Genomic DNA, 54,990 nt, shown 5'->3' with positions numbered 1-54,990 from the left:
CCATTGCCCGAAGCCGATGCCGCAGCTCATGCTATCGGTCGCGACCGGTTCGAGGCGTTCGTCTCCCAGGTCGGCCGCCACATCGCCGGCGGTAAGCGCACGCTGGCGCCCGTCGATCCCGCTGGAGGCGCATCGTGACGTCCGCCCAGACCGAAAGCGTCTCGGCGGAACGCCGCCGTGCCATGCTCCGTACCGCGATGGGGCCGGCAATTGCCGCCGCGCTCGCCGACCCGCGGGTGATCGAGATCATGGTCAATCCCGACGGCGCGCTGCGGGTCGATATCCTCGGCGAAGGCCGTGTCGATACCGACGTGAAGCTCGATGCACCCCAGGTCGAGCGGATCATCCGGTTGGTGGCATCCCATGTCCATTCCGAGGTGCACGGCGACAAGCCCATCGTGTCGGCCGAACTGCCGCCGCTCGGCTCCGGCGCTGGCGAGCGGTTCGAGGGAATCCTACCGCCCGTTTCCACCGCCCCGTGCTTTTCTATCCGGAAACCCGCGGCGCGGATCTACACGCTGATGGACTATGTGACCGACGGCATCATGTCGGCGGAGGCCGCGCGCCTGCTCAGCCTGGCAGTCGTCGATCGCCGCAACATCCTCGTCGCGGGCGGGACCAGTTCGGGCAAGACGACGCTTGCCAACGCCCTTCTCGCCGAGATGGCGCATCTCGACGAACGGGTGATCCTGATCGAGGATACCCGCGAGCTGCAATCGCCGGCCCGCGACACGGTCGCGCTCAGGACCCGGGCCGGCGCCGTCACCATGGGCGATCTCGTGCGCTCGACGCTGCGCCTTCGGCCCGATCGCATCATCGTCGGCGAGGTCCGCGGCGGCGAGGCGCTGGACATGCTCAAGGCCTGGAACACCGGCCATCCCGGCGGAATCGCGACTGTCCACGCCAACAGCGCGGCGTCCGCGCTCTACCGGATCGAGCAGCTCATCCAGGAGGCCGTGGTCAACGTGCCGCGCCGGCTGGTCACCGAGGCGATCGACATGATCGTCTTCATCGCCGGGCGCGGCCCCGCGCGACGCCTCGAGACCATCGCCCGCGTCGCCGGGCTCGACCCCGATGGCGGCTACGCCGTCGTCGATCTCACCCCGACCCTGACCCCTGACAATGAAGGAGACTGACATGACCAATTTTCGCATTCCCAACCGCGACCGCTTCTTCGTCACCGGGCTAATGCTCGGCCTGTCGATCACCATGACCAGCCGCGCTTATGCCAGCGGCGCGGGCATGCCCTGGGAGCAGCCGCTCCAGCAGGTGCTGGAGTCGGTCCAGGGACCGGTCGCGAAGATCGTCGCGGTGCTGATCATCATTTCCACGGGGCTGGCGCTCGCGTTTGGCGAGACCGCCGGGGGTTTTCGCAAGCTGATCCAGATCATCTTCGGCCTGTCGATCGCGTTCGCCGCCTCGAGCTTCTTCCTGTCCTTCTTCAGCTTCGGCGGCGGGGCGCTCGTCGCGTGAGCCACATCGAGGGGTTCGAGGCGCCGATCCACGCCAGCCTGGGGCAAGCCATCCTGCTTGGTGGCGCGCCGCGCGGTATCGCGATCGTCAACGGCACGATCGCCGCCGCGGTCGGGCTCGGCCTGCAGCAATGGCTGGTCGGGATTGCGATCTGGGCCATCGGCCACAGCATCGCAGTGTTCGCCGCCCGCCGCGACCCGGACTTTGTGCCAGTGCTGCTCCGCCATCTGCGCCAGAAGGGATATCTGGCATGTTGAGCCTAGCCGAATATCGGTCGCGCGCCGATCGTCTCGCCGACCATCTGCCATGGGCCGCGCTGGTTGCACCGGGCGTTATCCTCAACAAGGACGGCAGCTTCCAGCGCAGCTTCGGCTTTCGCGGTCCTGATCTCGAAAGCGCCACCGAGGCCGAACTGGTGTCGGCCTGCGCGCGAGCCAACAATGTGCTCAAGCGCCTCGGCTCGGGCTGGGCCTTGTTCTTCGAAGCCGAGCGCCGCGAGGCACTCGGCTATCCCGAGAGCGACTTCCCCGATGCCGCGTCCTGGCTGGTCGAGCAGGAGCGGCGTGCCGGGTTCGAGGCAGAGGGCCAGCATTTCGAGAGTATCTATCATGGCACGCTGGTCTGGCTGCCGCCCGCCGACAGCAGCGATGCGGCAGGTCGGACACTGGTCGAGCGGCCCGATGACGCCAAGGGCCGGGACTGGCACGCCAGCCTCGCCGGTTTCATCGCCGAGACCGATCGCGTGCTCGATCTCCTGTCGGGCTTCATGCCCGAGGTGCGGGCTCTGGGCGACGCGGAGACGCTGACCTATCTCCACGGCACCGTTTCCAGCCGTCGTCACCCGGTCGCCGTGCCGGAAACGCCGATCTATCTCGACGCGCTGCTGGCGGACACGCCGCTGGTTGGCGGGCTGGAGCCGATGCTGGGCGCGAGCCATCTGCGCACCCTGACAGTGCTGGGATTCCCGAACCTCAGCCGGCCGGGTATCCTCGACGCGCTCAATCACCAAGATTTCGGCTACCGCTGGGTCACGCGCTTCATCGCGCTCGACAAGACCGACGCAACCAAGGCGCTGACGAGGATCAGGCGGCAATGGTTCAACAAGCGCAAGTCGATCACCGCGCTGCTGCGCGAGGTGATGTACAACCAGCCCGTCCAGCTTCTCGACAGCGATGCCGACAACAAGGTGGTCGATGCCGATCTCGCGCTGCAGGCGCTCGGCGGCGATCATGTGGCTTTCGGCTATCTGACCACGACGATCACGGTGTCGGACGCCGATCGTGCCCGCGCTGAGGATAAGGTCCGCGCGGTCGAGCGGATCGTCAACGGCCTTGGCTTCACCGCCAAGCGCGAAGGCGTCAACGCAATCGAGGCGTGGCTGTCGTCGCTGCCCGGCCAGGCCTACGCCAATGTACGCCAGCCGCTGGTTCACACCCTCAACCTCGCCCATCTCATGCCGTTGTCGTCGGTCTGGGCAGGGCCGACGGAAAACCGGCATCTCGGCGGGCCGCCGCTGCTCTATGCCCAGACCAGCGGATCGACTCCGTTTCGCCTCTCGACCCATGTCGGCGATGTCGGGCACATGCTCGTCGTCGGCCCGACTGGCGCCGGCAAGTCGGTGCTGCTGGCGCTGATCGCGCTGCAGTTCCGGCGCTATGCCGACTCCCAGCTCTATATCTTCGACAAGGGCTATTCGGCGCGCGCGGCAGTGCTGGCGATGGGCGGTGCCCATCATGCCCTCGGGCTCGGCGCGGACAGTGGCGAAACCCTCGCGTTCCAGCCGCTGCGCCGCATCGATGATCAAAGCGAGCGGAGCTGGGCGGCCGAATGGATCGCGGCGCTGCTGGCGCACGAGAAGGTCATGGTCACCCCCGAGGTGAAGGATGCCGTCTGGTCGGCATTGGGCAGTCTCGCATCTGCACCCCCGGAGGAGCGCACGCTGACCGGGCTCGCCATGCTGCTCCAGTCCAATGCGCTGCGCGTCGCGCTCACCGCCTATACGCTCGACGGCCCCTATGGCCGGCTCCTTGACGCGGCGGAACAGCATCTCGCGCTCGCCGACGTTCAATGTTTCGAGACCGAGTCACTGATGGGACAGGTCGGCGTGGTCGCCCCGGTGCTGACCTATCTGTTTCATCGCCTTGAGGAGCGCTTCGACGGCCGACCGACGCTGCTGGTGCTCGACGAGGCTTGGATCTTCCTCGACCATCCGCTCTTCGCCGCGCGCATCCGCGAATGGCTGAAGACGCTGCGCAAAAAGAATGTCGCGGTGCTGTTCGCGACGCAGAGCCTGGCGGACATCGCCGATAGCAGCATCGCGCCCTCCATCATCGAAAGCTGCCCGCAGCGCATATTGCTGCCCAACGACCGCGCCATCGAACCGCAGTCGCGCGCCGCCTATGAGCGGTTCGGCCTCAACGAGCGGCAGATTGAACTGGTCAGCCGCGCCACCCCCAAGCGGCATTATTATCTGCAATCCGCACGCGGCAACCGCCTGTTCGAACTGGGCCTCGGTCCGATTGCCCTTGCCCTGTGCGGCGCCTCCGATCCTGTGACCCAGGCACGCATCGATAGCCTGCTGGCCGAGCACGGCCCCGAGGATTTCGCCGCCCGATTTCTTGAGGGAGCCGGCCTCGATTGGGCCGCCGGCCTCCTCCCCGATTTTCCCGTCCCCCAAGCCAAGGAGTAAAGTGTGATGCGTATCCCAACCCGAAAATATCTGATCGCGACCGCGCTCGGGGCTGGCGCCATCGGTTCGCTCGCAGTCACGCTGATCGTGCCGAGCGCGCCCGCCCACGCGCAGTTCACCGTGTTCGATCCGAGCAATTACAGCCAGAACCTGCTCACCGCCGCGCGAACCCTCCAGCAGGTCAACAACCAGATCCGCTCGCTTCAGAACCAGGCCCAAAGCCTGGTCAACCAGGCGAAGAATCTCACAACGATCGGCTTTCCCGAGATCCAGGCGATCACAAGCACGCTCCAGCAGATCGACCAGTTGATGGGCCAGGCGCAGGGCATCCAGTTCCGCGTCGACGGTCTCGACCAGCAATTCCGCCAGCTCTTTCCCCAGAGCTTCAACCAGTCGCTGACCATGAACGGCCAGGTTGTTGCCGCTCGGACCCGGCTCGACACCGAGATGGCAGCCTACAAACAGACAATGGGCGTGCAGGCGCAGGTCGTCGAGAATGTCCAGGCTGACGCCCAGACCCTGGGTGGCATCGTTTCGCGAAGCCAGGGCGCCGAGGGCGCGCTGCAAGCGCAACAGGCGACCAACCAGTTGCTCGCGCTGACCGCCAAGCAGCAGTTTCAGATCCAGAACCTGATGGCGGCCCAATACCGCGCCGAAGCCACGGAAGCGGCGCGCCGTGCCCAGGCCGAGGCCGAAGGACGCGCCGCCACGACGAAGTTCCTCGGTACCGGCACCGCCTACACGCCCCAGTAGTCGGACGCCGGCTAGGCGGCGGCGGTTTCGCCTCCCGCCGCCGTCGCCGCAGGGGGCGTGATGCTCCCCTTGCGCTCCCCGCGGCACCCCTCTTGATGGAAAAGTGAAGTGAACGACCTGAGCGTCATCGACCGGTTCATGCAGGCCTTCATCCGCTACATCGACAGCGGGTTTGGGCTGCTGGGCGGCGACGTCCACTTCCTGACCGTTACGCTGGTCGGCATCGACATCACGCTGGCCGGTCTGTTCTGGGCGATGGGCGGCGAAGACAATGTCATCGGCCGCTTCATCAAGAAGATCCTCTACATCGGCGCGTTTGCGTTCATCCTGAACAGCTTCTCGACCCTTGCCGACATCATCTTCAAGTCATTCGCACAGGCCGGCCTCACCGCCGGGGGCGGGACCATATCGGCGGACGATCTGCTCAGGCCCGGCCGCGTCGCCTCGACCGGATTCTCGGCCGCGTGGCCGCTGCTCCAGCAGGCGTCGAGCATGATGGGGTTCGTCAGCTTCTTCGAGAATTTCCTGACGATCGCGGTGCTGCTGTTCGCCTGGGTGATCGTCATCCTCGCCTTCTTCATCCTCGCCGTGCAGATGTTCGTGACGATTATCGAGTTCAAATTGACCTCGCTGGCCGGCTTCATCCTCGTGCCCTTCGCGCTCTGGAATCGCACCAGCTTCCTCGCCGAACGCGTGCTCGGCAACGTCGTCTCGTCGGGTATCAAGGTCATGGTGCTCGCCGTGATCGTCGGCATCGGCTCCAATTTCTTCGCCGAGTTCACGACCTCGATGCAGGGGCAGGAACCCGATCTCGGCGCCGCGATGAGCCTGACGCTCGGCGCGCTCTCGCTGTTCGGCCTCGGTATCTTCGGCCCCGGCATCGCCTCGGGCCTCGTGGCTGGCGCGCCGCAATTGGGCGCTGGTGCGGCGGTCGGTACGACCATCGGCGCGGCCGGCGTCGTCGCGCTTGGCGGCGGTGCCGCGATGGGCGCGGCCCGTGCGGTCGGTGGCGCTGCGCTCGGTGCGATTCGGGCCGGCACGACCATGGGTTCGGCGGCTTCAGCCTCCTACCAGCTTGGCCAGACCGCCGCCGGATCGTCGAGTGTCGGCGCCGGTGTCGGCGGCATGGCGCAGGCGGCGGCGGGCGCCGCCCGCCAGAAAGCATCGACAGCGCTGGGATTGGGCGAGGCCGCTGAACGCGGTCGTGACGCCGCCTGGTCCGCGCTCAACGGCGGCGCCAATTCGAATGGATCATCTTCGGGCGGTGCTGCTGACGGCGCTCCGTCCTGGGCACGCTCACTGCGCCGCCAGCAGGACGCCCGTCACCACCGCCATGTCGCCATGCAGACGCTGAAGGAAGGCGATCGCGGCGGCGCCTCCGCCACCCCCGACATCAAGGAAAGGGAAGATTGAGCCATGATCTTCAAGCCCCATGTTCTTTAAGCGCGCCGTCCAGCGCTACGCGCAGACGCCCGAGCCGGAGACGCCCTATCAACGCGCCGGCCAGGTCTGGGATGACCGCATCGGGTCGGCCCGTGTCCAGGCCCGCAACTGGCGGTTGATGGCGTTCGGCATGCTGTCGCTGTCGACCGCCATGTCGGGCGCACTCATCTGGCAGTCGCTGCAGAGCCGGGTCACGCCCTATGTCGTCGAGGTCGATCGCCTGGGCGAGGCCCGGGCAGTGATCGAGGCCGAAACGGGCTATCACCCGACTGATCCCCAGATCGCATGGCATCTGGCGAAGTTCATCGAGAATGTCCGTGGGGTCTCGCTCGATCCGGTGCTGATGCGCCGCGATTGGCTATCGGCCTATGACTTCGCCACGACGCGAGGAAGCCAGTTCCTCGGTGACTATGCGCGGGCCGCGGACCCCTTCGCCAGGATCGGCGAGCGGACCGTATCGGTGCAGGTGACCAGCGTTGTTCGCGCATCGGATCGCTCCTTTCAGGTCAAATGGACCGAGACGGCCTATGAGCGTGGGAGCGCGGCAGGTTCCTCTCACTGGACCGGCATCCTGACGATCCTGACGAAGCCGCCGGTATCGGCCGACACGCTCCGCAGGAACCCGCTCGGCATCTACATCGACGCGATCGACTGGAGCCGCGAACTCGAGCCCGCAGCGTCGACTGCTCCAGCGCGCACCGCGCAGCCGCCCGGCAACGTGCCGCTCGGCTCGCCGCTCGACCCGAACCTTGCCGCACAACCGACCGTCAATACGGAGACCCAGCCATGACTCGAATTCTCGCAGCCGCAGCGCTGCTGGCGCCTTGCCTGACCCTTGCTGCCCAACCGGTTGAGGCGACCATGCACAAAACCACGCCGGTCGCCGCCGCCAACCGCGCAGCGACGATCGAACCCGTTGCGCAGAGCTTCATCAACGCCGTGCAGGTCTATCCGTTCGCCGACGGCGCCATCTATCATGTCATCACCGCCCCGGAGCGGGTGACCGACATCGCGCTGCAACCGGGTGAGACGCTGGTGGCCGTGGCAAGCGGCGACACGGTGCGCTGGGTGATCGGCGATACGACCAGCGGGTCGGGCGCGGAGAAGCGAACCCATGTGTTGGTCAAGCCGTTCAGCGCCGGCCTGTCCACCAACCTCGTCATCACCACCGACCGGCGCAGCTATCACATCGCCCTGACCAGCATGGCGAAGACAGCGCTGGCCGCGCTCTCCTGGACCTATCCGCAGGATGCGCTGATCGCATTGAAGCGCGCCGCAGCGGCGACCGAGGCGGCGGCTCCGGTGGCAGCCGGGATCGAGGTCGAGCAGCTTCATTTCAACTATACCGTATCGGGCGATCGACCGGCTTGGCGGCCGTTTCGTGCTTTCGACGACGGACGCCAGACCTTCATCGAGTTCCCGGCGACGCTGGCCGTCGGCGAAGCGCCGCCGATTTTCCTGGTGGACGGGAAAGGCGAGGCCCAGCTCGTCAACTATCGTGTGAAGGGCCGCTTCTATGTCGTCGATCGCATCTTCGACGTCGCCGAGCTTCGCCTCGGGACAAAGCACCAGCAGATTGTCCGGATCAGCCGGGTGGCGGAAGGCGCGCCAACGCGGAGGGGATCATGACCGTCGAGGCGGCAGCCCCATCGGCGCCCGAGACCCCCGCCACACCGGGCAAGGTGGACCCGGAAACGCTGGCGCTTCGCGCCCAGCCTGCGCGGGCGATCCGCTTCAAGCGGGGCGCCGTGGTGGCGATCGCAGCACTCGGCTCCGTCAGCCTGATCGCGACGGCCTGGGTCGCGCTGCGGCCGTCTGCATTGCACCTCGCTGGACAAGCCGATGACCAGACGGTCGCGGCGAAGGCGCCGGCCGATACGCTGAACGGGCTTCCGGGCAGCTATGGCGACGTGCCCAAGCTCGGACCGCCATTGCCGGGCGATCTCGGCCGGCCCATCCTCGATCATCAGCGCGCGATGGGCATCGAGCCGACGAGCGGCGAAACCGGGCGTGCGGACCGGGCCGCTGCGACCGAACGCGATCGACGGGCTGCGGAGCTGAAGGCGGCGCGCGAGTCGGGATTGCTGGCGCAATCCGGCAATCGCACCGATCCGACCCGCGGCACCGATGCGACGCCACCCTCGCCACCGATCGCAGCCACCGATGCGTCGCGGGTCGCGATCGATCCTGATCGCGATCCTAATGCCCAGCAGCGCAAGGCCGAATTCGTCGCTGCGCGCGACACCGGCGGCGACGTCAACGAGCATCGGTTGAGTCCGCCGGCGTCGCCGAACATGTTGTCCGCCGGCAGTGTCATCGCGGCGAGCCTGATCACCGGACTCAGGTCAGACCTGCCCGGCCTCGTCACCGCCCAGGTGACCGAGCGGGTCTTCGACAGCGCAACGGGCAGCATTCTTCTCATTCCGCAGGGCGCGCGCCTGATCGGCAGCTACGACAGCGTCGTTGCCTTCGGCCAGCGTCGCGCGCTGGTCGTGTGGCAGCGGATCATCTTGCCGGACGGCAGTTCAGTTCGGCTCGACAACGTGCCCGCAACTGACCCGTCTGGCTATGCTGGGCTCGCCGATAGGGTCGATTTCCACACATGGACACTGCTCAAGGGGGTCGCGATTTCGACATTGCTCGGCGTGGGGGCGAACGTGACCTTCTCCGGCGAGAGTGATCTCGTCCAGGCGATCCGCGAATCGACGCAGCAGAATGTGTCCCGCGCCGGCGACCAGATCACTTCCCGCAATCTGCAGATACAGCCGACAATCACCATCCGGCCCGGCGCGCCCGTCCGGCTAATCGTACATCGCGATCTCATTCTCGCGCCGTGGCGCGGTTAGGAGGAACACATGCCGGAACTCAAGCTTCCCAAGCTGCCGGACAGGACGCCGATCAAACTGCCGATCACCGTCACACCCGACCTGCACCAGATGCTGCAGGACTATGCCGCGCTCTATGCAGAAAGCTACGGACGCGAAGAACCGATCGCAGAACTCATCCCTGCGATGCTGACGGCTTTTCTCGAAAGCGATCGCGGGTTTGCGCGTTCGCGGACCAGATCATGACCCGCGGGTTGAGTGACGACGAGCGTCGCAAGCAGGCGCTCGAGGCGATAGCCGAGCAGGATGCACTGCCGATGGAACCGCTCACCGTTCGGATTAAGACGGCGGTCAAGTTGACGGGTATCGGCCGTTCGACCCTCTATGAGCTTATCCAATCCGGCGAGATCGAAACCATCAAGATCGGGCGGTCCACGTTCATCCCCTACCGATGCATCAAGCGATTGGTAGAGCGCTAGCAGGTGAGAGCTTCGAGATAAGGCCGCATGATACGCCATGCACCGCCGGCGATGGCCGCTTGCGCGATCACGCCCGGAGTCGCTCTGCGCTGGGCAAGGGCCGCGCGCAGCCCCTCCACCGCAATGGAGCGTTCGACCAGCCTGGAGTTTCGAAACAGATCGGCGAGCGTTTTCGGAACCGAGTAGACCGGAACGCTGACGCCCGAAATCATGTGATGCTCGACGCCTTGATGGAGATATTTCTCGCTGAGCCGGATAATTCGCGTGGGAGGATAGAAAGCGACGGGCGACCAGTCTCCACGGCCGATCGCAACCCACACTCTGCGCGGCATCTGGTCGGTGAGTTCGTGGAATGCGAGCGCCGAAACCATGGCGATCACGCCCTTCGGGATTTTCTTCGCGGTCTCCGCGAGTGCGCGCGCGGCATCAATCGGTGCGTCCGGGTGCTGGTAGAGTCCACGCGCTACACGCTCGATCTCGCCGACCTTCACCGCGCGTGCAATCGTTTCCGAGGCTATCCCGGCGTTGCGAAGCTCTCGAGCACGCAGAAGAACACTGCGTTGCAGTAGGCTGGTCAGGCAATCACGCTGGCTTGCGGGGTTAGTGGTCATGTGACAAATCCTAGGATTATAATAAATTACGTCATAGGTTTTGTCACATGGCATTTTCCGGGCTGATTTCGTAGAGTTGCTAGGAAATTCCCGATCGGGAATAATTCAGCCCTTAGAAGATCCGGTCATCAGATAATTTCCCGATCGGGAATAATCGCCTTGTTTAGGCGGGTCGGATGATTTATGTTCCCGATCGGGAATATGGATAGTAACGCACTTGGCAGGATCGTTCGGGAAGAACGCAAGGCGCAAGGGTTGCGGCAGCAAGAGCTCGCCGCAGCTTGCGGTGTCGGAGTGCGCTTCATCGTCGATCTGGAGGCAGGCAAGCCGACGCTGCAATTGGGCAAGGCATTGCAGGTTCTTGCGACCCTCGGCTGCGATGTTTCCATTGCAACGCCGGCACGCATCAGATGAGCAAGCAGCTTTCCATATGGTGGGGCGGTAAGGTCGCCGGATTCCTGCACCTCAACGACTACGGCGACATGGGGTTCAGCTACGCACCCGAATGGCTCGAAGACGCCGACGCGCCAGCGCTGTCTTTCTCGTTGCCAAAGCAGGTGGAGCCGTTTGGCAGACGGGTATGTCATTCCTTCTTCGGCGGTATCCTGCCGGAAGAGGGGCAGCGTAGCGCGATTGCCAGGGCATTAGGCGTTTCGGCCGGAAATGAATTCCAGTTGCTGGAGCATCTCGGCGGCGAAGTCGCCGGCGCACTGATGCTGTTGCCGGAAGGTCAGCTTCCACCAGCACCTGCGAGCGGAACGCCTGACATTCTTGATGATGAGCATTTGCTGCAATTGCTGCAGCATCTGCCGATGAGGCCCATGCTCGCCGGTGAAGGCGGTCTGCGCCTATCCCTGGCGGGCGCGCAGTCCAAGCTGCCCGTCCTGCTAATCGACGATCATATCGCGCTCCCGGCACCGGGGCAGCCCACCAGCCATATTCTCAAGCCACCGATCGCACGGTTCGAGCAGACGACCGAGAACGAATATTACTGCATGACCTTGGCCCGAGAGATCGGGCTGGACGTGGCGTCGGTCACTATGCGGAGGGTCCGGGATCAACCCTTCCTGCTGATCGAGCGTTACGACCGAACTCGGGACGCCGACGGCCGATTGGTTCGCCTTCACCAGGAGGATTTTGCCCAGGCGTTGGGCGTCCCGTCACAGCGCAAATATGCCAGCGAAGGCGGTCCTACGTTCAAGGACAGCTTCGCCCTGCTACGCCAGGCCGCCACCCGCCCCGCGCGCGACATATTGAAGCTGGCGGATGCGGCCATCTTCAATCTGATCATCGGCAATGCCGATGCGCACGCCAAGAATTTCAGCCTGCTGTATATCGATGGGGCAATCCGGCTTGCGCCGCTCTATGACCTACTTTCCACGGTCGCCTATCGCGATCTGTCGCCCAAGCTGGCGATGAAAATTGCGAAGAAGGCAACGCTGGAAGAGATCGAGTCACGCCACTGGGATCAGTTCGCGGAGGACGTCAATATTGGTGCCCCTTACGCGCGTGTCACCAAACGTAGGCTTGATGGTGAGCCTCCATGCGGCCCAGTTCCGCTTTGTGGTCGACGGCTTCCACACGCGGGAAAGATCATCCCAATATGTCTCGACGAAATCCGTCATCGTCGGTGTGGCCTTCACCACCGCGCGCTTGGGCAATCCGTCAAGCGCGGCTTCTGCAAGAATGCGGCGAGCCTGCGCCCTCGCTAGTCCCGCCTTAAGCTCGTCGGTTCGGCCAAGGGTGATGCGGCGATGCTTCCCGCGATGCCGCAAGCGAACGAACCAGAAGTAGTTCCCGCTCGGCCTACCGCCGCCGCTATCTCGATGACGCCTTTGCTGGGGTCTACATCGACGAACTGAACGAGGGCCACGTCACGAGCTGGTTCGCGGACCTCAACAATCGGACCGGGCCGGGAGCATCGAACCGGACCTTCGAAATCCTCAAACACATGCTGAACAAGGCTGAGGAATGGGGCTACCGGCTCGAAAACACCAATCCCTGCCGCTCGGTCCGGCCTAATCGCAAGCGCCAGTGCGATTGCTTCCTGACCAATGAAGAACTCGCCCGTCTGGGTTCCGAGCTGGCAAAATTGCGGGCATCAGAGGATCGCACCAGGCAATGCGCGGGCGCAGCCATCACGCTCTTGCTGCTGACAGGTTGCCGCAAGAGCGAGATTCTCACGCTCGAATGGACCGACATCAAGGGCAGCCGTTTGCACTTACGCGACAGCAAGACCGGGCCGCGAACGGTATGGCTCGGATCGGCAGCGCGCGAGGTAATCGCCGCTCTACCGCGCTTCGAGAGGGTTCCATATCCGTTCTGGAACTACCGCTACCGCAAGCCACTTCGCTGCGTGAATGGTTTCTGGCGTAGGGTCAGGGAAGCAGCAGGTCTACCCGGCGTTCGAATTCACGACTTACGCCATACCTTTGCCAGCCACGCAGCGATGAACAAGGAAACGCTGCCGATGATCGGGCGCCTACTCGGTCATGCCAACGTGCAGACCACGGCCCGGTATGCTCACCTCGATGACGGTCATTTGTTGGAAGCGGTGCAGCAAATCGGCGATTTGCTCGAGTGCATGCTAAATTGAGCAAGCGGCAAAGAACTTAGAGAAAACCAACGATGACCGAGTGACTGCCCCATAGGTGGCGTGCGTTTTCGCCCGACTGGTGTCAGCTCTGAGAAAGATACTTCTTACGCTCAGATCCAGCTTGCCAGCAAGGGAAGTGCGTTAGCCGAAATTCCGTTTTGCGCCCCAATTAAGGCCATCGAATTCCATGCGACGATCACCTCGAAGCGGACATTAGAATGCATCGGTGGCGATCTGTCGGCAAAGCTTCAGCAATCATCAGGCATAGCCCATGTCAGCCAGCCCCCGGAACTGACCAAATAGAAAAAGAGACCGCTTGACGAAATTACATTGCATCCCATATTATGGCCAGCCAGTTAAAAGGACCGATGCCATGAAGATACTCTATACTGCCCAGGTCACTGCCACAGGCGGTCGTAGCGGTTGCGTTGCCAGCGACGATGGGTTGCTCGAAGTTGATCTTGCCCTGCCCGCAGCACTGGGCGGAAAGGGTGGAGCGACCAATCCCGAACAGCTTTTCGCGGCTGGTTACGCTGCCTGTTTCGGCAATGCGGTAATCCACGTCACCCGCAACACGCACAAGATCGCCGATAACGACGTCACAGTCGTCGGTACGGTCTCGATGTCGCCGAATGCCGAAGGTGGCTTTGTCCTGTCGGTCGCACTCGATGTCGCTATTGCCGGGGTCGACCAGGACACGGCTGAAAAGATCGTGGCACAGGCACACGAAGTCTGCCCCTATTCCAACGCGGTGCGCGGAAATGTCGATGTTGACCTTAAGGTTCGGGCAGAGGCCTAACGGAATCGCCCGTGACGACAGAGCACCGTCCATCAGCTGAAGAGGAGGATGAACTGCTGCGGCTCGACCGGCAGCTGTGCTTCCCCCTCTATGCCGCAACCAATCTTCTCCAGCGCCTGTATCGGCCGCTGCTGGAACCGCTTGGCCTGACCTATTCGCAATACCTCGTGATGCTGGTTCTGTGGGAGCGTGAGCCCGTCACGGTAGGTGCGCTGCAGTCCTGCCTGCACCTCGATGTCGGCACGCTCAGCCCCATGCTCAAGCGCATGGAGCGTGCCGGGCTGGTGGAACGGATGCGCGATCCGCATGACGAACGCCGCGTTCTGATTGCACCCACTGCGCATGGGCGCGATCTGCATAGCGCAGCTCGGGAAATACCGCGTGCCTTGTCGAAGCAGGTGGGAATCGAGGAAAACCAGCTCGCCGATCTGCGCGCCATGACCAGTGCCTTGGTCGAGCGTTTGGGAGAGGCAGCGGAGCAGGACGGCCATCACTCCGCATGATCCTGACCCTTGCGCCAAAAACAAACTATGCGCCCACTCCAGAGGATAAACGCATGATCGTCGTTCACCACCTTGAAACTTCGCGTTCGACACGTATTCTGTGGCTATTGGAAGAGCTTGATCTCGAATACGAGCTGCAAAGCCACGCCAGGGTTGGCGGACGCGCGCCCGAAAATCTCAAGCATATCCATCCGCTGGGCAAGGCGCCCTTCATCGTCGATGGCGATCTGGTCCTTGCGGAATCGAGCGCGATCCTGCGCTATATCGACGCTCGTTACGGCGATGGCCGTCATTCTCCCAAGGCGGGCACCGCACAGGGCGCGATGCACGACCAATGGCTCGATCTGGCGGAGGGGTCTGCCAGTTTTCCGCTTCTGCTGCCGTTGCTGGGCCGGATGATGGGCGGGCTTCCCGATCCGATCGCGCAGTTCGCGGATGCGCGAGGCAAGGATCTGCTCGCCTACATTTCCGAAGGGGTGGGCGAAGGGCCTTTCCTGATGGGCGGTGAACTGACGCTAGCCGACATCCAGATGGTCTATACGCTTGAAATGGCCAGAATGGCAGGCGCCCTCGATGCCTATCAAGTGCTACAATCCTATCTGGACCGGCTGCACCGACAACCGGGCCTGATCAAGGCGATCGAACGGGGTGGCCCACTGGTGCCGCCCGAGTTGGCGAGCGCCTGACCCCCACGAGACCCGACAAACGCATTAACTCACCGAATCCGTAATTCATCACTTGATTAAATAGTAACTGCGTCTATCTACCTGTTCATTCGCGGCGCGTGGAAGGATAGATCATGACGCAAACCGAGCGTGGGCGCGGCAGGCCCAGAAAGAACGAAATCGATTCCGTGCAGGCCATCATGGCAAGCGCGGTGCCCATCTTCGCCGCCAAGGGTTTTGACGCCACCAACCTACGTGAGATCGCCGATGATGCGGGGGTCAACATGGCGCTGGTGTCCTACAATTTCGGGTCCAAGCTGGAGTTGTGGAAGCGGATCATCGAGACTATCGGCCAGAGGATCGAAGCGACCCAGACGTCGTTGGCGCAGACCACCGGCTTCAGCGATTCGGGCGCTGCGCTGCGTGCCGCTATGAGCGCATACATCGGCTTCATGGCCGCTCGGCCTGACATCGCCCGCTTCATGGTGCGCGACATTGATCATGACCCCGAACGGGCGCAATGGGTCTACGAACACGTCACTCGCCGCCTGCTTGACCAGTTCCTTCCCCTGATCGCACGCACCAGCGCAGACGGCGCAATACGCGCAGCACATCCCGAAATGACCTTCCTTCAATTCGCTTTCGGGACGGCTGCCTGCATCATGCGGCGTGACCGGCTGACGCAGGATTCGCCCGATTTGGGCAACGATGGTCGTTTTCGCGCGGCCCTGCACGAAACGCTTGTCGACCCCCTGTTTATTGATGGCTGACTCCGCGCTTTCTTCCGGCGGCTATGTGTTCAAGCCGCACGAGCGGCCTTTCCTGGCCGGCTCTCCCGCAACGCCGGATCATCCGACGGCGCGCAAGGCAGGTTATCTGCTGATCGGGATATATCTGGCCGTTCTGGGCGGTTTCCAGAACGGTCTGCTGCTGGCTAACCTTACCGGATTGCAGGGTCATCTCTCGCTTTCGGCGGTAGAATCGGGCTGGGTCACGGTCGCCTACAACATGACCAATGCGCTGATGAGCATTTTGCTGTTCAAGCTGCGCCAGCAGTTTGGCATCCAGCGTTTCGTCAGGGTCGCCATGGGCGCATTGCTGCTGGCCAATTTCGTGCAGCTATTCGATGCAGGCTACCAGATCGAGCTGGTCTCGCGCGGGATTTCCGGCATTGCCGCCAGCGGTCTTTCGACGCTGGGCATCTATTACCTGATGCAGGGCCTGCCGGCGAAGGCGCGGATCGCGGGCGTGCTGATTGGCCTCGGCCTCTCGCAAATTGCCCTTCCGCTGGCGCGCGCCATATCGCCTGCACTGGTTGCCGGGGGCGACATTACCCACCTGTTCGATCTGCAATTCGCACTTTCGCTGGTTGCTTTCGGCTCGGTATTCATCCTGCCTCTGCCGCCGGGCGAAATCGAAGAGGCATTCGAGAAACTCGATTTCGTTACGTTCCCGCTGCTGGCCACCGGCATGGGATTGCTTTGCGCCTTTCTTGTTCAGGGCCGTATCCAGTGGTGGACCACCCCGTGGCTGGGTTGGGCGCTGACGGGCGCCGTTGTCTTGATTGGCTTCGCATTCCTTATTGAACACAACCGCGCCAATCCCATGCTCCACACGCGCTGGATGACGAGCAAGGACATCCTCATCTTCGCCGTCACCGGCGCACTGATGCGGGTCTTGCTGTCCGAACAAGGTTTCGGAGCTGGCGGCCTGCTGACCACCGTCGGTATGATAAGCGATCAGCTGGTCACCTACTACTGGATCATCACCGGCGCGACCCTGCTTGGCCTTGTGGTGCTGATCGTGCGACTGGATGTCAGTGATCTGCAACGCCCATTGCTGGTGGCGCTGGCGCTGATAGCCGTGGCGGCTTTCATCGATACGCGCGCCGGCCTGCTGTCGCGCCCGGAGAATTTCTACTGGACTCAGGCGATGATGGCCTTTGCCGCGATCTACTTCATCGGATCGGCCATGATGGAAGGGTTGCTGCGCGCACTGGCACGGGGGATGGACTATATCATCAGCTTCATTGCCGTGTTCTCGCTTTCGCAAACACTGGGCGGGCTGGCCGGTGTTGCCGGGCTGGCCGCGTTCCAGACCATTCGGACAAAAGTGCATCTGATGGAAATCGGGCGGGAATTATCGCTGACCGATCCCGCCGTTGCGCAGGCCATCCAGCAGCGTGCTGCCGCCTATAACGCCACCATGGCCGATCCGGTGCTGCGGCAGGCCAGCGGCGCCGGGCAACTGATCCAGCAGGCGGGGCGCGACGCGGCGATCCTTGCCTTCAACGACATGTTTTTCCTCATTGGTGTGATTGCGTCCATCGCCTTTGCAGTGCTCCTTGCGAACTGGCTCTACAACCGTGCGCGCGGGATCAAGCCCCTGGCCAAGGAACTTGAGGCGCTTGCAGCGATCATGGGCGGAGCAAAAGAATGAGCCAGAAAAAGCCAGACCAGCAAACCGAAGGGGCCAGCAAAGGGCCGGACATGCAACCAGACAAAACACCTGATAACGGCACCGGTACAATTCCCGGTGAAGGGGGTTCCGAGGCAGAACCCACGGCGGACGAGACCAGTGCCGAAGGATGGGCCCCGGAGAGATCGCGCCTCAAGACGATCTTCTTTACCCTTGCCATCATCGCTGGCGCACTGGCCGTGCTCTATGCCTGGCAGTTGCCGCCGTTTCAGGCGGACAGCCAGACGACGGACAATGCCTATGTGCGCGGCCAGACCACTGTCATCAGTCCGCAGGTCGGCGGATATGTCACCGAAGTGCTGGTGCGGGATTTCGCCGATGTAAAAGAGGGCGAACCGCTGGTGCGCATCGATGACAGGATCTACCGGCAACGGGTGGCACAGGGCGAGGCCGGCATGGCAGCGCAGAACGCCAGCCTCGCCAATGCGGCACAGAGCCGGCGCTCGGCTGAGGCGCAGCTGCGCCTGCAAGAGGCCTCCGTCGCCAATGCCCGCGCCCAGCTGGCCAAAGCGCGGGCGGATATACGCCGGGTCGACGAACTGGTCGGCGAAGGATCGGTATCGCTGCGCGAACGCGACCAGACACGGGCCGCGCTGCGCCAGGCAGAAGCGGGTGTGGCGCAGGCCATGGCTCAACGCGACATCGCGCGCGAGCAGCTGCGCTCGGTCGATGTCGGGCAAGGCGGGTTGGAAGCGCAGGTCGAAGGAGCCACCGCATCGCGCGACCTTGCGCAGATCGATCTCGACAACACTGTTATTAGCGCCCCGCGCGATGGCCGTCTGAGCGAGGTTTCGGTGCGTGAAGGGCAGCTCGTCTCGCCCGGCACGCAGATGATGTATCTGGTGCCGGAACAGCTGTGGGTGGTCGCCAATTTCAAGGAAGCCCAAACTGCCGGGATCAGAGTGGGCCAACCAGCCACACTCAGGATCGACGCGCTGGGCGGGCTTGAACTTGCAGGCACGGTGCAGAGCGTCTCGCCCGCTGCGGGTAGCGAATTCAGCGTCATCAAGCCCGATACCGGCGCAGGCAACTTCGTAAAGGTTCCGCAGCGCATCGCAGTGCGTATCCGCATCGATCCGAACCAGGAAGCGGCGGCCAGACTGGGGCCGGGCATGTCGGTGATCGCAACGGTTCACACGGGGGATCGCTGATGCGCCGCCACACCGCCCGCCGTTTGACCCCGATCGCCTTCCTTGCCGCTTTGGCCGGATGCGCACCCACGCTTGCGCCAATCCCCGATGCCAGCGTGGTGACGCCGCCTGTCGCATGGCGGACGCACCTAGATGCGCGCGGCGATGTAGAGCGGCAGTGGTGGGATGCCTTTGGCGATCCGGCACTTTCGCAAATCGTGGCCGATGCACAGGCCAACAATCCCGATATCGCCATCGCAGCCGCGCGCGTTCGTGAAGCGCGCGGACAGGAACGCGCCGCGCGCAGCCTGCTGCTCCCCACGCTCAACGCCACGGCGGGGATCAGCGAATCGCGCAGCCTGAACGCCTTTGGCAGCGCCAACGAGGGGCTGGCCGCGCAACCGCTGTTTCAGGCGGCTTACGAGATCGATCTGTTCGGCCTCAACCGGGCACAGATAGATGCCGCGCGCGCCAACAGCGCGGCAACACAGGCAGCGCGGGAAGCCGCCAAGCTAGCTGTTACAGCAGCTACGGTATCTGGCTATATCGCCCTGCTGGCGCTCGATAGCAGGCTCGAAATTCTGCGGGAGGCGCTTGCCGCGCGCGCCGAGGCGCTGAGGATCGCGCGCGACCGTGCGGAGGCTGGCTATACCTCGCAGCTCGAACTGCGGCAGGCAGAGGCCGAATATCGCGCCGCGCAGCAACAAATTCCCGCGATAGAAGCCGCGATTGCCAGGCAGGAAAACGCGCTGTCGCAGCTCGTCGGGCAAACCCCGCGCGCTGTCGCCCGCGGCGGAACCTTCGCCGATCTGCAAGCGCCCGCCATTCCCGCCGTTCTCCCAAGCGAATTGACGCGGCGTCGGCCCGACATTGCTCAGGCGGAATTCACTCTGGCCGCTAGCGACGCCCGCCTGCGCGCGGCGCGGGCGCAGTTTCTTCCGCAACTGCGCCTTGCCGCCTCTGCCGGTGCGGTGCTTTCGTCGAACCTGGACGATCCGGTGGGGATCTGGTCGCTTGGCGGTAGCGTCCTTGCACCCCTGTTCAGCGGTGGCAGGCTGGAAGGGCAGTTCGACGCCGCGACAGCCCAGCGTGATCAGGCCGCCTTCGCCTATCAGCGCACGGTCCTGACGGCATTTCGCGAGGTAGAGGATCAACTGGTCGTGATTGACCGTCTGGCACAGCAGGAGCGCGCCCTGCAGGCCCAGCGCGCAGCCGTGGCAGATGCCCTTCGCCATGCCACCAACCGGTATCGTGCAGGCTATTCGCCCTACCTCGAACAGATCGATGCGCAGCGCGCGCTGCTGTCGGTCGATCTCGCGCTAGTTCAGATCCAGAGCGACCGCCTCAATGCCCATGTCGCGCTATACCAGGCGCTGGGCGGCGCTCCGGGCGACTCGCCGTCATGAACAAAATCCAGTAACTGGCTTGATGTCGCACAGTGGCCAATTTTCGCCTGTCATCGGCCCGCGTAAATACGACCGTTTCCAGCGCTGCGAAGTTGAGCACTGATGGCATTCGTGGGGGGATGGAAGAGGGAAACCAGACAAGCCTGAGGTTTGGCCGGGGTCAGCCTGTCAGGGTTGAACGGGCGGTCGCCGCCTATGCTGAGCAGCCGGAATCGCGACACAAGCGCCTCCTCGCCCGGCTGCCAGCCATTGGCCCGAAGCAGATAGTCGAGCGCCCGGAAATAGCCGATAGCGCCAGAGGCGGGTGGTGGTGGCGATGTGTCGCCATCAGAGTCCGCCGTCCCTTTGCCTTCCGGAGCGATGATCCGGACCGCATCCTGAAAGGCACGGGCGGTCCGGACTTCGGCTTCGGACTGGGCGAAGGCGCGCATCAGGATCCATAGCTGGGTCGTGGCGGCTGGATAGACCGTGACCCCGGCGGGCGGGATGCCGCGCCAGCCGCGCGGCACCAGCAGGAAGCGGCCGCCTTTGACGCCTATCGTGCGATTGCTGAGATTGCTGGGATTGCCGAAAATGTCGAAGATGTTGAGCGTGAAATATTTGAGCTGCGTGGCCGGGATGTCGATTTCGACCGGTCCCTTGCTCAGGTCGATCCAGGCCGTGGAGTAAAGCGTGTCCGTATTAGGCACCTTGAAGGTGGCATAGTCCGGCCCCGCCAGGTTCCTCTCATGCGCGAAGCGGTTGAACCCGGTATAGTTGCTGGAACTCCGGTCGAACGCCTGCCGATAGAGTTGCTCATAATGCAGATAGGCAGCCATGCCATAGACGGTCGCGTCGAATGCGACGGTCCGGAGCAGGGCGGCGCGGTCCTTCTCGTCCCTGGGCAGCAGGTCCTCGCCATATCCGGCTTGCGAAGCGGGCGCTTCCGGCGCGGCGAAGTTCGCTGGCTGGGCATGTCCAGCGGTCGGCATGAGGATCGGCAGGAGGACCAGCATCGGCCGCATGGCCGGCATCCATCGTCCAGCGTTCATCCCTGCGCCGCCTTCCAGTCGCGCTTGATCTTCTTGGCCAGGCTCCACTTATGGACCTCGGTCGGGCCGTCGTAGATGCGGAAGGCGCGGATTTCCCGGAACGCCTGCTCGACGATGGTGTCGCCGGACACGCCCGTCCCGCCCATCACCTGGACGCAGCGGTCGGCGACGCGGAACAGCGCGTCCGACACCGCGACCTTCGCCATGGAGCTTTCCGCCGTGCCGAGCGAACCCGTGTCGAGAACGCCCGCGCACCAGTCGATCATGCGTTCGGCCTGCTTCAGGTCGATCAGATTGTCCGCCAGCATGAAGCCCACGCCCTCATGGTCGACCAGCGGCTTGCCGAAGGCGTGGCGGCGGCAGGCATAGTCGGTGGCGATTTCCTGCGCGCGCGTCGCGAGGCCGAGCCAGCGCATGCAGTGGGACAGGCGGGCAGGGCTGAGGCGTATCTGCGCATAGGCGAAGCCTTCTCCGCTCGCGCCCAGCATCTGGTCCGCCGGAACGCGCAGATCGACGATGTCGACCTCCGCATGCCCGCCGGGCATCGAACTGTCGATCGTGTCGATCACGCGCACCGTCCGGATCGCCGGGTCGGGCAGGTCGACAAGGAACATGCAGGCGCCCTCGTCCGACCGGGCCATGACGATGCCCACGCGCGCCCCTTCCGCCCCGGTGATGAACTTCTTGCGGCCGTTGATGACCCAATGGTTGCCGTCGAGCCGGCAGGTCGTCTGCATCATCGACGGATCGGACCCCGCGCCGCCGGTTTCGGCAGGCTCGGTCATGAAGAAGGCGGAGCGCGCTTCGCCCCTCACCAGCGGGTCGAGAAATCGCGTCTTCTGTTCGGCGCTGCCGACCTTTCCGAGCAGATACATATTGCCTTCGTCAGGCGCGGCGGTGTTGCAGGCGAGGGGGCCGAGCGGCGACAGGCCCGACCTGATGAGGACGATGGCCGTTTCCCGCTGCGTCAGATGCGATCCGTCAGGCAGGACATGCGGGGTCAGCACGCCTGCTTCGCGTGCTTTTGCGCGCAGCTCCGCGACGAGCGCGTCTTCCGGGCCATGGAAGCCGAGGCGACTGTCCTTTTCATAGGGAATGACCACGGTCCGGACGAAGGCTTCCACCTTCGAGGCGATGCTGTTCGCTCGCTCGGTCATTGCGCGGTGCTCCCCCCATCGATGACAAGTTCGGCGCCTGTCATGTAGCGGGACTCGTCGCTTGCCAGGAACAGGATTCCATCCGCTATCTCCTCCGCTTCCCCGATCCGGCCGAGCGGGACATCCGCCAGCAGGCTCCTGGCTGTTTCCGCATCGGCATAGGCAGGCGCGGTCAGCGGCGTCGCGATGTGACCGGGGTGAATGGAGTTCGCCCGCACGCCGTTGCCGGCCGCAGCGCATTCGAGGGCGGTCGCCTTGGTGAACATCCGGACACCCCCCTTCGCCGCGCTGTAGGAGCCGGTGCCCGCCCCGGCCACGATGCCCCGAATGGAGGACATGTTGACGATCGCGCCCCGGCCCGAGGCGGCGAGCAGCGGCATCATATATTTGGTGCCCAGGAAAACACTGTCGAGATTGACGGCGATGATCGAGCGCCATTGCGCCAAGGTCGTGTCCGCAATCGACGCGAACTTGCCGAACCCGGCATTGTTCACGAGGATGTCGAGCGTGCCGAACCGTGTTCGTATCCGATCCGCCAGCGCAACCCATGCCTGCTCATCGGTGACGTCCATGACGGCGACCTCATGGCCGTCGCCCGGCAGGGACTTGGCCGCATCCGACAGGGCATCTCCATTGCGGTCCGCCAGGATGAGTGTCGCGCTCTCCGCCGCGAAGCGCCGTGCGGTGGCGAGCCCGATGCCCGAAGCGGCGCCGGTGATGAGCGCGATCCGCGCTTGAAGCCTGCTCACGATCTTTCCTCTTCTGCGTCAGCCTTGCCCTTGCTGAGCGAAATCAGGCTGTCGAATAGCGGATTTTCCCGCGCAAGGATCGATTGCGTCCGCTGCGCGATCACCGGATCGTAACGGGTCGTGGTAAAGACGTAGAACCGGTCATTCCGGATGCCGTCGAACGCCTGCGCGGCGACTTCCTCAGGCGATGGGGCATTCTGGAACAGATTGTCCGAAATCGACTGAAACTCGGCGGCTTCCGCCGGCTGCCCATCACTGGATCGCAGATGGGCAGGGCGGGATCGTTCGGCCTCGTAAATGCGGGTCGCGACCAGGCCGGGACACAGCATCGTGACGCCAATCGGGGCGTTCCGCTCACGCAGGCCGGCATAGAGCGCTTCGGTGATGCGGACGACGGCATGTTTGGACGCGCCATAGACGGCGGAGCCTTCGCCGCTCACGAAGCCGGCCACGGACGCGGTGTTGAGAATATGTCCCGGCCGTCCCTCGGCCAGCATCCGGGGCACGAAGATGCGGATGCCGTTGACCACGCCCTCCATGTTGACCCCGAAGGCCCAGCGCCAGTCCTCCAGCCCATATTCCCAGACGAGCCGGTGGCGGCCGCCGGGGACGACGCCGGCATTGTTGCACAGCAGGGATACCTCGCCGAAGCGCGACCATGCCAGGTCGGCCAGAGCCTGTACCGCCTCCGGATCGGCCACGTCGGTTCTGTGGAGCGCGATGGCCGCGCTGTCGATGGTGCCGGCCACTGCTTCAAGGTCGGCAAGATTGATGTCGGCGAGGACCAGCTTCATCCCCTCCCGCGCGGCCAGATGCGCGAGCGCCGCGCCGATGCCGCTGCCGGCCCCCGTAATGACTGCCGTCCTGCCCTTGAAGTCCCTCATCCGGGCATGCTCCTCTCGCATCGGCCGAACCGGGATCGGCCCTGTATAAGCGTGCGATGTAGTCGACCGTCCGGTCGGACGTCAACTCCTTATCAGAAGTTGACCGCGATCGCGAAGCGGCATAGCCATGTTCAACCGACCGGACGGTCCATGCATTATCGGAGAGACGATGACTGATCTTCTGCCCCCGCTCGCCAGCCTTGGCCGCCTGCGTCGCGACGCCCCGAAGACCGTCGCGGGATTTCGCCGCTGGCGCGCGATCATCGATACCGATGGCGCTGTCCCCGCCCGGATGAAGCGATTGTTCGTCGCCTGCGCCGCCACGATGAAGGGCTATCGGGAACTTGCGACGCGGGAACTGGCCGAAGCCCGGGCGGCCGGTCTTATAGAGGCGGAGGCCGGCGCGGCGATCGCAATCCTGGCAAGCGTGCGCGGCGAGGGGGCGTCGCTGCGCTTCCATGATCTTTTCCGGGAAATCTACCCCGAAGCCGTCGATCCCGATTGGCCCGACGACGACATGGTGGTGGAAGATGGCGCGGCGCAGGCCAATTTCCTTCAATATTTCGGCACCATGCCCCCTTCGCTGGGCAAGCTGTTCGAGGTCAAGCCCCTTGGCGCCGAGGCCTATTATCTCATGCGCGAGGGGACTTTGTCGGGGACGGCGCTGGGGCCTGTCCATGCGGAACTGCTGCTCGTCACCGTCCTCGTCGCCGATTATAGTTCATGGGCGTCCGTTCACATGAAGGGCGCGCGCACCGCCGGCGCCAGCGAGGAAGCAGTGGCCGAAGCGGTGATCTGCGCCGTGCCGACCGCCGGCCTGTCCGCCTGGGTCATCGGCGCGACCGCGATGGATGCGTGAGGGTCGTCCGTCCTTAAAGACCGCTGACGAGGTGCCCGCCATCCACCGCGATGACTGCGCCCGTCATGTAGCGCGACTGATCGGAACATAGCAGCAGGAGCGGCCCGTCCAGATCCTGCATCTGGCCGAGTCGCTTCTGCGGGATGCGCGAGATGAGTCGCTGACCTGCGTCGGATGCGAAGAAGTCGCGGTTGAGGTCCGTCTCGATATAGCCGGGCGCCAGAGCGTTGACCCGGATGTCGAACGCCGCCCATTCCAGCGCAAGCGCCTTCGTCAACTGGATGAGGCCGGCCTTGCTGGCGGCATAGGCGGCCAGCCCCTTGGACACGCGTTCCCCCAGGATCGAGGCGACGTTGACGATCGTCCCGCCTTCGCCCCGCATCATGCGCGCCGCCTGCTGGGCCACGAGGAAGGCGCCGGTCAGATTGGGCTGGAGCACCTGCGACCACTCGGTTGCGCTGAGATCGAGCGCCGCACGCATGTGGGCTACGCCTGCATTGTTGACGAGGATGGAGAGAGGCGCCGCAAGGTCGCGCTCGATTTGCCGGAAGGCCGCCGCGACCGCGTCCGGATCGGTCACATCCATGGCGACGGGAATGCATGTGCCGCCTTGTCGCCCAATCTCATCGGAGAGCGCCGAGAGCGCGTCGACTCGGCGCGCCGCTATCACGACCGTCGCCCCTTCCCGCGCCAGCAGACGAGCGAAATGCCGGCCCAAACCCGAACTCGCTCCGGTGACCAGCGCTGTCTTGCCCTCAACTTGCATTGTCCGCTCCCTCGCGCTTGCATTCTTTTCATCCAGCCGCCATCCCTAGGAGGAACCGACCAGACGGTCGACTTACCTTTGTGAGAGGTAGGACGCAGAACAGGGAACAGAGCCGGCGATGGCGCGAGAAGCAACAAAGAAACGGCAGACGACCGAGGCGCATGACGAGAAGCGCAACGAGATATTGAGGCATTGCGCGACGCTGTTCGACCGGGTGGGATATCACAAGGCGTCGATGCAGATGCTGGCGGATGAGGTGGGCCTCGGCAAGCCGACGCTCTACCATTATTTCCCCAGCAAGAACGCCATCCTCTTCGCGATGCACGACGCTCATATGAGCGCGCTTCTGGCGGGTCTCGACGAGGAAGGGGGGTCGGACGATCCGCTGGGCCGCCTGCGCGCGGCATGCATCGACATCCTGCGGCAGATCGCGGAGCATCCGGGTTATGTCCGGGCGTTCATGGACCATTATGAAGATCTGGAAGGCAAGATGCGCGACCATATCCGGGCGCAGCGCAACGCCTATCTGCAGCGGGTGCGCGGCATCATCGAACAGGGGATCGCGAACGGCCATTTCCGCCCGTGCGACCCGGGGCTCACCACCCTTGGCTTCCTCGGCATGTGCAACTGGGCCTATAAATGGTATCCTCCCCTGGCCAAGCGCAGACCGCCCGAGGATGTCGCCGACGCGATCTGCCAGCCCTTTTTCGAGGGGCTGAGCCTGAAGGGCCGCTGATTATGTCCGCTGCCGGCCACTCCTGCACGATGCCGCCCGCCGCCCTGATCGACGCGGTCCGCTTTTCGGAGCCGGGGGGGATAGGACCGGCGGCGGAGCGGCTGCGCGATGCGGTAATGGACCTTTGCGGGCTGCGCACGGCGGTCACGCATAATGTGGCCTCCCGCGAACCGATGCGCGACGGGAATGGCGCCGTGCTGGCAAGCGAGGTCTTCGGTTTTCGCGGCGAGGAGTCGCGCTGGTGGGAGGTGCCCCAGCTTGCCCTTTCCTCGCCCATCGTTCACGCCTGCCGGGTGGAGGCGGAGCCGTTCTGGTGCAACGCGCATGGCTTTTTCACCCGCCTGCCCAACCCGCTGCTCGACGTGATCGACCTGCATGATTTCCGCATCCGGGCCATGACGGCGGCCGCGATCGTGGTTCCGATCCACCTGCCCTTCGGGCAGATCGGCGCAGCCAGTTTCCTCTCGCCCGAGCCGGAGGCCAATGACCTGTCCGATGCCTATGCCTGTGCCGCGGACGCTCTGGCCGTGCTCGCGCGGGCCTTCGTGCAAAGCTATGTCAAGGTTACGGCGCGGGCGCGGCCCGGGCTGGGGAGCATATCCTTGACCAAGCGCGAAGTGGAATGCCTGCGCTGGGCGGCTGCCGGGAAGACGAACGAGGAAATCGGCATCATCCTGGGCCTGCAACGCACCACGGTGCGGTTCCACATCCGATCGGCATCCGTGAAGCTGGACGCAGTCAACCGCGACCAGACGATGTTCAAGGCGGCGCAGCTCGGCTTTCTGGGCATGATAAACTAGCCCCTGTCGCATTGGTCAGAAGCCGACCGAACGGTCGGGCGCTATGTCTTCGGAAGGAGACAAGAGATGCCCGACACCCTGCCTGTTCCGATAGCCGACGGCCTCATCTGCCCCGATGCAGACGGCATTGCGCTGTTTGCCTCCAGAGAGCGGGCAACCCATCGCCTGTGCTTTCCGGCGCGACCGGAAGACGACCCGCGCTACGAGCGCGTCCTGCTGCCGCGCACAGGCCGGCTCTGGTCGTGGACTATCCAGCGCTTCCGCCCCAAGTCGCCGCCCTATGCCGGCCCGGAAGCGTTCGAGCCCTATGCCGTGGGCTATGTCGATCTGGATGGAGCGCTGATCGTCGAGGGGCGTCTGGTCGATGTGGCGTTCGATGATCTGGCAATTGGCATGGCGATGCGCGTCGTGCCGCTGCCTTTCGAGATGACGGACGGAACGCTGCGCACCAGCTTCGGCTTCGCGCCGGACAAGGGGGTTGGGGCATGAGCGAAGACGTCTTCATCATCGGCGCGGGCATTCATCCCTTCGGCCGCACGCCCGGCCTTTCGGGCCTGCAGCAGGGCGTCTTCGCCGTCCGCCAGGCGCTCGAACGGGCGGGGCTGGCATGGCGCGATGTCCAGTTCGCCTTCGGCGGATCGGACGCCGCCGGCAATGCGGACACGATGGTGTCGGAACTGGGGCTTACCGGCATTCCCTTCATCAACGTCGCCAACGGCTGCGCGACCGGCGGGTCGGCCATGTTCGGCGCCTACAGCACGATCAAGTCCGGCGAGTTCGATCTTGGCCTCGCGGTAGGTTTCGACAAGCACCCGCGCGGCTCCTTCTCGCCCCTGCCGGCGGACTGGGGATTGCCGGACTGGTATGGCGAGACGGGGCTGATGCTGACCACCCAATTCTTCGCCATGAAGATCCAGCGCTATATGAGCCTCCATGGCATCACCCCGCACACGCTGGGTGCGGTCGCCGAGAAGGCGTTCGCCAACGGCGTTCTCGCCGATCATGCCTGGCGGCGCGAAGCCGTAGACATCGACACCATCCTCCATTCGCAGATGGTCAGCGATCCGCTCACCAAATTCATGTTCTGCTCGCCGGGCGAAGGCGCGGTGGCGCTGCTGCTGGCGAGCGGCGGGAAAGCGCGCGAACTTGGCCTGCCGGCCGTGCGGTTGCGTGCCGCGGCGGTCCGCACCCGGCCCCCCGGTTCGTTCGAGGTGTTCTCTCCAGCGCTCGATCTGGAGCGTGGCGGTTCACCGACCAGCGTCGCGTCCCAAGCGGCTTATGAGATGGCAGGCGTCGGCCCCGAGGACATCGACATCGCACAGCTTCAGGACACGGAGGCGGGGGCCGAGATCATGCACATGGCGGAGAATGGCTTTTGCGCCGATGGCGAGCAGACCGCATGGATCGCTGAGGGCCGCACGCGGATCGACGGCAGCCTGCCGGTCAACACCGATGGCGGGTGCCTGGCCTGCGGGGAGCCGATCGGCGCGTCGGGGCTTCGTCAGGTCTATGAGAATTATGTGCAGTTGATCGGGCAGGCGGGCGCACGACAGGCGCCGGGCAGGCTGCGCCTCGGTTACAGCCATGTCTATGGCGCGCCGGGCGTGTCCGCCGTCGCCATCGTGGAGCGCTGACGCCATGGACCTGGCGCTTGGCCCAGAACAGCATGCTTTCCGCGAGGAGGTGCGCGCTTTCCTCGCCGCGTCGCTTTCGCCCGCGCTTCGGCGCGGGGCCGCACTGACATCCGGTGTCTTCGCCGAACCCGACATCGCCCGCGAATGGCAGGCGATATTGGAAGCGAAGGGATGGCTCGTCTATCACTGGCCGGACCATGCGGGCGGACCCGGATGGACGCCGGTCCAGCGCTGGATCTTCGAGAAGGAATGCGCTGAGGCGGTCGCTCCGGTCCTTCCCGGCATGGGCCTGAAGCTGGTGGGGCCGGTGCTGTACACCTATGGCACACCTGCGCAGAAGGATCATTATCTCCCCCGCCTGCGCACGGGCGAGCATATATGGGCGCAGGGGTTTTCGGAACCCGGCTCCGGCTCCGACCTTGCAAGCCTGCGCACCCGCGCCGTGCGCGACGGCGATCATTATGTCGTGTCGGGCCACAAGATCTGGACCACGCAGGCCCAATATGCGAACCGGCTCTTCGCCCTGGTCCGGACCGACCCGCATGTGAAGCCGCAGCAGGGCATCAGCTTCCTGCTGATCGACATGGCGCTGCCCGGCGTGACGGTCAAACCGATCCTCAGCGCATCGGGCGATCACGAGTTGAACGAGGTCTTCCTTGATGAAGTACGGGTGCCGGTGTCGGAGCGCGTCGGCGACGAAGGGCAAGGCTGGTCGATCGCCAAGTTCCTGCTGGAGAATGAGCGGGGCGGGTCCAGCTTCGCGCCGGCGCTTCTGGCTGATCTTGCCCGGTTGCGGACATCGGCGGGTCCGCTGACCGGCGAACTGGCGGATCGCGCCATCCGGCTCCAACTGGAGGCGGAAGCGCTGGAGATGACCGAACTGCGGACGCTGATCGAGATCGAGCATGGCGCCGCGCCCGACCCGCGCAGCCTGACCACCAAGCTGCTGGCGTCCGAAATCCGGCAGGGCGTTGAGGCGCTGGCGGTGGACGCCTTCGGCCTCGCCGGTCTTCAACTGCCGGTCGAACGCCCCTTCTACTGCGACGCCATGCCCGCTCCGGTCGGTTCGGCGCAAGCGCAGGTCGCGGCGGCCCGCTACCTCAACGCCCGCGCCTGGTCGATCTTCGGCGGCACCAGCGAAATACAGCTCACACTCATCGCGAAGGCCGCACTCGGCCTCTAGACACAAGAAGGATGCATCATGCCTGAAGCCTATATCGTTTCCGCCCGCCGCACCGCCGGTGGCCGCCGCAATGGCCGGCTTGCCGGGTGGCACCCCGCCGATCTCGGTGCTCTGGTGCTGGACGCGCTGGTCGCCGACGCCGGTGTCGATCCCGCCGCGATCGACGATGTGATCATCGGTTGCGTCAGCCAGGTGGGCGAGCAGACCTTCGCCTTTGGCCGCAACATCGTGCTCGCGTCCAGCCTGCCCGACAGCGTGCCGGCGGTGACGATCGACCGGCAGTGCGGCTCGTCCCAGCAGGCCGTGCATTTCGCCGCGCAGGCGGTCATGTCGGGCCTTCAGGACATCGTGATCGCAGGGGGCGTCGAAAGCATGACGCGGGTGCCGATGGGCTCCCCCATTACGCTGGCCAAGGCGGGCGGCATCGGCGCCAACCCCTTCTCCGAGGCGATCCAGAAGCGCTATGGCGTGGAGATGTTCAGCCAGTTTCAGGGCGCGCAGATGATCGCCGACAAATATGGCTTCACCCGCGACGATCATGACCGGTTCGCGCTCGCCAGCCACCGGAAGGCGGCGGCGGCCATGGATGCGGGCGCCTTTGACAGGGAGATCGTGCCGGTGCCCATCGTCACGGCGGAAGGGGAGCAGGCGATCCACGACCGCGACGAAGGGGTCCGGGCCGATGCGTCGATGGAGTCGATCGGTTCGGTCAAGCTGCTGGGCGAGGGCGGCACGCTTTCGGCGGCGACCGCGAGCCAGATCTGCGACGGCGCGAGCGGCGTGCTCGTCGCGTCCGAAGCGGCCGTCAAGGCTCATGGCCTGACGCCCATCGCCCGCATCGTCAACCTGGCGGTCACCGCGGGCGACCCTGTCATCATGCTGGAAGAGCCGATCCCGGCGACGCGGCGGGTTCTCGACCGCGCCGGCATGACGATGAAGGACATCGATCTGTTCGAAGTGAACGAAGCCTTCGCGTCGATCCCCCTGGCATGGATGAAGGCGCTCGACGCGGACCCGGAGAGGCTGAACGTCAACGGGGGCGCGATTGCGCTTGGCCATCCGCTCGGCGCGACCGGCACGAAGCTGATGGCGACGCTCATCCATGCGCTCAAGGCGCGGGGCCAGCGCTACGGCCTTCAGACCATGTGCGAGGGCGGCGGCATCGCCAACGCCTCGATCATCGAGGTGCTCTGAGCCATGAACCTCGCGCTCAGCGATGAGCAGGCGATGGTCCGCGACATGGTCCGCCGCTTTCTGGCTGACCGCTATGACGCGGCGACCATGGCGAAAGGGCCGATGTCTCCCGACGACTGGCGCGCATTGGGGGAACTCGGTCTTTTCGCCCTGCTGACGCCGGAGCAGGCAGGCGGCCTGGGCGGCGGCGCGGTGGAGGTGATGATCGTCTCCGAAGAGATGGGGCGCGCCCTTGCGATCACGCCGCTGGCTGAAGCCGTTCTGCTCTGTGGCCGGGCGATCGCTGGTGATCCTGTGGCCGAGCGCTGGGGCGACAGGCTGATGCAAGGGGAGGCTCTGCTCGCATTTGCGCCGGGAGGTGCGATGACGGACGGCAGGCTCTGCGGATCGGCGGGCATCGTCCGGGACGGCATGGATGCCGACGCCTTTGTCGTGGAGACGGAAGCGGGCGCGCTTCTGCTGGTCGATGGGCAGGACAGCGGCGTCCGCAGGACGCCGGTTCGTCTGGTCGACGGCAGCATGGCAGCCCATGTGCGATTCGATGCGGTGCATGCCGTGCCGCTCACGGTTCCGGGGAGCGCGTGGGCAGAGGCTCAAGCCCTGGCCGGCCTGTCGATCGTCGCCGAACTGGTCGGCGCGATGGCGACCTTGCTTGACCTGACCGTCGATTATGTCAGGCAGCGCCACCAGTTCGGCAAGCCGATCGCGAGCTTTCAGGTCGTGCAGCATCGCTGCGCCCGGATGTACACCTGGCTGGAGCAATCCCGATCTTTGCTTTTGAAATCGGCCCTGGCCGAGGAGGAAGAACGGGTCCGGGCCGTGACGGCAGCAAGGGCCTATATTGGCGACGCTGCCTTGAAGCTCGCGGAGGAGGCGGTGCAGTTGCATGGCGGCATGGGTGTGACCGATGAACTTGCGGTCGGGCGTGGGCTGCGGCGCGTGCTGCTGCTGTCGCGTCTCCATGGCGGTGGAACCGCCGCCCGTGCCGCCCTGGCGGCGTGAAGGGATCGGCCATGGCGAAGAAGGGCAGGGTTGAGGGGAAGGTCGTCCTCGTGACCGGCGCGGCGCAGGGGCTGGGCAAGGCCGACGCCGAAGCGCTGGCGCGCGAGGGCGCGCGAGTGGTCGTCGCCGATGTCGACGAGGAGGAGGCGCAACGGGTCGTCGGTACGCTTCCGGCAGCGATGGCGCTTCGCCTGGACGTGACCTGCGAAGCGCAATGGCAGGCCGCGTTGACGAAAATCATGCAGGCCTATGGCCGGCTCGATGCGCTGGTCAACAATGCGGGCATTGCCGCCTTCGAAACGGTCGAGCAGTCGTCGCTGGAGGCATTCCGCCGCGTGATGGCCGTTTCGGCGGAAGGGACGTTTCTGGGATGCAAGACCTGCCTGCCGGCGCTGGCGGCCAGCGGGGCGGGATCGATCGTCAACATCGCGTCCGTGGCCGCGATCCGGGGCAATCCGGCGGTGTTCGCCTATAGCGCGGCCAAGGGCGCCGTACTCTCCATGACGCGCAGCCTGATCGTGCATTGCCAGCAGCAGGACTATCCGGTTCGCGCCAATGTGGTTCTCCCCGGCTCGCACGATACGCAGATGGTTCGCGAGGCCTATCGCTTCGCCGCGCCCGGACTGCGCGAAGCCGCCCAAAGGCATGAGGGGCAGCCGGAGCATGTCGCCGACCTGGTCCTGTTCCTGGTGTCGGAAGAGTCCGCCCGGCTGAACGGGGCGGAAATCGTGATCGACAATGGCCGGACAGTGGCGTGAGACTCACTGCCGTTTGAGATCGTCCGCGTAGAAGCGGGATGCCCAGGCGATGCTGCCGGCGCCCGCGAGCGATAACAGCACCACAGCCGAAAGCGCGTAACGCAGTGATGTGTCGTGCATCCCGTCCGCCGCCGCCAGATAATCGCTGAGGAACCCCGTCACCGCCGGCCCCAGACCGAGCCCGAACAGGTTGAAGACCAGCAGGGTCACGGCCGACGTAAGTGCCCGGATGCGCGGCGGAACGACGGATTGCGGGACGCCTATGATCGGGCCGTAATAGAAGAACATCAGCATGGTCGCCAAGAAGCCGAACGCCAGCGACGCCGCCAGCGAAGGGATCAGGAACTGGACCAGTGCGGCGGGCACCATCAGGAGCATCGCGGCGGCGCTCACCCAGACGCGGCCGGCCGGATCGCGCGATCCCGCCGCGTCCGACAGGCGGCCGCCCAGATAGATGCCGATGCCGCCGCCCAGCCCGTTCATCAGCGCCAGCCAGGAGGCGACGTCGGCAAGCGGCATGTGGTGGACGCGCATGTAGAAGGGCGCGGACCAGCTCATCATCGCATATTGGGCGAAGGCGTGAAGGGTCGTTCCGATCAGCATGTAGCGATAGGTCCGCAGCCGCCACAGGAAGCGCATGGCTTCGCCGAGGGGCGGCGCTTTTTCCGTTCGGATCGAAGGGCCTGACCCCGTCCGCGCAGGCTCCCGCACGAGCAGCAGGACGATCGGCGCCAGCGCCAGCCCCGCGACGCCGATCACCCCGAAGGCAAGACGCCATCCCAACGCCGAGGCGATCCAGCCGCCCGACGCATAGCCGAGCATGATCCCGGCCGGGAGCGCCAGTCCCCACAGGGCAAGCGCCGTCACCCGTTTTTCGGGCGGGTAGTAATCGGCGATGATGGAATGGGAAGCCGGCACGGACCCCGCTTCTCCCAGCGCGACGCCGATGCGGAAGGCTACCAGAGAGCCAAAACCGGTCGCCAGGCCCGACAGCGCCGTCATGCCGCTCCAGGTGGCGAGCGAGGCGGCGATGATGTTGCGGCGATTGAAGCGATCCGCCAGGCGCGCGATCGGAAGGGACAGCGTCGCGTAGAACAGCGCGAAGGCAAGGCCGGTCAGCAGTCCGAGCTGGCCGTCGCTTAGCCCCAGTTCGCGCTTGATCGGTTCCTGAAGCACCGACAGGACCGTGCGATCGATATAGTTGAACATCGAAACCAGGCCCAGCATGACCAGCATCGTACGGCGCAACCCGGCGGCGGAGGTCGTCGGCGGGGCGGTGAGTCCGATGGGAGGGCTGTTCATGCGTTTACCTCTTGAATGGCTCCGGGATTGAAGGGAGGCCCGCTTTGGGCGAGCCTCCCCGGACTATCGAACTTCCCTTGCGGGCAGTCCGTTCGGCAATCCATCAGAACTTGAAACGGACCCCCGCCGTGAGCGTGCGCCCGGCGACGTTGTAGAGCGTGAACAGGGTCGGATAGAGAAGGCCCGGCGCGGCGGCTGCGGCGACCAGCGGCGGCTTGCGGTCGAACAGGTTCGTGGCTGTCACGAACAGTTCCGGCTCCCCGCGCACGTCGAACTTATAGGATGCCGTGGCGTCGGTGTAGAAGACCGGCTTGATCGCCGGGACCGCATAAAAGGACGTCGGATCGTTCTTGAGGTTGCCGATGGTCACCTTGCCGATCATCGATTCCTGCACGAACAGGGTGAGGCCCCCATTGGTGTAATTGGCGCTGAGCGTGCCCCTGAACTTGGGATAGGCATAGCCGGTCTGGCTGTTGACGCCATGGCCGGCATAATCGATCACCGGCGCGATGGAATTGGTCTGCGTCTTGTACCGGTCCAGATAGTTGGCGAAGGCGCGCAGCGTGAGTTCGCCATCGCCCAGCTTGGTCCGGTACGACATGGTGATGTCGAGGCCGCTGGTGCGCAGGAAGCTGATATTCTGCGTGATGAGGCTCACCGAGATCGGATAGTTGGCGGCCGACCGGTCGCTGAACGGCAGCGGCCTTTCGATAAGGGCGCAGGTCGGCGACGTGCCATTCGACGTTTCACACTCGTTGACCACATCGTTCAGCCCTTGCGTGGCGATGGCGCCCTTGATCTTGAGGTCGTAATAATCGACCGAAACGTCGAAGCCGGGCAGGAAACTGGGGCTGAGGACCACGCCCGCCGCGAACGTATCGCCGGTTTCGGGATCGAGGTCGGGGTTGCCGCCGCTGAATTGACGGATCGAACCCGGCTGGCCGGTGTGAGGGTCGTTGAAGTTCACCGGCGCGGTCTGAACGCCCGCGAACAGTTCGAACAGCGAGGGCGCGCGAATATCGCGCGAGCGCGTGACGCGGAACATCACGTCCTGGATCGGCTTGTAGACCGCGCCGACCTTCCAGGTCTTGACGCTTCCGCTGGTGCTGTAGTCGGTCAGGCGGAAAGCGCCGTTGAGGCTCAGCTCCTCGGCGAAGGGTTGGCCCTTGAATACCGGAACCTGCGCTTCGGCAAACACTTCCTTCACGTTCAGCTTGCCGAAGGCCGAGCCGACATTGGTGTTGTTGAAGCGGGTCATGCGATTGGCCGGAATGCCCCGCAGCCCGGTGAAGTCCACCGGCACGGCGGGATCGGAATTAGACGTCAGGTCCAGCTTCTGCTTGCGATATTGCCCGCCGATGGCGACCGTGACCGGGCCTGCCGGAAGCTCGAAAAGATCCCCGCGCGCCGACAGGACGAAGTCGTCGGTCGTGTTCATGGCGCGGTAACGGGATACGCCAAGGACGGTTTGCAGATCGGCGGTCGTGGGCGTTCCCGCGCCGAAGACATTGAGCGGCGTGCACCCCGGATAGAGGCCGGGATTGGTCAGCGTGACGCGGCAGACGATTGAATTGTTCGGACCGCGAACCGCGTCCAGCGCCGCTGCCAGCTTGGGAATCTCGACCTGCGTCTGGGCGAATTTGGTGACGGACTTGCCATGGGTGTAGTCGGCGGTGACGTTCCATCCGCCAAGGTTCCATTCAAGGCCGCCGTTGATGAGATAGGCATTGGTCGCCTCCCGCGTCGGGATCGGCCCCTGCTCACCGATGAAGCGGAAGACGGTGAAGCTGTCATTCGGCCCCATTTGCGCCTGGACCGCCGGGTTCAGGAAGGCGTTGCCGCTGAAGAAGCGGAAGCCGAGCACGGACTGGGCCTGCGTATCGTAGCTGGTGACGCTGCGCGAGTAGCTGCCCTGGACATGCGCCGTCAGCCCGTCCGTCAGGTCGTAGGCCAGGCGGCCAAAGCCCTGTGTCGTCGTCAGCGGCGCGATCAACTGGTTGAAGCCGGGAATATAAAGGCCGTCGCCGCCCACATTGGTGCCCGGCGTACCAGTGGCTGTGCCGCGCTGGATGGGCCGCACCGCGCCGCCCGGCAGGAAGATATTATTGGTGAGCGAGGGCACGGTGCTCGTCAGGATGATGCCGTTATTATAGTCGTTGGTCGTGAAACGCAGGTTCGGCAGGAAGATGAACGGGTTTGCCTCGCGGCCCGGTGCGGCGGTCGACCCGGGGACCGAACCCACGGCCGCATAGGCGTCGTCACCATAGATGCGCGCGCTGCGCTTGATGCCATCGCTGTGAAAACGCTCGACCGAGGCGAGGATATGGCCGCGATCGCCCGCAAAGCTGAGGCCCCCCGCAATGCCGATGCGATAGTTGCCGAGGTCGCCGCGGGTCGATACGCCGCGCTGCGCGACGCCCTTCACCCCCTCGAACTTCTTGTCGAGGACGAAGTTGACCGCGCCGCTGACGGCGTCGGAGCCGTAGACCGCCGATGCGCCGCCGGTCACGACGTCGACGCGCTGGATCAGCAGTTGCGGAATCGTGTTGACGTCCACCGCGCCGCGGAATGTCGTGGGCGGCACGCGGATGCCGTCGAGCAGGATCAACGCGCGCGTCGGGCCGACGCCGCGCAGGTTGAGCAGATTGCCATGCTCGCCGCTATTGCCCTGCAACTGGCTGTTCGACTGCGGGCTGACGGAGTTGGCGAATTGCGGCAGCTTGTTGATCGCATCGGCGAGGTTGGTGGGGGTCGCCTTCTCCAGCTCCGTGGTGGGCGCGACGGTGACGGGCGTCGGCTGGTTGTAGCCGTCGCGCACGACGCGCGTTCCGGTAACGATGATGTCTCGCGTGGAAGGCGCGGCGGCATCCCCCGCCGACTGCGGTTCGGTCGTCGCCGTCGCCGCCGTTTGCGCATGGGCCGGCACGATGATCCCGGCAAACGCGCATCCCGAAAGGAGCGCCAATCGGCCAATCTTGAACCTTGTCATCATCTCTCTCCCTCTGATTAGGGCCATTTTGTCTTTCGCCCTGAAATCTCGTTTCATCCTGTCAGAAGATCAGACTGCGCCGGCCTCCCGCGCCGCCAGCCAGGCGGCCCTGGCGAGTGGTTCGATCCGGGTGACGATGTCGGCGGCATTGCTTGCGGTCTGCACGCCGTCGCGCGCCCGGCCGGCGATGCCCTGCAGAATGGCGGCCACCCGGAACAGGTTGAAAGCGCGATAGAAAGGATGCGTCGGATCGCCGCGAAGGCCGGTCCGCTCGCAATAGCGGCGGGCGTAATCTTCGGCCGTGGGAATGCCGAGCGCGGCAAGATCGGCGCCGCTCAGAGTTCCGCGCACGTCCACGCCCTCCGGCCTGAACCACTCCATCATATGGTAGGTGAGGTCGCCGAGCGGATCGCCCAGGGTCGACAACTCCCAGTCTATGACGGCGGATACGCGCGGCTCGGTCGGATGGACCAGCAGGTTGTGGAAGGAATAGTCGCCATGGATGATCGTGGTGCGCTCTTCCGTGGGCGGGATCGCGCCGGGCAGCCAGTCTATCAGCCGGTCCATCTCCGGGATGTCACCGGTGCGCGACGCATCATATTGCCGCGACCAGCGGGAAATCTGCCGCGCGAAATAATTGCCCGGCTTGCCATAGTCGGAGAGCCCGAGCGCCGCGAAGTCGACCAGATGCAGGCGGGCAAGCGTTTCATTGGCGGAGTCATAGATCGCGGCGCGCTCCGCACGGTCGAGGCCCGGCATAAGCGGGTCCCAGAAGCTGCGTCCCGGAACGTAGCGCATCACATAGAAGATGCTGCCGATGACATCCTCGTCCTCGCAAAGCAGCAGCGGTTCGGCGACGGGCAGGCCGGCTTCGTGCAGGGCCATGGTGATGCGATATTCGCGATCCACCGCATGGGCGGATTTCAGCAAAACGCCCGCCGGCTTGCGCCGCAGGACATAGCTTTGGTCCTGCGTCGACAGAAGGAAGGTCGGGTTGGACTGTCCGCCCTCGAACCGCCGGACGCGCATGGGTCCGGAAAAATCCCCGATCCGGCCCGTCAGATAAGCGGCAAGTCGGGCTTCGTCGAACGCACTGTTGACGGCGACATCGACCGTCGAGCCGATCGTCGCGGCAGGCTGCGCGGCGCTCACGACGCTGCGCCTTCCGCATATTTGGCGAGTTCCATCCGGGCGAGCTGGCGTTCATGAACCTCGTCGGGCCCATCGGTCAGCCGCACGATGCGGGTGTTCGCCCAAAGCTCCGCCAGGCCGAAATCGTCGCTGACGCCGCCGCCGCCATGCGCCTGTATCGCGTCGTCGACGATCTGCTGCGCCATCTTCGGCGCGGCGATCTTGATCATCGCGATTTCGGCGCGGGCGGCCTTGTTGCCGACCGTGTCCATCATATGCGCGGCCTTCAGGCACAGCAGGCGCGCCATCTCGATCTCGCAACGGGCGCGGGCGATCCGTTCCTCCCAAACCGAATGTTCGGCGATGACCTTGCCGAAGGCCCGTCGCGAAAGGAGGCGCCGGCACATCTTTTCCAGCGCGACTTCCATCGTCGCGATGTTGCGCATCGTGTGGTGGATGCGCCCGGGACCAAGGCGGCCCTGCGCGATCTCGAAGCCGCACCCTTCGCCCAGCAGCATATTCTCCGCCGGCACGCGCACATTCTCCAGCGCCACCTCGAAATGGCCGTGCGGCGCATGATCGTAACCGAAGACAGGGAGGTGCCGCACAAGCGACACGCCCGGCGTGTCGCGCGGCACCAGGATCATCGATTGCTGCCGGTAGGGCGCGGCGTCCGGGTCGGTCTTGCCCATGACGATGAAGAAGTCGCAGCGCGGGTGGCCCGCTCCCGACGACCACCATTTCCGGCCGTTGATGACATAGTCGCCGCCGTCGCGGCGAATGTCGGTCTGGATGTTCCGCGCGTCGGAGGAAGCGACGGCCGGTTCGGTCATCAGGAAGGCGGACCGGGTCTGGCCGTCACGCAGCGGCACCATGAAGCGCTGCTTCTGCTCGGCCGTGCCATAGCGATGCAGCACCTCGAAATTGCCGGTGTCCGGCGCCATGCAGTTGAACACCTCGCTGGCGAAGGAAATCCGGCCCATCAGTTCGGCGATCGGCGCATATTCGACATTGGTGAGGCCCACGCTGGTGAAAAATTCATCGTCATGCTCAGATGGCGGCATGAAGATGTTCCACAGCCCCGCCTCCCGCGCCTTGTCCTTGAGTTCGTCGAACACGGGCGGGATTTCGGTCCAGCGATCGATCGCGGCGGACTGTTGGTGATAGACCGGAACGGCAGGAACGATGTGCTCCTCCATGAACGCCCTTACGCGCTCCATCCATTCCCTGGATTTGGCCGACTGTTCGAAATCCACGCATCCGCTCCAATTACGCCGCCGGATTCGAGCCGGCCTGCTCCCGTTCTAATACTCACCCGACCGATCGGTCGAGCGATAAGTAGTCGACCGACTGGTCGGCTGTCAAACTGGTCAGGGAAGAAATTTTTGGTTGACGCCCGACCAGTCGGTCGATCATCTGGACCGCAGGAGAGCAAGCGATGACGAATAGCCCAATCATGGATGTCGCCCTGTTGCAGGGCTATGCGCCGTACACGCTTGCAGGATATGATATTTTCCGATCCGTGATCGAGTCGGACGGCGTGGTGCCGGCTCGCCTGAAAGCGCTGTTCGCGGCGGTGGCTGCCGTCGATCGCCGCCATCTGACCCTTGCGCGCCGGGAACTGGAACGCGGCGTGAAGCTTGGCCTGACCGCCAGGGAGGCGACCGCAGGCCTTATCGTGCTGTCCAGCCTTCGCGGCGAGGCGGCGGCGCTCGATTTCGCGCAGATCATCGAGAGCAGTTTTGGCGACGCCCAGGCGCCGGAGCCGCAACCCCTGCCTATGGCGGCGGAGGGAGAGGCGGAGGCCAATTTCCGGGCTTATTGGGCGGGGAGCATCCCCGCGCCGCTCGGCGCGTTGATGCGCCTCGTGCCCCAGGCGGCGGACGCCTACTACCTCATGCGGCGAGGCAGCATCGACGCCAACCCGCTCTCGCCCAAATATGGCGAACTGCTTCTGCTCGCCATATTGGCGGCGGGATACAGCCCCATGGCCGCGACCCATGTGCGCGGCGCGCGCAATGCAGGCGCGAGCGACGAGGAAATTGCCGAAGCGGTGCTCTGCGCCGTCCCATCGGCGGGGATCGCCGCCTGGATGGCGGTGGGCGGCATGCTTGCCCCGCCCGAAGAAGGCGGCATCGCACGCTGAAAACGACCGATCTTTTCACATCTTTGCCAAGGAGAGAGTTACATGGAACCGGAAAAGGACGTCATCCAATATGAAGTGGCCGATAACGGCATCTGCACGATCTGGCTCAACCGTCCCCATGTGAAAAATTGCGTCAGCCCCCAGCTTCTGCGCGACCTTGAGGTGGCGGTGGACAAGGCGGCCGAGGACGATTCGGTGCTGGCCGTCGTGTTCCGCGGTCGCGGCCACACCTTCTGCGCCGGTGCGGATCTCGGACAACTGGTGGGTCCGGTGCTGCACGAGACCAGCACCTCGCTTCAGCTCGCGATCGACTCCGCGCGCACCTATGACAAGATCTACAATATGAAGAAGCCGACCATCGCCTGCGTCGAGGGCTATGCCGTCGCCGGCGGGTTCGAACTCTTCATCTCCTGCGATTTCGGCATTGCCGCCGACGACGCCAAGATCGGCGACTTCCACATCCGCCGCGCCCTGTTCGGCGGTGCCGGCCCGATCTATCGCCTGCCCCGCTATATCGGCATGCGCAAGTCGAAGGAACTGATGCTGACCGGCAAGCTCCTGTCCGGCAAGGAATGCGTCGAATGGGGCCTGTGCAACGCCTCGGCGCCCAGCGACCAGCTCGAACAGCTGATCCAGGATTTCTGCGCGCCGCTGATCGACAAGAGCCCCTTCTGCATGTGGATGACCAAGATGGCGGTCAATCGCGGCATGGACGCCGACACCAACTCGCTCATCACGCTGGAAACGATGACCTGCAACGTGGTGCATCACTCCGCCGATGCGAAGGAAGGCGTCGCGGCGTTCCTCGAAAAGCGCCAGCCGGTCTGGACGGGCAAGTAAGCCATGGCGGTCAGCATGGTCGTCCTGGCCAGCCGGCCGCAGGACTGGACGCATGAGCAGTTCACCAGCTGGTGGCGCGGGCCGCATGCCGACGCCGCCAGGGTCCTGCCGGGGCTGATAGCCTATCGGCACGGCGCGGTGACGAAGGATTATGATAATCCGGAAGCGCCGGGCTGGAACGGCCACGCCGTGCTGACCTTCGCCGATCAGGCGGCGCTCGACGCCGCCTTCGCCTCGCCCGAATGGAAGGCGGCGACCGCCCAGACAAAGGGCATGGGCGGTCGCCGCATCATCCTCATCACCGATGAGGTCGATCTGCTTGCCGGAGACGATCATGGCTGACTGGAAACCCGGTTTCACCGCTGCGCAATTCCGTCTGGACGGCAGGCGCGCGCTCATCACCGGCGGACGCGGCGCGCTGGCCGAGGCCATGGCCGCAACGCTGGCGGACCTCGGTTGCGCCGTCGCCCTTGCGTCCCGCACGGAGGCCGACTGCGCCGATCTGGCCGCCGGCATAGCCGAGCGGTTCCGGGTTCCGGCTGTCGGCCTTTCCTGCAACATCGCCGACGAGGCGTCGGTGGAGGCGGCGGTCGCGGGAACGGTCGACCGGCTGGGCGGGCTCGACATCCTCATCAACAATGCAGGCGCCTCCTGGTGGGGTCTGCCGCAGGACATCCCGCTCAAGGGCTGGCAAAAGGTGATGGACGTCAATGTGACCGGCACCTTCCTCGCCTGCCGCCACGCCGCGCGCCACATGATCGCGGCGGGCGGCGGCGCCATCGTCAATATCGCGTCGGTGGGCGCATTCCTGTCCTATCAGCCGGACGCCGGGCAGGTCGTTCCCTATACCACCAGCAAGGCGGCGATCGTTCACCTGACCAGCGATCTCGCCGCCCAATGGGCCGGGCACAATATCCGCGTCAACGCCATCGCGCCCGGCTCGATCGAGACCGGGATGACAGAGACGCTCGATCCCGCCATTCAGGAAAAGACGCGGGCGGGCATATTGATGCGCCGCTTCGGCCGCCCGGACGAAGTGGCAGGCACGCTCGCCCTGCTGGCGTCGGACGCAGGCAGTTTCATCACCGGTCAGACCTTCCTGGTCGATGGAGGGCAATCCCTTGCCTGAAGAGCAAAGCCATCCGGCGTTCGAATGGGACGCCGAGCGGCTCTGGCCGCAATTCGCCCGCCTTGCCGACGCCGAACCGGACGCGCTTGCCCTAGCGGATTGCGATGATCGCCTGTGGAGCCGGGAAGAGCTGCGAGGGCAGGCGGTGGAGATCGCGGCTCTGCTGAAGGCGGTAGGGGTCGAGCCGGGCGACCGCGTCCTCGTCACCGCGCATAAAAGCCCTGCGACGATCGCGACGGCGCTTGCCATATCATCGCTGCAGGCGACCTTCTGCCCCGTATCGCCAAAGCTCGGAGCGGGCGACCTTGCCTCGCTCGAATCCTTGCTCGGCCATGCCGCCAAGGTGAGCGGCGCCGGCAGCGCCCTGCCCGAGGTGGCCGCAGCCGCCGGCGAACGGTCGGTCGATCCGCGCGATCGCGATACCGCGCTCATCGGCTTCACCTCCGGCAGCACCGGCGTGCCCAAGGGGGTGATGCATGGCCCCGAAGCCCTGAACTACGCGACCCGCGCCTGCGCGGCCATTGCGGGTCTGCAACCGGATGACGCGATCCTGGGCATCGTCCCGCTCGACAGTGCGCCCGGCTTCACCTTCACCGCGCATTTCGCGCTGTCATTGGGGCATCCGCTGGTGCTGGTCGACCCATGGGTGCCGGCCGAAGCGCTGCGGCGGGCCGAACGCTATGGATGCGGCTGGGCGATTGCGGTGCCGACGCATCTTTTCACGATGGTGGAGGCGGCGCGGCTTGGCGAATGGACCGGCCGCCTGCCGCTTCGCGCCATGGCGGTGGGCGGCAGCGCGATGACGCCGGAACTGATCGAGGACGCCGACCGGCTGCTCGGCCTCAAGGCGCTGCGCATGTTCGGCATGTCCGAATGCATGGGCCATGCCTCCACCCATCCGTCCCATTCGCTGGAGCGTCGTCAGCTGTTCGACGGCATCCCCTTTCCCGGCACGCAGGAGGAGGCGTTCGACGCCGATCTGCGTCCCCTGCCGCGCGGCAGCCGGGGGCAGGCAGGCGTGCGCGGCCCCTCGCTGTTCCTTGGCTATGCGCAGGGCATGGGGGCGGGGCAGGAGCGCATGACGCCCGACGGCTTCTACCTGACCGGCGACGAGATCGTCCGCGATCAGGACGGCTTCGTGCGCGTAGTCGGCCGCATCAAGGACCAGATCATTCGGGGCGGCTTCAACATCGACCCGGCCGAGGTGGAGGCAGCCCTGCTGCGCCATCCCGCCGTCGCTGAGGTGGCGGTGGTGGCCGTGCCCGAACGCAAGCTGGGCGAACAGGCCTGCGCCGTCTGCCGGCTGCGCACGGACGATGGGAGCATCGACCTGCCCGCCCTGCTCGACCACCTCTCCCAGCAGGGCCTGTCCCGCAAGAAATGGCCAGAGCATCTGGTGCTGGTCGAGGCGATGGCCGTCACCGCCACCGGCAAGCTCGACAAGAAGGCGATGGCCGCCATCGCCGTGGAGGAGGTCGCCCGCAGGCGCGCGGCGCCGCCCACCAGACAGGACGCATGACATGAAGCAGACCGCAACCAGCGTCGTCACCGACGGCGTCGCCCTGATCACGCTCGACAATCCGCCGGTCAACGCGCTCTCGGCGTCCCTCCGTCAGGGATTGCAGGCCAAACTGGAGCAGGCGTTCAGCGATGGGGCGGTTGGCGCCATCCTGTTGCTCTGCGCCGGACGGACCTTCATCGCCGGCGCGGACATCACCGAATTCGGCCAGCCCTGGCAGCCGCCGTCCTTGCCCGACCTTTGCGCCATGCTGGACGACGCGCCCAAGCCCGTCATCGCCGCCATTCATGGCACGGCGCTTGGGGGCGGGTTCGAACTGGCGCTCTCCTGCCACTATCGGGTGGCGGCGCGGAGCGCGAAGGTCGGCCTGCCGGAGGTGCATCTGGGCCTGCTTCCCGGCGCGGGCGGCACCCAGCGCCTGCCCCGGATCGTCGGTGCGGAGGCGGCGCTCGACATCATCACGTCCGGGCGGCAGATCAAGGCTGCCGAAGCCCTTTCGCTCGGGCTGGTCGACGCCGTGGTCGATGATGCGGCCTTGCAGGACGAGGCGCTGGCCTTCGCGCGCCGCATCGTGGCCGATGGCGGTGCGAAGCCGCGAATATGCGATCGGGCCGACGCGCTCCAGCGCGACCGGGATCGCCCGGAACTGTTCACCGCCTTTGCCGCCGCAAACGCACGCCGGTTCAAGGGGTTCGTCGCGCCCGCCGCCATCATCGAGGCTGTCGAGGCAGCAGTGACCCTTCCATTCGATGAGGGGCTGGCAAAGGAAACCGCCCTGTTCGAGCGACTGGTCGCCAGCCCGGAGTCCGCCGCCCAGCGCCATGTCTTCTTCGCGGAGCGGGAGGCGGCCCGCGTTCCCGACATCGGCCCCGACATATCCCCGATCGACATCCGATCGGTGGGCGTCATCGGCGCGGGCATGATGGGCGGCGGCATCACGATGAACTTCCTGAATGCCGGCATCCCCGTTACGCTGGTGGAGACGAGCCAGGAGGCGTTGGATCGCGGCATCGCCACCATCCGCCGCAACTATGAGGCTACGTGCGCCAAGGGAAGGATGACGGCGGCGCAGGTGGAGCAGCGCATGGGCCTGATTTCGCCCAGCCTCGACCTCGCCGCGCTCGCCGACGCCGATCTCATCATCGAAGCCGTCTACGAGAGCATGGACGTCAAGACGGACATTTTCGCCCGGCTTGACCGGATCGCCAGACAGGGGGCGATCCTGGCGTCCAATACCTCTTTCCTCGACCTTGATCGCATCGCGGCGGCGACCAGCCGGCCCGAATGGGTCATCGGCCTCCACTTCTTCTCGCCGGCCAACGTCATGCGCCTGCTGGAGGTAGTGCGAGGGGTGGAGACGGCGAAACCGGTGGTCGCCACGGCGATGCGGCTGGCCAAGCGGATCGGCAAGGTGGCGGTGCTGAGCGGCGTGTGCGACGGCTTCATCGCCAACCGGCTGCTGGCTCCGCGTGGCGCGCAGGCCGAAGCGATGATGCTGGAAGGCACGCCGATCGCGGAGATCGACCGCGTGCTTGTCGACTACGGCTTTGCCATGGGCCATTTCCAGATGATGGATCTGGTCGGCCTGGACGTCATCGGCCGGAACGCGACGGAACGCACCGTGATGGGCGATCTTGTCGCCGCCGGACGGCTGGGCCAGAAGCGCGGCGCGGGCTATTATGACTATGATGAGAAGCGGCGCTCGCGTCCGTCGGACGTGACCGGCAACCTGATAAGCGATGTGGCCGCGGCGCGAGACGTCGCCCATGCGCCCACATCGGGCGACGAGGCGCTGCTTGCGCGGCTGCTCTATCCGGTCGTCAACGAAGGGGCGAAGATCCTGGAGGAAGGCATCGCGCTGCGCGCCTCCGACATCGATATAGCCGCCGTGCTGGGCTATAACTGGCCAGTCTATCGCGGCGGACCGCTATTCTGGGCCGATCAGGTCGGGTTGGACGGGATCGTGGCGGACATGCGCCGGCTGGAGGCGGTGCATGGCGAAACCTTCCGCCCCGCGCCGCTGCTCGTGCGGCTGGCAGAGACGGGGCGGCGGTTCGGCGACAGGGCGTGACCCTCAACCGCTCCTGGGTGCTTGCGCACAGGCCCGAAGGCGCGGTGCGCGCCAGCGACTTCGCCTATCGAGAGGAGCCGTTCGATGCGCCCGCGCTGGAGGAGGGCGACATTCTCGTCCGCACGCGGATCATCTCCTGCGCGCCGACGATCCGCAACTGGCTGAACCCGCCCGAACGCAGCTATCGCGGCGCGATCGGCATCGGCGACCCGGTTCGGGGCATGGCGGCGGTCGAAATATTGGCGTCTCGTCATGCACGGTTCGAAGCCGGCCAGTGGGCAACGGCGGTGGCGCCCTGGCAGGACTATGCTGTTCTGCAGCCGGATAAGGCGGCCGTGCCCGTCACCACCCTAGAGACCGGCATCGATCCGGTCGACGCCATGACGCTGTACTCGCCCAACAGCCTGACCGCCTATTTCGGCCTCTTCGCGGTGGGGGAGCCGAAACCCGGCATGACCGTGCTCGTATCCGGTGCGGCGGGATCGGTCGGTGCGATGGTGTGCCAGATGGCCCGCATCGCGGGCTGCCGGGTCATTGCGGTGGCGGGCGGTCCCGACAAATGTCGTTGGCTGAAGGAAGAAGGCGGTGCGGAAGTCGCGATCGACTATCGCTCGGCCGACCTTCCTGCGGCTTTGAAGGAGGCCAGTCCCGACGGCATCAACATCTTTTTCGACAATGTGGGCGGGGACATATTGCAGGCGGCCGTCGACCGGATGGCGCCCCATGGCCGCATCGTGCTTTGCGGACAGTTGGCCGCCTATGATTCGAATAGCCCGGCCGCCGGCCCCCGGGATATGATGAAGCTGGTCTATGGACGGATCCGGATGCAGGGCTTTGTCGTCGGGGACTATGTCGACGACTATGCGTCCGCGATCGCATCGATACGACAGTGGGAAGCTGAAGGGCGGCTGCGCAATCGCTATGATGTGCGCGACGGGTTCGAGCGCATACCCGACGCCTTTGTCGACATTTTCAACGGGCGCAACGCCGGAACGCTGATCGTCCGGATCTAAATCTTCGCGCTTTGCGAGAGACATGGCCACATTCGAAAATCCGGGGTGGGCGGAACCCACCCCGCGCATCTCACAGTCCGTCAAGGCCCTTGCTGACCAGGATATTCACCGCGACCCGGCGGTTCTGCGCCTTGCCTTCGATGGTGTCGTTGCTCGCCACAGGGTCCGCTTCGGACATGCCTGTGGGCGTCAGCATGCGATAGGGCTTCCACCCGCACGCCTGCTGAAGATAATTGACGACGCGGCCGGCCCGCTTCTCGCTAAGCTCCTGGTTGAAATCCTCGTCTCCCGTGGAATCGGTGTAACCGACCACGAGCAGCAAGGCGTTGCTCATTCCCTCGGCAGTCGCCGCCGTGGCGCAGAGATCGTTCTTCGCCTGAGACGACAGCACCGCCTTGCCGGTGTCGAAATTCACGTTGGTCGTGCTTTTCACATTATATTGGTCGATCTCACCCATGCGGCCGCGCAGCGCCTCGGTCGCGGCAGTCTGTTCGTCGAAGCGCTGGGCCGTGCCATTGTGGATCATGGACGCGGTCTTCAGATCCTTGTTCTGGAGATTGATATGGCTGGCCACAAGCCCGCCGCCCGACTGCAACGTCTTGACGGTGACCGGCAGGCCGTTCAGCAGCGAGGTTGCGGCAAGCTTGCTGCGGTTAAGGCCGAAAAAGCCCTTGCTGGCGGTAATCCGGGTGGCATCGTCGATGGCGATGACGGATTTGGTGCCGTCCGCCGCCGTGACCTGCATCTTGTCGCCGCTGCGCGCGGAAATGATGCCCTTTATCTCCGGGCCTTCCGACTTTTCGGCGGGCAGATAGGCGGTCGCAGAGACATCGGCCGACGGTGGGTCCTGCGTCTGCGCAGCCAGGCTGGCCGATGCCCCGGACAGCAGGGCAAGCAACAAGAGACATTTGGGGCTTCTGGAAATCACACTCATCACGCTACTCCTCCAAGCTTCGATAGTCGGGCCTGCAATGCCGCAGCTTTTCGTCCGACTGCCGTCTGCGTGATGGCGTATTCGGCTGTCAGAACCCCCTCCATTGTCCTTCCTAAGATGTGCGGCATGACGCCGCGCAGCTTCTGCCTGTTGAGAATGACCTTTCTGGTACATGAACAGGCTGGATCAGTCAGCTAGTTGAAGAGGCAATTGGAGCGCATCCTGCGACGAACCGAAATCAATGGATGCCGCGCGGGAGAGCATTGCTGAAGTAGATATAGGGAATAGAGTGCTGAGTTCAGTTCTTCATCAATAGACGTTCGGCCAAACCGAAATCTGGACTGAGTTCAAAGGCTAAATCATGCAATCAGGATTTTATCTTTTGGAAACACCGATTTGCACTCCGCTGGGACGAATGTCGCCGGGAATGACCAGGCTGCCCGGTGACGCACCTTGTCTTGATACCATCAATGTAAGGAAAAGGTGGCGGAGACGGAGGAATTATTATCTATATCGTAAGTAATTGATATAGAATCTAATTTATTATCCAAATCCAATTTTACCAATCCGTTTCCCACATTCCTGTGAAGAACAGCTTCAATCGACATCTATACTTATAAAGAATAGACACTGACATGTCCACCGTAACCTGCATATTCCCCAGGCGTCTGTTTCATATTTTTTCTTCAGAATCACGTTATGGCTGGCACATTATTGGGTGTGCGTCAGCCCTATCTGATCTCCATCAGGTGCGACCCATCGCCCGCTGGCGCGAAGGCGCACCGACGCTCAAGAAACAGCGCGATCACGTCACTCGCCGTCAAACTATGCTGGCTCGGCTTGACGGTCGTGAACCTTCCGCCACCTGCGAGCGCAAAGGGCAGCAGGAGCTGGTCTGCCAAATAGGGGCCTGCAAAAGCCCGCGATTCGAGGAAACCGAGCATCCGGCCCACCGCCCGCTTTGCCACACGTTCCGCTGGTACGCCCAGTTCCCCGAAACCGCTGACGATCTCGCTACCATGTTCGAAGCGAGCCTCGAGCAACAGGATATTGCCCGGCCCCTGATCCTCCGGCAGTTCCCGCACGAAGCATTCCCAATCATTCCATCCAAGTCCCTGCTGCGCCGCCTTGATTTCCCGCTCGGCAATATCGAACGGCAATCCCGCGAAATAGGCGCAAGCGCTTCGATCCAGTAGTTGCCCTCGCTCGATGCAATCGACGGAAGCAAGCGGGGCCGGGGCGATATCGATCTCGATCCGGCCGCCACCGCGCGGGTAGAAGCCATGGCGGACAAGCTTTGCCTCGACGCGCGGCCCCATGCGGTTGATGACCGGAAGGAAGACCTTGCTGATGAAATCGAACGGCGGAGCCAGCATGTTGTGCGTGCCGCCTTCCAACACCAAGCGTGAAGGCCTGCCGGCGAGAATCAGGGGCATGAGAACGGTCTGCAGGACGAGACCCGTGGAACCGGCCGTCCCCACCGCAAAATGATAGTCTCCCGGAATCACGCGCCCCGGCCGGAAGGTCAGTTCGGACGATCCGACGCTCAATCCTTCACAACTGGCGTTGCCAATGGCGCAAGCCGCTTCGATAGCCGTCACATGCTGGCGCATCAGGCCAGGCTTGGAGCGACGGGCACGGACATTGGTGATGCGGACAGGTTCTCCCGTGACGAGCGAGAGCGCGCACGAATTGCGAACGACCTGCCCTCCGCCTTCGCCCTCCGATCCATCGATGGTGATCATTTCAGTTCGATCCAATAAGTCTGTTTCGGTTCAGGAACAAAAACATGGTCCGTCCAGCAGTCGGCCATCAACGTGCCGACCTCCTGTCCACATCCACGGCATTGCTGATTGGGTCCACTGTGCCCGCTGGGACCACAGCATCCATTGAGACGGCAGGCGTCGTCCACATCTTCCACCCGACCAGCGACATCGATCGGGTTGAGCCAATATTGCGGCACGAACTGTAACGGTGGCCTATTGCCGGGATCGCCGCTCGACACCATCGGTTCTACCGAGAGAATCGCGCTTCCCGGCTCTGTAAGTGGCTTGCACTCATAGCCTGACCACACGCGGCCAGCCGGATATCCGGCCGACAATATGTCGATGGGCCCCGACAAAGAGGCATGGCATTGGGCGCAGAATAGCTGCTGTGGCACGACTGACCCTTCTGGAATAGTTCTCACGGAGAAGGGTAGGCAATCATTGCCTACCCTTACCCCTTCACGCACACCACCTGTTTCAACGTATGGACGATCTCCACCAGATCGGCCTGGGCGGCCATAACGGCTTCGATCGGTTTGTAGGCCTTGGGCGTCTCGTCGATGACGCTCTCGTCCTTGCGGCATTCGACGCCCGCCGTGTCGGCGATATGCTCGTCGAGCGAGACCAGCTTCTTGGCCTGGGTGCGGGACATCACGCGCCCTGCGCCATGGCTGCAGCTCTCGAACGATTCCGCATTGCCCAGACCGCGCACGATGAAAGACTTCGCACCCATCGAACCCGGGATGATGCCCATCGTGCCCTTCGCCGCGCGCACCGCGCCCTTGCGGGTCACGAGCACATTCTGGCCGAAATGGTTCTCACGGCGAACATAGTTGTGATGGCAGTTCACCGCCTCCAGTTCGGCATCGAATGGCTTGGTGATCTGGCCACGCAGCGCCCGGATCACATTGGTCATCATCATCCGGCGGTTCAGCGCCGCGAAGTCCTGCGCCCACTCGACCGCCTCGACATAGTCGTCGAAATGATCGGTCCCTTCCGGGAAGTAGGCCAGATCTTCGTCAGGCAGGTTGATGAACCACTTGCGCATGTCCTGCTTGGCCAGTTCGATGAAAAAGGTGCCGATCGCATTCCCTACGCCGCGCGAACCCGAGTGGAGCATGACCCACACGCGCTGCTCGGTATCGAGGCAGAGCTCGATGAAGTGGTTGCCCGTCCCCAGCGTCCCCAGATGAGTCAGCTGGTTCGTGTTCTTGAACCGCGGGTATTTGGCCGTGATCCGCTCGAACCGCTCGACGAGCGTCGCCCAGGCATCCACGATCTCAACCGGCGGGGCACCCCACGAGCCATGATCGCGCTGACCACGACCGACCGAACGGCCGTGCGGTACCGCCTGCTCAATCGCCGAGCGGATGCCTTCCAGATTGTCCGGAAGATCGCTCGCCATCAGCGAGGTGCGCGCCGCCATCATGCCGCAGCCGATATCGACACCCACAGCCGCAGGAATTACCGCCCCCTTGGTCGGAATCACCGAGCCAACGGTCGCGCCGATGCCGACATGCACGTCCGGCATGGCCGCCACATGCTTGAACACGAAGGGCATCTGCGCCGCCTTGCGGAGCTGCTCATGCGCCTTCTCGTCGACCGGCACGCCGCGTGTCCACAGCTTGATCGGCTTGCCGCCCTCGACGTGCTGAATATCGTAAGTCCTGCTCTCGGTCATCGTGACCTCCCTGTATAGTCATGGTGCCGGCGACAAGGTTTGGCGAGACATCCCGGATTTCTCCGGGGCGGATTCGAACCGCTCGGCCTTTCGGCCTTTACCCATGTAGTCCCGCCGGCATTCGCCAGCTTGAATTCGATGCCATGGCGACCAGGTTTTGACAGACGTCTCTCCGCTCTTGCGAACGGTCCCTGTTCTACCGTTAAACTACGGACCGATTGGACGGTCCGGCGGGATTCGAACCCGCATCAAGGGCGTGATAGGCCATGTAGTCCGTCAGGCATTCGCCATGGTTTTGTGTTTCCGGTCACGGCGACGAGAAGTGAGAAAGACCGCCCCGAGGGACTGGCGCTCTACCCAACTGAGCTACTGCATCGTTGCCGATACAGGCGGGACTTGAACCCGCGACAACCACATTACCAATGTAGTCCTTCTCGGCATTCGCCATGATATTCGGTCGGGTCGTGGCGACGAGGGGCGGCAAGACGCGGCCCTTACCAGAGCGCGCGCAGCAACGCCGTCTCGATGAAAGTGGTGAGCCAGGGCATGGTTGGGTCGGTATTTTCGACCTGCATCACCGGAACGCCGACCGGCACGATCATGCCTTCCGGTAATGCCCTGATCTCCAGCGGCAGATAGCCGCCATACTGCCTCAGTATCGCATCCCATCCGGCACGGTTGAACGGCACGCCGTGGGCAGCGCAGATGGCTTCGGCTTCCTCGATGTCCTCCGCCACGATCGGCTTGGCCAGATAGTCGATCAGATAGGCCTGCAATCCAAAGAACAGGATTTCCTCGGCACATTTGTTCGGTCGCGCCTCGGCATAGGCGCTGATGATGCGCGCTTCCGGCGGATATTGCAGAAAGTGGCTCTGCTTGTAGCTGTCGGTCGCCAGGATGAGACTGGTCATGATGTGAACTCCTCACATTTTCGGGTCCGGCGGGACTCCCCCGCACGGATCGGTCAGAGGTCGGCCATCTCTTCGATGATCGACCAATGGTCTTCGAACAGCATGTCCGGGCTGAGGTCGCCGAAGCGATACCAGCGGGCATGGGCTGCATCGTCGCCGCCCTTCACCGCGAACAGCTTGCGGCGTTCGGGCAGGCGGAACAGGAAGGCGTGGGTGACGATCCGACCGCGCAGCGACCGGGTCGGCGCGTCGAACACGCGGGTGCGCGAATCCTCGATAAAGCTGGCCAACATCGCAGGCGGGATTTGCCCCTTGCCGTCACTGATCGCCGTCTCTTCGCGCAATTCCCGGATGGCGGCATCGCGGATGCGCTCGGCCGGGTTCACGAAGCCGCCCGGCAGCGCCAGCAGTCCTTTGCCCGGCGCCTGTCCGCGCTCGACCAGCAGGATAGCCCACCATGCCATGAAGCCGCTACATGAGCGCAAACAGGATATGAAGGCCGCGCATCAGCAGGAACGGAAGCGCCTCGATGAAAAACAGCGCGAGCGTAACAAGGCCGAGCAGCAAATGCGTTCGGCGCGGCTTCGCAAGGGTGTGGCGGCAATCTGGGACATCATGACCGGGCGGCATTCCAAGACGCGCAAGCAAAACGAGATGGAAGCGTGGTTCGGCGTGCAGCGTGACCGTGCCCAGCGCCATGAGCTTGTCGCGGCCCAACTCAAGGAGCGCCAGACGCTTCAACGCGATATCAGTCAGGCGAGGGAACGCCATGCGCGGCAAGTACTGGGCCTGTATCGTGACGCGGCCCGCTATCGCGAAATGGCGCGGGGCGTTCAGGCTAACGGCGCGGATGCCAATCGTGGTCACAGTCGCAACGACAGGCAGCAATCTCGCGGTCCTGATTTTGGCCGCTGAATTCTAGCGCAATCAGCACGGCGGTTTCGCAGATGTTTTCCGATCTTGAATGGTTCGCCTGTGACTGTCCGCCTCCGTGGACGCTCGCTCAGCCTTTCTATCCATGTCCGTGCATTTGAGACGCAAGGCGTTGTCAGCCTTCTTCACGCTGTTCCGATTGGCGGGCAAGCCGCCCATCCCAAAGCGATGCGCTATCAGGACGGCTCATCGCCCGATGCCATCCAGTCTTCCCGGCTATGGCGGATGCGCTGGATAAGAATGTCGTCGCCATCAAAGCGATAGAAGATGAGGTGCGATTGGTAGGGATAGACGCGCGACCTTTGCCGCAATTCCGGTCGCTCTCGCGCCACCCTTGGAAATTCCGCGAGAAATTCGAAGGTGCGGATAAGACCGTCACGGTAGGTAATCGCCTGCTCCACGCCGAAGGTATCGACGGTGTAAGTAGCAATGGCGGCAATATCGTTTTCGGCGGCTTTCGACAGCGTATAGGAAGGCATCAGTTTCGCTTGCCGCGCGCAATCGCCTCATCAAAAATCTGCTCAACGCTACGGGTGCTGATGCCGCTGGCTTCGGCTTCGTCAATGAGCCGCTGCATGGCTGCGATCTTGTCGGCCCGCTCCTGATCGCGCCGGATAAGGTCACGCACATAATCGCTGGCGTTGCTGTAACGCCCGGTCTGGGCTTGGCCCTCTACCCAATCCTTCATCTGGTCAGGCAGGGATACGTTCATAGTCGCCATAATTCACCTCTACCTTAAACATACCGGATTTTGGCAAAGTTTGTCAATTTTCCTGAGCGGCTTGGGCGGGCGCTGCGACGAGAGGCTCAGATTGAAAGTCGCGAAAAATGCTTCTAGGTCGAGTCATGGACTGGCTCACCGACGCTTTGAAGGAAGAATTGCTAACCGCTGGCAAAAGGCAAGCGGAAGCCGATGCTAGGGCAGAGTCCTGCGCCCTTCCTATTCTCACTTGCCTTAGGCTTTCGGGTTCAAGCTGGCTGCTGGCTTCCGTTTGCCCGGATGACCCGGATATGGCTTATGGCCTATGCCACGTCGCAGGGGGCGTTCCAGAACTGGGATATATCCGGCTCAGTGAACTTGCCGGACTTCGAAACAGCAATGGGATAGGCGTTTTCGAAGACCCCATGTTCAAGAATGCGGACCGTCTCGATGTGCGGCGATATGCCGACATGGCGGCGATCACAGGCCAGATTGCCCTTCACTATACGTACTGATGTCAACGAACAGCGCATGACTGCGCTCTGTCACAATCATAGTATCCGAGTCTAAAGCCTGTCCTTCCTGTCGTCCTTATCGTCGATCAGCATCACCACACGACCATTCAATGGCAGGGCGTTGAGGTAGAGGGTGACGCGGGCAGCCTTGAACGGCGGCACATTCGCTGAAAGCCCCATGAGAAGAACCGATGGAATGGTCTTGCGATATGAATTGAGAATTTTATGACGGGCATCCGCCATTTCGTTCGCCGTCGGACAAGAACAGACGGCACGGCACTTTACTTCAATTGTATTGCGTCGCCGCTAGAATTACAGTGATTATTATCATTATATCCATCTATTTCTGACTGATATCTTGCACGCCTTCACATCGCGCTTTAGACTGCGCGACAGATTAATCGTAACAGAACGCTTTTGCATAAAGAGGGATGAATGCAATCACACGACGCAATCCGGCAGGTTGGATTCATTCAGCAATCCCTTTCCCAAAATCGAAAGCAAATTGGATTTTTTCTGGGTGCAGGTTGCCCGCTATCAATCCGGGTAAACATCAGAGTGGAAGGCGAAACGGAGAAGAGTGACCCTTTGATCCCAGACGTTGCGGGTCTGACTTCTATTATTGACGGTAAGCTTGCCGGAAAAGGCGCCAAAACATGGGACAAAGTCGTCGCAGTGGTTAAGCTTGATGGCGGGAATGAAAAAAATATCGAGCACCTACTTAGGTTTCGTGGACAAAGGTTGACAGCAGGATCGGGCGTTGATTCAAGGCTGCCTTTTGGAGGTGGCGTTGGGCGAGCGTATTGG

General features: G+C 64.1%; 59 protein-coding genes and 1 tRNA gene (1 of these 60 only partly in view). 41 read left to right on the top strand and 19 right to left on the bottom strand.

Annotated elements, in window-relative coordinates:
- The 12 genes from K7W03_RS08500 to K7W03_RS08445 form a co-directional block, all read left to right on the top strand.
- Positions 1-138, top strand: the final stretch of a protein-coding gene (locus K7W03_RS08500) for a CopG family transcriptional regulator (RefSeq protein WP_222886036.1). 267 nt of this gene lie to the left of the window's left edge; 138 of the gene's 405 nt are visible here — the last part of the coding sequence; the start codon falls outside the window, past its left edge; the stop codon is at positions 136-138.
- Positions 139-182: 44 nt separating this feature from the next.
- On the top strand, positions 183-1,136 hold the full coding sequence (trbB, locus tag K7W03_RS08495) for a P-type conjugative transfer ATPase TrbB (RefSeq protein WP_222886054.1): 954 nt from the start codon (positions 183-185) through the stop codon (positions 1,134-1,136).
- A 1-nt stretch (position 1,137) separates the two neighbouring features.
- Positions 1,138-1,473, top strand: coding sequence for a TrbC/VirB2 family protein (locus K7W03_RS08490; RefSeq protein ID WP_222886035.1), 336 nt, complete (start codon positions 1,138-1,140; stop codon positions 1,471-1,473).
- Positions 1,470-1,730, top strand: a complete 261-nt coding sequence (locus K7W03_RS08485; RefSeq protein ID WP_033964516.1) for a VirB3 family type IV secretion system protein — start codon at positions 1,470-1,472, stop codon at positions 1,728-1,730. The genes K7W03_RS08490 and K7W03_RS08485 overlap by 4 nt, the downstream gene beginning before the upstream one ends.
- The gene (gene trbE / locus K7W03_RS08480) at positions 1,724-4,162 is read left to right on the top strand and encodes a conjugal transfer protein TrbE (protein ID WP_222886034.1); all 2,439 of its coding nucleotides are present in this window, start codon (positions 1,724-1,726) and stop codon (positions 4,160-4,162) included. The genes K7W03_RS08485 and trbE overlap by 7 nt, the downstream gene beginning before the upstream one ends.
- A 6-nt stretch (positions 4,163-4,168) precedes the next feature.
- The gene (gene trbJ / locus K7W03_RS08475; RefSeq protein WP_222886033.1) at positions 4,169-4,915 is read left to right on the top strand and encodes a P-type conjugative transfer protein TrbJ; all 747 of its coding nucleotides are present in this window, start codon (positions 4,169-4,171) and stop codon (positions 4,913-4,915) included.
- A gap of 108 nt (positions 4,916-5,023) precedes the next feature.
- Entirely contained in the window at positions 5,024-6,328 is a 1,305-nt protein-coding gene (trbL, locus tag K7W03_RS08470) for a P-type conjugative transfer protein TrbL (protein WP_222886032.1), read from the top strand.
- 19 nt (positions 6,329-6,347) lie between these two features.
- Positions 6,348-7,148: a conjugal transfer protein TrbF gene (gene trbF / locus K7W03_RS08465; RefSeq protein WP_222886031.1), complete on the top strand. Its 801-nt coding sequence runs from the start codon at positions 6,348-6,350 to the stop codon at positions 7,146-7,148.
- On the top strand, positions 7,145-7,987 hold the full coding sequence (gene trbG / locus K7W03_RS08460) for a P-type conjugative transfer protein TrbG (RefSeq protein ID WP_222886030.1): 843 nt from the start codon (positions 7,145-7,147) through the stop codon (positions 7,985-7,987). The genes trbF and trbG overlap by 4 nt, the downstream gene beginning before the upstream one ends.
- Positions 7,984-9,204 (top strand): TrbI/VirB10 family protein, encoded by a 1,221-nt coding sequence (locus tag K7W03_RS08455; RefSeq protein WP_222886029.1) that lies wholly within the window; start codon positions 7,984-7,986, stop codon positions 9,202-9,204. Before trbG ends, K7W03_RS08455 begins: the two co-directional genes overlap by 4 nt.
- A 9-nt stretch (positions 9,205-9,213) precedes the next feature.
- Complete coding sequence (locus K7W03_RS08450) at positions 9,214-9,429, top strand: DUF2274 domain-containing protein (protein ID WP_222886028.1); 216 nt, start codon at positions 9,214-9,216, stop codon at positions 9,427-9,429.
- A complete protein-coding gene (locus K7W03_RS08445) occupies positions 9,426-9,662 on the top strand; it encodes a helix-turn-helix domain-containing protein (protein ID WP_222886027.1) in 237 nt (78 codons plus the stop codon). The genes K7W03_RS08450 and K7W03_RS08445 overlap by 4 nt, the downstream gene beginning before the upstream one ends.
- Here the strand turns inward: K7W03_RS08445 and K7W03_RS08440 are convergent.
- Positions 9,659-10,273 (bottom strand): type IV toxin-antitoxin system AbiEi family antitoxin domain-containing protein, encoded by a 615-nt coding sequence (locus K7W03_RS08440; RefSeq protein WP_222886026.1) that lies wholly within the window; start codon positions 10,271-10,273, stop codon positions 9,659-9,661. The genes K7W03_RS08445 and K7W03_RS08440 overlap by 4 nt on opposite strands.
- 183 nt (positions 10,274-10,456) lie before the next feature.
- On the opposite strand from K7W03_RS08440, the gene K7W03_RS08435 reads away from it, so the two are divergent.
- The 10 genes from K7W03_RS08435 (at position 10,457) to K7W03_RS08390 (ending at position 19,850) form a co-directional block, all read left to right on the top strand.
- Entirely contained in the window at positions 10,457-10,687 is a 231-nt protein-coding gene (locus tag K7W03_RS08435; protein WP_413469320.1) for a type II toxin-antitoxin system Y4mF family antitoxin, read from the top strand.
- On the top strand, positions 10,684-11,985 hold the full coding sequence (locus K7W03_RS08430; RefSeq protein WP_222886025.1) for a type II toxin-antitoxin system HipA family toxin: 1,302 nt from the start codon (positions 10,684-10,686) through the stop codon (positions 11,983-11,985). The genes K7W03_RS08435 and K7W03_RS08430 overlap by 4 nt, the downstream gene beginning before the upstream one ends.
- A 239-nt stretch (positions 11,986-12,224) precedes the next feature.
- On the top strand, positions 12,225-12,869 hold the full coding sequence (locus K7W03_RS08425) for a site-specific integrase (protein ID WP_222886024.1): 645 nt from the start codon (positions 12,225-12,227) through the stop codon (positions 12,867-12,869).
- Between the two features lie 373 nt (positions 12,870-13,242).
- Positions 13,243-13,668 (top strand): organic hydroperoxide resistance protein, encoded by a 426-nt coding sequence (locus K7W03_RS08420; protein ID WP_160771783.1) that lies wholly within the window; start codon positions 13,243-13,245, stop codon positions 13,666-13,668.
- A gap of 11 nt (positions 13,669-13,679) precedes the next feature.
- Positions 13,680-14,171, top strand: a complete 492-nt coding sequence (locus tag K7W03_RS28060; protein WP_222886023.1) for a MarR family winged helix-turn-helix transcriptional regulator — start codon at positions 13,680-13,682, stop codon at positions 14,169-14,171.
- Between the two features lie 53 nt (positions 14,172-14,224).
- The gene (locus tag K7W03_RS08410) at positions 14,225-14,857 is read left to right on the top strand and encodes a glutathione S-transferase family protein (protein WP_222886022.1); all 633 of its coding nucleotides are present in this window, start codon (positions 14,225-14,227) and stop codon (positions 14,855-14,857) included.
- Between the two features lie 113 nt (positions 14,858-14,970).
- On the top strand, positions 14,971-15,606 hold the full coding sequence (locus tag K7W03_RS08405) for a TetR/AcrR family transcriptional regulator (RefSeq protein ID WP_222886021.1): 636 nt from the start codon (positions 14,971-14,973) through the stop codon (positions 15,604-15,606).
- Positions 15,599-17,275, top strand: a complete 1,677-nt coding sequence (locus tag K7W03_RS08400; protein ID WP_222886020.1) for an MFS transporter — start codon at positions 15,599-15,601, stop codon at positions 17,273-17,275. Before K7W03_RS08405 ends, K7W03_RS08400 begins: the two co-directional genes overlap by 8 nt.
- On the top strand, positions 17,272-18,465 hold the full coding sequence (locus tag K7W03_RS08395; protein WP_226869913.1) for an HlyD family secretion protein: 1,194 nt from the start codon (positions 17,272-17,274) through the stop codon (positions 18,463-18,465). Before K7W03_RS08400 ends, K7W03_RS08395 begins: the two co-directional genes overlap by 4 nt.
- Positions 18,465-19,850, top strand: a complete 1,386-nt coding sequence (locus K7W03_RS08390; protein WP_222886019.1) for an efflux transporter outer membrane subunit — start codon at positions 18,465-18,467, stop codon at positions 19,848-19,850. Before K7W03_RS08395 ends, K7W03_RS08390 begins: the two co-directional genes overlap by 1 nt.
- Before the next feature lie 50 nt (positions 19,851-19,900).
- On the opposite strand, the gene K7W03_RS08385 is transcribed toward K7W03_RS08390, so the two are convergent.
- Genes K7W03_RS08385 through K7W03_RS08370 form a run of 4 tightly spaced genes read right to left on the bottom strand, consistent with a single transcriptional unit; the run spans position 19,901 to position 23,671 of the window.
- A complete protein-coding gene (locus K7W03_RS08385; RefSeq protein WP_226869911.1) occupies positions 19,901-20,881 on the bottom strand; it encodes a DUF1254 domain-containing protein in 981 nt (326 codons plus the stop codon).
- On the bottom strand, positions 20,878-22,038 hold the full coding sequence (locus K7W03_RS08380; RefSeq protein WP_222886018.1) for an acyl-CoA dehydrogenase family protein: 1,161 nt from the start codon (positions 22,036-22,038) through the stop codon (positions 20,878-20,880). Before K7W03_RS08380 ends, K7W03_RS08385 begins: the two co-directional genes overlap by 4 nt.
- On the bottom strand, positions 22,035-22,787 hold the full coding sequence (locus tag K7W03_RS08375) for an SDR family NAD(P)-dependent oxidoreductase (RefSeq protein ID WP_061934985.1): 753 nt from the start codon (positions 22,785-22,787) through the stop codon (positions 22,035-22,037). Before K7W03_RS08375 ends, K7W03_RS08380 begins: the two co-directional genes overlap by 4 nt.
- Entirely contained in the window at positions 22,784-23,671 is an 888-nt protein-coding gene (locus K7W03_RS08370) for an SDR family NAD(P)-dependent oxidoreductase (protein WP_222886017.1), read from the bottom strand. Before K7W03_RS08370 ends, K7W03_RS08375 begins: the two co-directional genes overlap by 4 nt.
- Before the next feature lie 169 nt (positions 23,672-23,840).
- Here K7W03_RS08370 and K7W03_RS08365 point away from each other — a divergent pair, with 169 nt between their 5' ends.
- A complete protein-coding gene (locus tag K7W03_RS08365; RefSeq protein ID WP_222886016.1) occupies positions 23,841-24,530 on the top strand; it encodes a carboxymuconolactone decarboxylase family protein in 690 nt (229 codons plus the stop codon).
- 13 nt (positions 24,531-24,543) lie between these two features.
- Here K7W03_RS08365 and K7W03_RS08360 read toward each other — a convergent pair whose 3' ends face one another.
- The gene (locus K7W03_RS08360; RefSeq protein ID WP_222886015.1) at positions 24,544-25,296 is read right to left on the bottom strand and encodes an SDR family NAD(P)-dependent oxidoreductase; all 753 of its coding nucleotides are present in this window, start codon (positions 25,294-25,296) and stop codon (positions 24,544-24,546) included.
- Between the two features lie 118 nt (positions 25,297-25,414).
- Here K7W03_RS08360 and K7W03_RS08355 point away from each other — a divergent pair, with 118 nt between their 5' ends.
- The 8 genes from K7W03_RS08355 to K7W03_RS08320 all read left to right on the top strand — a co-directional run bounded on the left by K7W03_RS08355 (position 25,415) and on the right by K7W03_RS08320 (position 32,603).
- Positions 25,415-26,032, top strand: coding sequence for a TetR/AcrR family transcriptional regulator (locus K7W03_RS08355; RefSeq protein ID WP_025547929.1), 618 nt, complete (start codon positions 25,415-25,417; stop codon positions 26,030-26,032).
- 2 nt (positions 26,033-26,034) lie between these two features.
- The gene (locus K7W03_RS08350) at positions 26,035-26,832 is read left to right on the top strand and encodes a helix-turn-helix transcriptional regulator (protein WP_222886014.1); all 798 of its coding nucleotides are present in this window, start codon (positions 26,035-26,037) and stop codon (positions 26,830-26,832) included.
- 66 nt (positions 26,833-26,898) lie between these two features.
- The gene (locus tag K7W03_RS08345; RefSeq protein WP_222886013.1) at positions 26,899-27,321 is read left to right on the top strand and encodes a Zn-ribbon domain-containing OB-fold protein; all 423 of its coding nucleotides are present in this window, start codon (positions 26,899-26,901) and stop codon (positions 27,319-27,321) included.
- Positions 27,318-28,466: a thiolase family protein gene (locus K7W03_RS08340; protein ID WP_222886012.1), complete on the top strand. Its 1,149-nt coding sequence runs from the start codon at positions 27,318-27,320 to the stop codon at positions 28,464-28,466. Before K7W03_RS08345 ends, K7W03_RS08340 begins: the two co-directional genes overlap by 4 nt.
- Before the next feature lie 4 nt (positions 28,467-28,470).
- Positions 28,471-29,649, top strand: a complete 1,179-nt coding sequence (locus K7W03_RS08335) for an acyl-CoA dehydrogenase family protein (RefSeq protein ID WP_222886011.1) — start codon at positions 28,471-28,473, stop codon at positions 29,647-29,649.
- An 18-nt stretch (positions 29,650-29,667) separates the two neighbouring features.
- Complete coding sequence (locus K7W03_RS08330; RefSeq protein WP_025547921.1) at positions 29,668-30,843, top strand: acetyl-CoA C-acetyltransferase; 1,176 nt, start codon at positions 29,668-29,670, stop codon at positions 30,841-30,843.
- A gap of 3 nt (positions 30,844-30,846) precedes the next feature.
- On the top strand, positions 30,847-31,845 hold the full coding sequence (locus tag K7W03_RS08325; RefSeq protein WP_222886010.1) for an acyl-CoA dehydrogenase family protein: 999 nt from the start codon (positions 30,847-30,849) through the stop codon (positions 31,843-31,845).
- Between the two features lie 11 nt (positions 31,846-31,856).
- The gene (locus K7W03_RS08320) at positions 31,857-32,603 is read left to right on the top strand and encodes an SDR family oxidoreductase (protein ID WP_222886009.1); all 747 of its coding nucleotides are present in this window, start codon (positions 31,857-31,859) and stop codon (positions 32,601-32,603) included.
- A gap of 3 nt (positions 32,604-32,606) precedes the next feature.
- Here the strand turns inward: K7W03_RS08320 and K7W03_RS08315 are convergent, their stop codons facing one another.
- The 4 genes from K7W03_RS08315 to K7W03_RS08300 all read right to left on the bottom strand — a co-directional run bounded on the left by K7W03_RS08315 (position 32,607) and on the right by K7W03_RS08300 (position 39,281).
- Complete coding sequence (locus K7W03_RS08315; protein ID WP_222886008.1) at positions 32,607-33,905, bottom strand: spinster family MFS transporter; 1,299 nt, start codon at positions 33,903-33,905, stop codon at positions 32,607-32,609.
- A gap of 103 nt (positions 33,906-34,008) precedes the next feature.
- Positions 34,009-36,897 (bottom strand): TonB-dependent receptor plug domain-containing protein, encoded by a 2,889-nt coding sequence (locus K7W03_RS08310; RefSeq protein WP_222886007.1) that lies wholly within the window; start codon positions 36,895-36,897, stop codon positions 34,009-34,011.
- A gap of 66 nt (positions 36,898-36,963) precedes the next feature.
- Positions 36,964-38,046 carry a phosphotransferase family protein gene (locus tag K7W03_RS08305; RefSeq protein WP_222886006.1) on the bottom strand — a complete coding sequence of 361 codons (1,083 nt, stop codon included), beginning with the start codon at positions 38,044-38,046 and terminating at the stop codon, positions 36,964-36,966.
- The gene (locus K7W03_RS08300; RefSeq protein ID WP_319024301.1) at positions 38,043-39,281 is read right to left on the bottom strand and encodes an acyl-CoA dehydrogenase family protein; all 1,239 of its coding nucleotides are present in this window, start codon (positions 39,279-39,281) and stop codon (positions 38,043-38,045) included. Before K7W03_RS08300 ends, K7W03_RS08305 begins: the two co-directional genes overlap by 4 nt.
- A 182-nt stretch (positions 39,282-39,463) precedes the next feature.
- On the opposite strand from K7W03_RS08300, the gene K7W03_RS08295 reads away from it, so the two are divergent.
- Genes K7W03_RS08295 through K7W03_RS28205 form a run of 7 tightly spaced genes read left to right on the top strand, consistent with a single transcriptional unit; the run spans position 39,464 to position 46,743 of the window.
- Complete coding sequence (locus K7W03_RS08295) at positions 39,464-40,171, top strand: carboxymuconolactone decarboxylase family protein (RefSeq protein WP_222886005.1); 708 nt, start codon at positions 39,464-39,466, stop codon at positions 40,169-40,171.
- A gap of 42 nt (positions 40,172-40,213) precedes the next feature.
- On the top strand, positions 40,214-41,011 hold the full coding sequence (locus K7W03_RS08290; RefSeq protein WP_013039003.1) for an enoyl-CoA hydratase/isomerase family protein: 798 nt from the start codon (positions 40,214-40,216) through the stop codon (positions 41,009-41,011).
- Positions 41,012-41,014: 3 nt separating this feature from the next.
- On the top strand, positions 41,015-41,353 hold the full coding sequence (locus tag K7W03_RS08285; RefSeq protein ID WP_222886004.1) for an EthD family reductase: 339 nt from the start codon (positions 41,015-41,017) through the stop codon (positions 41,351-41,353).
- On the top strand, positions 41,346-42,140 hold the full coding sequence (locus K7W03_RS08280) for an SDR family NAD(P)-dependent oxidoreductase (RefSeq protein ID WP_222886003.1): 795 nt from the start codon (positions 41,346-41,348) through the stop codon (positions 42,138-42,140). The genes K7W03_RS08285 and K7W03_RS08280 overlap by 8 nt, the downstream gene beginning before the upstream one ends.
- A complete protein-coding gene (locus tag K7W03_RS08275; RefSeq protein ID WP_222886002.1) occupies positions 42,118-43,659 on the top strand; it encodes a class I adenylate-forming enzyme family protein in 1,542 nt (513 codons plus the stop codon). The genes K7W03_RS08280 and K7W03_RS08275 overlap by 23 nt, the downstream gene beginning before the upstream one ends.
- 1 nt (position 43,660) lies before the next feature.
- Positions 43,661-45,730: a 3-hydroxyacyl-CoA dehydrogenase NAD-binding domain-containing protein gene (locus tag K7W03_RS08270; RefSeq protein ID WP_222886001.1), complete on the top strand. Its 2,070-nt coding sequence runs from the start codon at positions 43,661-43,663 to the stop codon at positions 45,728-45,730.
- Positions 45,727-46,743 carry an NADP-dependent oxidoreductase gene (locus K7W03_RS28205; RefSeq protein ID WP_222886000.1) on the top strand — a complete coding sequence of 339 codons (1,017 nt, stop codon included), beginning with the start codon at positions 45,727-45,729 and terminating at the stop codon, positions 46,741-46,743. The genes K7W03_RS08270 and K7W03_RS28205 overlap by 4 nt, the downstream gene beginning before the upstream one ends.
- A 70-nt stretch (positions 46,744-46,813) precedes the next feature.
- On the opposite strand, the gene K7W03_RS08260 is transcribed toward K7W03_RS28205, so the two are convergent.
- The 6 genes from K7W03_RS08260 to K7W03_RS08235 all read right to left on the bottom strand — a co-directional run bounded on the left by K7W03_RS08260 (position 46,814) and on the right by K7W03_RS08235 (position 52,499).
- Positions 46,814-47,677, bottom strand: coding sequence for an OmpA family protein (locus K7W03_RS08260; protein WP_103000632.1), 864 nt, complete (start codon positions 47,675-47,677; stop codon positions 46,814-46,816).
- Positions 47,678-48,408: 731 nt separating this feature from the next.
- Complete coding sequence (gene rtcA / locus K7W03_RS08255) at positions 48,409-49,422, bottom strand: RNA 3'-terminal phosphate cyclase (RefSeq protein WP_222885999.1); 1,014 nt, start codon at positions 49,420-49,422, stop codon at positions 48,409-48,411.
- A 472-nt stretch (positions 49,423-49,894) separates the two neighbouring features.
- Complete coding sequence (locus tag K7W03_RS08250) at positions 49,895-51,124, bottom strand: RtcB family protein (protein ID WP_222885998.1); 1,230 nt, start codon at positions 51,122-51,124, stop codon at positions 49,895-49,897.
- 384 nt (positions 51,125-51,508) lie between these two features.
- A tRNA-Thr gene (locus K7W03_RS08245) sits at positions 51,509-51,590 on the bottom strand.
- 28 nt (positions 51,591-51,618) lie between these two features.
- Positions 51,619-52,035, bottom strand: coding sequence for a nicotinamide phosphoribosyltransferase domain-containing protein (locus tag K7W03_RS08240; RefSeq protein WP_226869910.1), 417 nt, complete (start codon positions 52,033-52,035; stop codon positions 51,619-51,621).
- A 53-nt stretch (positions 52,036-52,088) separates the two neighbouring features.
- Positions 52,089-52,499, bottom strand: coding sequence for an NUDIX domain-containing protein (locus K7W03_RS08235; protein ID WP_226869909.1), 411 nt, complete (start codon positions 52,497-52,499; stop codon positions 52,089-52,091).
- Between K7W03_RS08235 and K7W03_RS08230 the strand changes: the two genes are divergently transcribed.
- Positions 52,498-52,950, top strand: coding sequence for a hypothetical protein (locus K7W03_RS08230; RefSeq protein ID WP_222885997.1), 453 nt, complete (start codon positions 52,498-52,500; stop codon positions 52,948-52,950). The genes K7W03_RS08235 and K7W03_RS08230 overlap by 2 nt on opposite strands.
- 194 nt (positions 52,951-53,144) lie before the next feature.
- On the opposite strand, the gene K7W03_RS08225 is transcribed toward K7W03_RS08230, so the two are convergent.
- Both K7W03_RS08225 and K7W03_RS08220 read right to left on the bottom strand, forming a co-directional pair.
- Positions 53,145-53,447: a type II toxin-antitoxin system RelE/ParE family toxin gene (locus K7W03_RS08225; RefSeq protein ID WP_222885996.1), complete on the bottom strand. Its 303-nt coding sequence runs from the start codon at positions 53,445-53,447 to the stop codon at positions 53,145-53,147.
- Positions 53,447-53,689 (bottom strand): type II toxin-antitoxin system ParD family antitoxin, encoded by a 243-nt coding sequence (locus tag K7W03_RS08220; protein ID WP_222885995.1) that lies wholly within the window; start codon positions 53,687-53,689, stop codon positions 53,447-53,449. The genes K7W03_RS08225 and K7W03_RS08220 overlap by 1 nt, the downstream gene beginning before the upstream one ends.
- 125 nt (positions 53,690-53,814) lie before the next feature.
- Here K7W03_RS08220 and K7W03_RS08215 point away from each other — a divergent pair, with 125 nt between their 5' ends.
- Positions 53,815-54,183 carry a DUF2958 domain-containing protein gene (locus K7W03_RS08215; protein WP_222885994.1) on the top strand — a complete coding sequence of 123 codons (369 nt, stop codon included), beginning with the start codon at positions 53,815-53,817 and terminating at the stop codon, positions 54,181-54,183.
- A 51-nt stretch (positions 54,184-54,234) separates the two neighbouring features.
- Here the strand turns inward: K7W03_RS08215 and K7W03_RS08210 are convergent, their stop codons facing one another.
- Positions 54,235-54,426, bottom strand: coding sequence for a hypothetical protein (locus tag K7W03_RS08210; protein ID WP_222885993.1), 192 nt, complete (start codon positions 54,424-54,426; stop codon positions 54,235-54,237).
- A 192-nt stretch (positions 54,427-54,618) separates the two neighbouring features.
- Here K7W03_RS08210 and K7W03_RS08205 point away from each other — a divergent pair.
- Positions 54,619-54,990: hypothetical protein (locus K7W03_RS08205; protein ID WP_222885992.1), on the top strand; the 372-nt coding region annotated here is incomplete at its 3' end.

It is taken from the genome of Sphingobium sp. PNB (genome assembly GCF_019873065.1).
Classification (GTDB): Bacteria; Pseudomonadota; Alphaproteobacteria; order Sphingomonadales; family Sphingomonadaceae; genus Sphingobium; species Sphingobium fuliginis.
Note: the sequence above shows the minus strand (reverse complement) of the source record. Positions and strands in the feature narration are given on the sequence as shown.

Excerpts from the sequence above, each read along its gene's own strand:
- K7W03_RS08430 (WP_222886025.1), top strand. The coding sequence starts at position 10,684 with ATGAGCAAGCAGCTTTCCATATGGTGGGGCGGTAAGGTCGCCGGATTC.
- trbJ (WP_222886033.1), top strand. The coding sequence starts at position 4,169 with ATGCGTATCCCAACCCGAAAATATCTGATCGCGACCGCGCTCGGGGCT.
- K7W03_RS08285 (WP_222886004.1), top strand. The coding sequence starts at position 41,015 with ATGGCGGTCAGCATGGTCGTCCTGGCCAGCCGGCCGCAGGACTGGACG.
- K7W03_RS08280 (WP_222886003.1), top strand. The coding sequence starts at position 41,346 with ATGGCTGACTGGAAACCCGGTTTCACCGCTGCGCAATTCCGTCTGGAC.
- K7W03_RS08230 (WP_222885997.1), top strand. The coding sequence starts at position 52,498 with ATGAAGCCGCTACATGAGCGCAAACAGGATATGAAGGCCGCGCATCAG.
- K7W03_RS08320 (WP_222886009.1), top strand. The coding sequence starts at position 31,857 with ATGGCGAAGAAGGGCAGGGTTGAGGGGAAGGTCGTCCTCGTGACCGGC.
- trbE (WP_222886034.1), top strand. The coding sequence starts at position 1,724 with ATGTTGAGCCTAGCCGAATATCGGTCGCGCGCCGATCGTCTCGCCGAC.
- K7W03_RS08385 (WP_226869911.1), bottom strand. The coding sequence starts at position 20,881 with ATGAACGCTGGACGATGGATGCCGGCCATGCGGCCGATGCTGGTCCTC.
- K7W03_RS08225 (WP_222885996.1), bottom strand. The coding sequence starts at position 53,447 with ATGCCTTCCTATACGCTGTCGAAAGCCGCCGAAAACGATATTGCCGCC.
- K7W03_RS08295 (WP_222886005.1), top strand. The coding sequence starts at position 39,464 with ATGACGAATAGCCCAATCATGGATGTCGCCCTGTTGCAGGGCTATGCG.
- K7W03_RS08400 (WP_222886020.1), top strand. The coding sequence starts at position 15,599 with ATGGCTGACTCCGCGCTTTCTTCCGGCGGCTATGTGTTCAAGCCGCAC.
- K7W03_RS08335 (WP_222886011.1), top strand. The coding sequence starts at position 28,471 with ATGGACCTGGCGCTTGGCCCAGAACAGCATGCTTTCCGCGAGGAGGTG.
- K7W03_RS08250 (WP_222885998.1), bottom strand. The coding sequence starts at position 51,124 with ATGACCGAGAGCAGGACTTACGATATTCAGCACGTCGAGGGCGGCAAG.
- K7W03_RS08440 (WP_222886026.1), bottom strand. The coding sequence starts at position 10,273 with ATGACCACTAACCCCGCAAGCCAGCGTGATTGCCTGACCAGCCTACTG.
- K7W03_RS08345 (WP_222886013.1), top strand. The coding sequence starts at position 26,899 with ATGCCCGACACCCTGCCTGTTCCGATAGCCGACGGCCTCATCTGCCCC.
- trbF (WP_222886031.1), top strand. The coding sequence starts at position 6,348 with ATGTTCTTTAAGCGCGCCGTCCAGCGCTACGCGCAGACGCCCGAGCCG.
- K7W03_RS08355 (WP_025547929.1), top strand. The coding sequence starts at position 25,415 with ATGGCGCGAGAAGCAACAAAGAAACGGCAGACGACCGAGGCGCATGAC.
- K7W03_RS08435 (WP_413469320.1), top strand. The coding sequence starts at position 10,457 with ATGTTCCCGATCGGGAATATGGATAGTAACGCACTTGGCAGGATCGTT.
- K7W03_RS08410 (WP_222886022.1), top strand. The coding sequence starts at position 14,225 with ATGATCGTCGTTCACCACCTTGAAACTTCGCGTTCGACACGTATTCTG.
- K7W03_RS08405 (WP_222886021.1), top strand. The coding sequence starts at position 14,971 with ATGACGCAAACCGAGCGTGGGCGCGGCAGGCCCAGAAAGAACGAAATC.
- K7W03_RS08290 (WP_013039003.1), top strand. The coding sequence starts at position 40,214 with ATGGAACCGGAAAAGGACGTCATCCAATATGAAGTGGCCGATAACGGC.
- rtcA (WP_222885999.1), bottom strand. The coding sequence starts at position 49,422 with ATGATCACCATCGATGGATCGGAGGGCGAAGGCGGAGGGCAGGTCGTT.
- K7W03_RS08360 (WP_222886015.1), bottom strand. The coding sequence starts at position 25,296 with ATGCAAGTTGAGGGCAAGACAGCGCTGGTCACCGGAGCGAGTTCGGGT.
- K7W03_RS08420 (WP_160771783.1), top strand. The coding sequence starts at position 13,243 with ATGAAGATACTCTATACTGCCCAGGTCACTGCCACAGGCGGTCGTAGC.
- K7W03_RS08270 (WP_222886001.1), top strand. The coding sequence starts at position 43,661 with ATGAAGCAGACCGCAACCAGCGTCGTCACCGACGGCGTCGCCCTGATC.
- K7W03_RS08380 (WP_222886018.1), bottom strand. The coding sequence starts at position 22,038 with ATGACCGAGCGAGCGAACAGCATCGCCTCGAAGGTGGAAGCCTTCGTC.
- K7W03_RS08370 (WP_222886017.1), bottom strand. The coding sequence starts at position 23,671 with ATGAGGGACTTCAAGGGCAGGACGGCAGTCATTACGGGGGCCGGCAGC.
- K7W03_RS08210 (WP_222885993.1), bottom strand. The coding sequence starts at position 54,426 with ATGGCGGATGCCCGTCATAAAATTCTCAATTCATATCGCAAGACCATT.
- K7W03_RS08220 (WP_222885995.1), bottom strand. The coding sequence starts at position 53,689 with ATGGCGACTATGAACGTATCCCTGCCTGACCAGATGAAGGATTGGGTA.
- K7W03_RS08455 (WP_222886029.1), top strand. The coding sequence starts at position 7,984 with ATGACCGTCGAGGCGGCAGCCCCATCGGCGCCCGAGACCCCCGCCACA.
- trbB (WP_222886054.1), top strand. The coding sequence starts at position 183 with ATGCTCCGTACCGCGATGGGGCCGGCAATTGCCGCCGCGCTCGCCGAC.
- K7W03_RS08395 (WP_226869913.1), top strand. The coding sequence starts at position 17,272 with ATGAGCCAGAAAAAGCCAGACCAGCAAACCGAAGGGGCCAGCAAAGGG.
- K7W03_RS08275 (WP_222886002.1), top strand. The coding sequence starts at position 42,118 with ATGGAGGGCAATCCCTTGCCTGAAGAGCAAAGCCATCCGGCGTTCGAA.
- K7W03_RS08490 (WP_222886035.1), top strand. The coding sequence starts at position 1,138 with ATGACCAATTTTCGCATTCCCAACCGCGACCGCTTCTTCGTCACCGGG.
- K7W03_RS08260 (WP_103000632.1), bottom strand. The coding sequence starts at position 47,677 with ATGAGTGTGATTTCCAGAAGCCCCAAATGTCTCTTGTTGCTTGCCCTG.
- K7W03_RS08330 (WP_025547921.1), top strand. The coding sequence starts at position 29,668 with ATGCCTGAAGCCTATATCGTTTCCGCCCGCCGCACCGCCGGTGGCCGC.
- K7W03_RS08350 (WP_222886014.1), top strand. The coding sequence starts at position 26,035 with ATGTCCGCTGCCGGCCACTCCTGCACGATGCCGCCCGCCGCCCTGATC.
- K7W03_RS08390 (WP_222886019.1), top strand. The coding sequence starts at position 18,465 with ATGCGCCGCCACACCGCCCGCCGTTTGACCCCGATCGCCTTCCTTGCC.
- K7W03_RS08235 (WP_226869909.1), bottom strand. The coding sequence starts at position 52,499 with ATGGCATGGTGGGCTATCCTGCTGGTCGAGCGCGGACAGGCGCCGGGC.
- K7W03_RS08325 (WP_222886010.1), top strand. The coding sequence starts at position 30,847 with ATGAACCTCGCGCTCAGCGATGAGCAGGCGATGGTCCGCGACATGGTC.
- K7W03_RS08315 (WP_222886008.1), bottom strand. The coding sequence starts at position 33,905 with ATGAACAGCCCTCCCATCGGACTCACCGCCCCGCCGACGACCTCCGCC.
- K7W03_RS08240 (WP_226869910.1), bottom strand. The coding sequence starts at position 52,035 with ATGACCAGTCTCATCCTGGCGACCGACAGCTACAAGCAGAGCCACTTT.
- K7W03_RS08425 (WP_222886024.1), top strand. The coding sequence starts at position 12,225 with ATGCTGAACAAGGCTGAGGAATGGGGCTACCGGCTCGAAAACACCAAT.
- K7W03_RS08310 (WP_222886007.1), bottom strand. The coding sequence starts at position 36,897 with ATGATGACAAGGTTCAAGATTGGCCGATTGGCGCTCCTTTCGGGATGC.
- K7W03_RS08340 (WP_222886012.1), top strand. The coding sequence starts at position 27,318 with ATGAGCGAAGACGTCTTCATCATCGGCGCGGGCATTCATCCCTTCGGC.
- K7W03_RS08445 (WP_222886027.1), top strand. The coding sequence starts at position 9,426 with ATGACCCGCGGGTTGAGTGACGACGAGCGTCGCAAGCAGGCGCTCGAG.
- trbG (WP_222886030.1), top strand. The coding sequence starts at position 7,145 with ATGACTCGAATTCTCGCAGCCGCAGCGCTGCTGGCGCCTTGCCTGACC.
- K7W03_RS08215 (WP_222885994.1), top strand. The coding sequence starts at position 53,815 with ATGGACTGGCTCACCGACGCTTTGAAGGAAGAATTGCTAACCGCTGGC.
- K7W03_RS08450 (WP_222886028.1), top strand. The coding sequence starts at position 9,214 with ATGCCGGAACTCAAGCTTCCCAAGCTGCCGGACAGGACGCCGATCAAA.
- K7W03_RS08365 (WP_222886016.1), top strand. The coding sequence starts at position 23,841 with ATGACTGATCTTCTGCCCCCGCTCGCCAGCCTTGGCCGCCTGCGTCGC.